General features: G+C 69.3%; 40 protein-coding genes, 10 pseudogenes and 2 riboswitches (1 of these 52 only partly in view). Of the genes and pseudogenes, 13 read left to right on the forward strand and 37 right to left on the reverse strand.

Annotation, left to right across the window (positions count from 1 at the left end):
* Positions 1-212 precede the first annotated feature (212 nt).
* From OJJOAM_RS07790 to OJJOAM_RS07810, 5 genes and pseudogenes are all read right to left on the reverse strand, one after another.
* A pseudogene (locus OJJOAM_RS07790) lies at positions 213-1,212 on the reverse strand (Bug family tripartite tricarboxylate transporter substrate binding protein).
* 116 nt (positions 1,213-1,328) lie between these two features.
* Positions 1,329-2,395, reverse strand: a pseudogene (locus tag OJJOAM_RS07795) (Ldh family oxidoreductase).
* Between the two features lie 168 nt (positions 2,396-2,563).
* Positions 2,564-3,487 (reverse strand): annotated as a pseudogene (locus OJJOAM_RS07800) (hydroxyacid dehydrogenase); the annotation flags it as partial.
* On the reverse strand, positions 3,487-4,662 hold the full coding sequence (locus OJJOAM_RS07805) for a UxaA family hydrolase (protein ID WP_422649418.1): 1,176 nt from the start codon (positions 4,660-4,662) through the stop codon (positions 3,487-3,489). The gene OJJOAM_RS07805 and the pseudogene OJJOAM_RS07800, both read right to left, overlap by 1 nt.
* A gap of 124 nt (positions 4,663-4,786) precedes the next feature.
* Positions 4,787-5,068 (reverse strand): UxaA family hydrolase, encoded by a 282-nt coding sequence (locus tag OJJOAM_RS07810; protein WP_006575911.1) that lies wholly within the window; start codon positions 5,066-5,068, stop codon positions 4,787-4,789.
* A 284-nt stretch (positions 5,069-5,352) separates the two neighbouring features.
* On the opposite strand from OJJOAM_RS07810, the gene OJJOAM_RS07815 reads away from it, so the two are divergent.
* The 3 genes from OJJOAM_RS07815 (at position 5,353) to OJJOAM_RS07825 (ending at position 8,358) form a co-directional block, all read left to right on the forward strand.
* Entirely contained in the window at positions 5,353-6,090 is a 738-nt protein-coding gene (locus OJJOAM_RS07815; protein WP_422649419.1) for a GDSL-type esterase/lipase family protein, read from the forward strand.
* 103 nt (positions 6,091-6,193) lie between these two features.
* Complete coding sequence (locus OJJOAM_RS07820; protein WP_422649530.1) at positions 6,194-7,273, forward strand: helix-turn-helix domain-containing protein; 1,080 nt, start codon at positions 6,194-6,196, stop codon at positions 7,271-7,273.
* A gap of 344 nt (positions 7,274-7,617) precedes the next feature.
* Positions 7,618-8,358, forward strand: coding sequence for a dienelactone hydrolase family protein (locus tag OJJOAM_RS07825; protein WP_422649420.1), 741 nt, complete (start codon positions 7,618-7,620; stop codon positions 8,356-8,358).
* Positions 8,359-8,592: 234 nt separating this feature from the next.
* Here OJJOAM_RS07825 and OJJOAM_RS07830 read toward each other — a convergent pair whose 3' ends face one another.
* From OJJOAM_RS07830 to OJJOAM_RS07840, 3 genes are all read right to left on the reverse strand, one after another.
* Entirely contained in the window at positions 8,593-8,724 is a 132-nt protein-coding gene (locus OJJOAM_RS07830; protein WP_255650794.1) for a hypothetical protein, read from the reverse strand.
* Between the two features lie 259 nt (positions 8,725-8,983).
* A complete protein-coding gene (locus OJJOAM_RS07835) occupies positions 8,984-9,904 on the reverse strand; it encodes a copper resistance protein B (protein ID WP_422649421.1) in 921 nt (306 codons plus the stop codon).
* A gap of 47 nt (positions 9,905-9,951) precedes the next feature.
* On the reverse strand, positions 9,952-11,880 hold the full coding sequence (locus tag OJJOAM_RS07840) for a copper resistance system multicopper oxidase (protein ID WP_422649422.1): 1,929 nt from the start codon (positions 11,878-11,880) through the stop codon (positions 9,952-9,954).
* A 512-nt stretch (positions 11,881-12,392) separates the two neighbouring features.
* On the opposite strand from OJJOAM_RS07840, the gene OJJOAM_RS07845 reads away from it, so the two are divergent.
* The gene (locus OJJOAM_RS07845) at positions 12,393-13,079 is read left to right on the forward strand and encodes a heavy metal response regulator transcription factor (RefSeq protein ID WP_422649423.1); all 687 of its coding nucleotides are present in this window, start codon (positions 12,393-12,395) and stop codon (positions 13,077-13,079) included.
* A pseudogene (locus OJJOAM_RS07850) lies at positions 13,079-14,528 on the forward strand (heavy metal sensor histidine kinase). Before OJJOAM_RS07845 ends, OJJOAM_RS07850 begins: the two are co-directional and overlap by 1 nt.
* Positions 14,529-14,689: 161 nt before the next feature.
* On the opposite strand, the gene glmS reads toward OJJOAM_RS07850, so the two are convergent.
* Together glmS and glmU are read right to left on the reverse strand one after the other, a co-directional pair.
* Positions 14,690-16,528, reverse strand: coding sequence for a glutamine--fructose-6-phosphate transaminase (isomerizing) (gene glmS / locus OJJOAM_RS07855; RefSeq protein ID WP_422649424.1), 1,839 nt, complete (start codon positions 16,526-16,528; stop codon positions 14,690-14,692).
* 125 nt (positions 16,529-16,653) lie between these two features.
* On the reverse strand, positions 16,654-18,027 hold the full coding sequence (glmU, locus tag OJJOAM_RS07860; protein WP_422649425.1) for a bifunctional UDP-N-acetylglucosamine diphosphorylase/glucosamine-1-phosphate N-acetyltransferase GlmU: 1,374 nt from the start codon (positions 18,025-18,027) through the stop codon (positions 16,654-16,656).
* Positions 18,028-18,317: 290 nt separating this feature from the next.
* Here glmU and OJJOAM_RS07865 point away from each other — a divergent pair, with 290 nt between their 5' ends.
* Complete coding sequence (locus OJJOAM_RS07865) at positions 18,318-19,214, forward strand: DUF6279 family lipoprotein (RefSeq protein ID WP_422649426.1); 897 nt, start codon at positions 18,318-18,320, stop codon at positions 19,212-19,214.
* A gap of 147 nt (positions 19,215-19,361) precedes the next feature.
* On the opposite strand, the pseudogene ttcA reads toward OJJOAM_RS07865, so the two are convergent.
* The 3 genes and pseudogenes from ttcA to OJJOAM_RS07880 all read right to left on the reverse strand — a co-directional run bounded on the left by ttcA (position 19,362) and on the right by OJJOAM_RS07880 (position 21,816).
* Positions 19,362-20,340 (reverse strand): annotated as a pseudogene (ttcA, locus tag OJJOAM_RS07870) (tRNA 2-thiocytidine(32) synthetase TtcA).
* A gap of 130 nt (positions 20,341-20,470) precedes the next feature.
* Positions 20,471-20,863, reverse strand: a complete 393-nt coding sequence (locus tag OJJOAM_RS07875) for a dihydroneopterin aldolase (protein ID WP_006575896.1) — start codon at positions 20,861-20,863, stop codon at positions 20,471-20,473.
* A 95-nt stretch (positions 20,864-20,958) separates the two neighbouring features.
* Positions 20,959-21,816 carry an SDR family oxidoreductase gene (locus OJJOAM_RS07880; protein WP_422649427.1) on the reverse strand — a complete coding sequence of 286 codons (858 nt, stop codon included), beginning with the start codon at positions 21,814-21,816 and terminating at the stop codon, positions 20,959-20,961.
* Between the two features lie 76 nt (positions 21,817-21,892).
* On the opposite strand from OJJOAM_RS07880, the gene OJJOAM_RS07885 reads away from it, so the two are divergent.
* Positions 21,893-23,029, forward strand: a complete 1,137-nt coding sequence (locus OJJOAM_RS07885; RefSeq protein WP_422649428.1) for a class I SAM-dependent methyltransferase — start codon at positions 21,893-21,895, stop codon at positions 23,027-23,029.
* Between the two features lie 15 nt (positions 23,030-23,044).
* Positions 23,045-23,239, forward strand: a complete 195-nt coding sequence (locus OJJOAM_RS07890; RefSeq protein ID WP_053820940.1) for a DUF2905 domain-containing protein — start codon at positions 23,045-23,047, stop codon at positions 23,237-23,239.
* Here OJJOAM_RS07890 and OJJOAM_RS07895 read toward each other — a convergent pair.
* The 7 genes and pseudogenes from OJJOAM_RS07895 to OJJOAM_RS07925 form a co-directional block, all read right to left on the reverse strand.
* On the reverse strand, positions 23,234-24,805 hold the full coding sequence (locus OJJOAM_RS07895) for a hypothetical protein (RefSeq protein WP_422649429.1): 1,572 nt from the start codon (positions 24,803-24,805) through the stop codon (positions 23,234-23,236). The genes OJJOAM_RS07890 and OJJOAM_RS07895 overlap by 6 nt on opposite strands.
* A gap of 569 nt (positions 24,806-25,374) precedes the next feature.
* Positions 25,375-26,568: a hypothetical protein gene (locus OJJOAM_RS07900; RefSeq protein ID WP_422649430.1), complete on the reverse strand. Its 1,194-nt coding sequence runs from the start codon at positions 26,566-26,568 to the stop codon at positions 25,375-25,377.
* A gap of 371 nt (positions 26,569-26,939) precedes the next feature.
* Positions 26,940-27,671, reverse strand: coding sequence for a hypothetical protein (locus OJJOAM_RS07905; RefSeq protein ID WP_422649431.1), 732 nt, complete (start codon positions 27,669-27,671; stop codon positions 26,940-26,942).
* Between the two features lie 258 nt (positions 27,672-27,929).
* Positions 27,930-29,175, reverse strand: a pseudogene (locus tag OJJOAM_RS07910) (multifunctional CCA addition/repair protein).
* Between the two features lie 25 nt (positions 29,176-29,200).
* Positions 29,201-29,890, reverse strand: coding sequence for a glutathione S-transferase family protein (locus tag OJJOAM_RS07915; protein ID WP_422649432.1), 690 nt, complete (start codon positions 29,888-29,890; stop codon positions 29,201-29,203).
* A gap of 190 nt (positions 29,891-30,080) precedes the next feature.
* Positions 30,081-31,103 carry a complex I NDUFA9 subunit family protein gene (locus OJJOAM_RS07920; RefSeq protein ID WP_422649433.1) on the reverse strand — a complete coding sequence of 341 codons (1,023 nt, stop codon included), beginning with the start codon at positions 31,101-31,103 and terminating at the stop codon, positions 30,081-30,083.
* A gap of 214 nt (positions 31,104-31,317) precedes the next feature.
* Positions 31,318-33,288: a transglycosylase SLT domain-containing protein gene (locus OJJOAM_RS07925; RefSeq protein ID WP_422649434.1), complete on the reverse strand. Its 1,971-nt coding sequence runs from the start codon at positions 33,286-33,288 to the stop codon at positions 31,318-31,320.
* Between the two features lie 254 nt (positions 33,289-33,542).
* Between OJJOAM_RS07925 and OJJOAM_RS07930 the strand changes: the two genes are divergently transcribed.
* Positions 33,543-34,070: a 5-formyltetrahydrofolate cyclo-ligase gene (locus tag OJJOAM_RS07930; protein ID WP_422649531.1), complete on the forward strand. Its 528-nt coding sequence runs from the start codon at positions 33,543-33,545 to the stop codon at positions 34,068-34,070.
* 112 nt (positions 34,071-34,182) lie between these two features.
* On the opposite strand, the gene OJJOAM_RS07935 is transcribed toward OJJOAM_RS07930, so the two are convergent.
* The 4 genes from OJJOAM_RS07935 to ahcY form a co-directional block, all read right to left on the reverse strand.
* On the reverse strand, positions 34,183-34,953 hold the full coding sequence (locus OJJOAM_RS07935; protein WP_422649435.1) for a Mut7-C RNAse domain-containing protein: 771 nt from the start codon (positions 34,951-34,953) through the stop codon (positions 34,183-34,185).
* A gap of 88 nt (positions 34,954-35,041) precedes the next feature.
* Positions 35,042-35,872 (reverse strand): methylenetetrahydrofolate reductase [NAD(P)H], encoded by an 831-nt coding sequence (gene metF, locus OJJOAM_RS07940; RefSeq protein ID WP_149317227.1) that lies wholly within the window; start codon positions 35,870-35,872, stop codon positions 35,042-35,044.
* Positions 35,873-35,921: 49 nt separating this feature from the next.
* A complete protein-coding gene (locus OJJOAM_RS07945; RefSeq protein WP_150082763.1) occupies positions 35,922-36,275 on the reverse strand; it encodes a phage holin family protein in 354 nt (117 codons plus the stop codon).
* 116 nt (positions 36,276-36,391) lie between these two features.
* Positions 36,392-37,825, reverse strand: a complete 1,434-nt coding sequence (gene ahcY, locus OJJOAM_RS07950; RefSeq protein ID WP_422649436.1) for an adenosylhomocysteinase — start codon at positions 37,823-37,825, stop codon at positions 36,392-36,394.
* A 121-nt stretch (positions 37,826-37,946) separates the two neighbouring features.
* Positions 37,947-38,042, reverse strand: a riboswitch (S-adenosyl-L-homocysteine riboswitch).
* A 119-nt stretch (positions 38,043-38,161) separates the two neighbouring features.
* Between ahcY and thiD the strand changes: the two genes are divergently transcribed.
* The gene (thiD, locus tag OJJOAM_RS07955; RefSeq protein ID WP_422649437.1) at positions 38,162-39,001 is read left to right on the forward strand and encodes a bifunctional hydroxymethylpyrimidine kinase/phosphomethylpyrimidine kinase; all 840 of its coding nucleotides are present in this window, start codon (positions 38,162-38,164) and stop codon (positions 38,999-39,001) included.
* 109 nt (positions 39,002-39,110) lie between these two features.
* On the opposite strand, the gene OJJOAM_RS07960 is transcribed toward thiD, so the two are convergent.
* The 6 genes and pseudogenes from OJJOAM_RS07960 to OJJOAM_RS07985 form a co-directional block, all read right to left on the reverse strand.
* Positions 39,111-39,563: a PaaI family thioesterase gene (locus OJJOAM_RS07960; RefSeq protein ID WP_422649532.1), complete on the reverse strand. Its 453-nt coding sequence runs from the start codon at positions 39,561-39,563 to the stop codon at positions 39,111-39,113.
* Positions 39,564-39,591: 28 nt separating this feature from the next.
* Positions 39,592-39,804 carry an acetyl-CoA carboxylase biotin carboxyl carrier protein subunit gene (locus OJJOAM_RS07965; protein WP_422649438.1) on the reverse strand — a complete coding sequence of 71 codons (213 nt, stop codon included), beginning with the start codon at positions 39,802-39,804 and terminating at the stop codon, positions 39,592-39,594.
* Positions 39,805-39,819: 15 nt separating this feature from the next.
* Entirely contained in the window at positions 39,820-41,250 is a 1,431-nt protein-coding gene (locus OJJOAM_RS07970) for an acetyl-CoA carboxylase biotin carboxylase subunit (protein WP_422649439.1), read from the reverse strand.
* On the reverse strand, positions 41,247-43,493 hold the full coding sequence (locus tag OJJOAM_RS07975; RefSeq protein ID WP_422649440.1) for an acetate--CoA ligase family protein: 2,247 nt from the start codon (positions 43,491-43,493) through the stop codon (positions 41,247-41,249). Before OJJOAM_RS07975 ends, OJJOAM_RS07970 begins: the two co-directional genes overlap by 4 nt.
* 4 nt (positions 43,494-43,497) lie before the next feature.
* Positions 43,498-44,364, reverse strand: coding sequence for a tripartite tricarboxylate transporter substrate binding protein (locus OJJOAM_RS07980; protein WP_422649441.1), 867 nt, complete (start codon positions 44,362-44,364; stop codon positions 43,498-43,500).
* A 273-nt stretch (positions 44,365-44,637) separates the two neighbouring features.
* Positions 44,638-46,186 (reverse strand): annotated as a pseudogene (locus OJJOAM_RS07985) (acyl-CoA carboxylase subunit beta).
* Between the two features lie 1,007 nt (positions 46,187-47,193).
* On the opposite strand from OJJOAM_RS07985, the pseudogene OJJOAM_RS07990 reads away from it, so the two are divergent.
* Both OJJOAM_RS07990 and OJJOAM_RS07995 read left to right on the forward strand, forming a co-directional pair.
* Positions 47,194-47,649 (forward strand): annotated as a pseudogene (locus OJJOAM_RS07990) (sigma 54-interacting transcriptional regulator); the annotation flags it as partial.
* A gap of 340 nt (positions 47,650-47,989) precedes the next feature.
* Entirely contained in the window at positions 47,990-48,379 is a 390-nt protein-coding gene (locus tag OJJOAM_RS07995) for a helix-turn-helix domain-containing protein (RefSeq protein ID WP_422649533.1), read from the forward strand.
* Here OJJOAM_RS07995 and OJJOAM_RS08000 read toward each other — a convergent pair.
* The 7 genes and pseudogenes from OJJOAM_RS08000 to thiC all read right to left on the reverse strand — a co-directional run.
* Positions 48,277-49,184, reverse strand: a pseudogene (locus OJJOAM_RS08000) (nucleotidyl transferase AbiEii/AbiGii toxin family protein); the annotation flags it as partial. The gene OJJOAM_RS07995 and the pseudogene OJJOAM_RS08000 sit on opposite strands and share 103 nt — an antisense overlap.
* Positions 49,177-49,935 (reverse strand): type IV toxin-antitoxin system AbiEi family antitoxin domain-containing protein, encoded by a 759-nt coding sequence (locus tag OJJOAM_RS08005; protein ID WP_422649442.1) that lies wholly within the window; start codon positions 49,933-49,935, stop codon positions 49,177-49,179. The pseudogene OJJOAM_RS08000 and the gene OJJOAM_RS08005, both read right to left, overlap by 8 nt.
* 167 nt (positions 49,936-50,102) lie before the next feature.
* Entirely contained in the window at positions 50,103-51,272 is a 1,170-nt protein-coding gene (locus OJJOAM_RS08010; RefSeq protein WP_422649443.1) for a thiamine phosphate synthase, read from the reverse strand.
* Positions 51,269-52,096 carry a thiazole synthase gene (locus OJJOAM_RS08015; RefSeq protein WP_422649444.1) on the reverse strand — a complete coding sequence of 276 codons (828 nt, stop codon included), beginning with the start codon at positions 52,094-52,096 and terminating at the stop codon, positions 51,269-51,271. The genes OJJOAM_RS08010 and OJJOAM_RS08015 overlap by 4 nt, the downstream gene beginning before the upstream one ends.
* A gap of 4 nt (positions 52,097-52,100) precedes the next feature.
* Positions 52,101-52,298, reverse strand: coding sequence for a sulfur carrier protein ThiS (gene thiS, locus OJJOAM_RS08020; RefSeq protein ID WP_006579970.1), 198 nt, complete (start codon positions 52,296-52,298; stop codon positions 52,101-52,103).
* A gap of 178 nt (positions 52,299-52,476) precedes the next feature.
* Positions 52,477-53,676, reverse strand: a complete 1,200-nt coding sequence (locus OJJOAM_RS08025) for an FAD-dependent oxidoreductase (RefSeq protein ID WP_422649445.1) — start codon at positions 53,674-53,676, stop codon at positions 52,477-52,479.
* Positions 53,677-53,834: 158 nt separating this feature from the next.
* A pseudogene (gene thiC, locus OJJOAM_RS08030) lies at positions 53,835-55,734 on the reverse strand (phosphomethylpyrimidine synthase ThiC).
* Between the two features lie 104 nt (positions 55,735-55,838).
* A riboswitch (TPP riboswitch) is annotated at positions 55,839-55,940 on the reverse strand.
* Between the two features lie 320 nt (positions 55,941-56,260).
* On the opposite strand from thiC, the gene OJJOAM_RS08035 reads away from it, so the two are divergent.
* Positions 56,261-57,671: the 5' portion of an acyl-CoA dehydrogenase family protein gene (locus tag OJJOAM_RS08035; RefSeq protein ID WP_422649446.1), read on the forward strand. It continues 257 nt past the right edge of the window; the window shows 1,411 of its 1,668 coding nt (coding positions 1-1,411); its start codon is at positions 56,261-56,263; its stop codon lies beyond the right edge, outside the window.

Genomic DNA, 57,671 nt, shown 5'->3' on the forward strand with positions numbered 1-57,671 from the left:
AACGGAACGTCTATATAACATGGATGACTGCCGTCACCCGCTCCCCGCCGTGTTGAAAATCGTTTCGAACGCCCGGGCCGGGCCCTTGGGTACGGTACCTCCGCTCGACGCTCGCGTGGGCCGCTGCGTTCGGCGCATGCGATCGAGGCCAGCGCTTGCCGCATGCCATCGACGCCCGAAGGCGACGCTTGTACTCGACCCCTCAAGTCAACCTACTCGGCCCGAATGCCCTTCTGGTCGATCAGCCTGGCCCAGCGCGCGACCTCGCCCTGGAAGTAGTCGGTAAAGGGCGCGCTCGCCTGCGGCGCCGGCGAGAAACCGGCGGCCACGATACGGTCGCGCACCGACTTGACCTCGACCATCTTGGCCACCGCCGTGCCGACCTTGTCGATCACCGGCTTGGGCGTGCCGGCCGGCATCATCAGGCCGGTCCAGTTCTCGACCAGCAGGTCGGGGGAAGCCGACCTCGCCGACCGTGGGCACATCCGGCAGCAGCGGATGGCGCTCGCGCGTGGTCACCGCCAGCGCGCGCAGCTTGCCGCCCTTGACGTAGGCCAGCGACTCGGGGAAGTTGGAGAACACCACGTCGATCTGCCCGCCGATCAGGTCGGTCATCGACGGTGCACCACCTTTGTACGGCACGTGCGTCAATTTGGTGCCGGTCAGGCTCTCGAACAGTGCAAGCGTCAGGTGCGGCGGCGTGCCGTTGCCGCTCGAGCCCGCATTGAGCTTGCCCTTGCGTGCGGCCTCGACCAGGTCCTTCATCGACTGGATCGGCGAATTGGCCGGCACCACCACGGTCATCGGCGACGAAGCGATGCGCGCCACCGGCACCAGGTCCTTCTGCATGTTGAACGGCAGCTTGGGAAACAGCGTGACGTTGGACGCGTGCGTCAGCGTGACGGCCAGCCAGGTGTAGCCGTCCGCCGGGGCCTTGGCCACCTGGTCGGCGCCGATATTGGCATTGCCGCCCGGCTTGTTGTCGATGACGATCGGCTTGCCCCACTCCTCCGACAGCTGATGGCCGACCATGCGCGCCATGATGTCGGTCAGGCCGCCGGGCGCGAACGGCACCACATAGCGGATCGGCTTGCTCGGATAGTCGGCGGGACCCTGGGCCGCCGCGGGCGCGGTGACAGCAACGACGGCGGACAATGCAACGGACAACGCGGCCACATGCCGCAGCATGGAGCGAATCAACAGGCGATGCATGGTTTGTCTCCTTTGTTTGCCGCCATCCGTGCTTTGCGGACCTCGGCTTGTGGGGCGTCCCCTGGGCGCATCGTCTGGACGACGCTGCCCCCGGGGCCGGCATGAACTGACGTTTGCTAGGCCGGACTACCCTCCCCGGCCAGCGCCTCCAGTTCGTCCAGCAGCGCGGCGGGCACGGCGATGCCCTCGCGGCTGGCGCGTCGTTGCGATGCCTCGCGGCGCGCGCCCGGCAGGCGCGTGCCCGGGTCGGCCAACATCGCCGCCAGCAGCGCCTCGACGCGATCGTGATAGACCTGCTCGCCGCTGAACGCGGCGGGGGTCCAGCACCAGGAAGACCTGGCCGATGCGCGGCCGGCCGCCGGCATCCTCGAAGAAGGAATCGGCCTCGGCGCCGAACTGCGCCCCCGGCCAGCGACACCACCAGCAGCTCGACCAGCAGCGCCAGCATCGCGCCCTTGACGCCGCCCGCAGGCAGCATCGAGCCGCGCAGCGCGGCCTTCGCGTCGGTGGTCGGCTCCCCGGCTTCGTCGAGCGCCCAGCCCAGCGGAATCGGCTGGCCGGCCTTGGCGGCGACCATGATCTTGCCGCGCGCGACCTCGGACAGCGACAGGTCGATCACCACCGGCGCGGCGCCGCGTCGCGGAAACACCGCGGCGATCGGATTGGTGCCGAACAGCGGCTTGCGCCCGCCCCACGCCGGCATCGCGGCCGGCGAATTGCCCAGCGCGATGCCGATCATGCCGGCGGCGGCGACGGGTTCCAGATGCGAGGCGGCGGCGCCGAAGTGATGGCTGTTGGTCACCGCGGCCACGCAGACGCCGAGCTCGCGCGCGCGGGTGATGGCGTGCTCGATCGCCATCGCGCAGGCCGGGAAGGCGAAGCCGCATTGGGCATCGACCAGCAGCGCGGCACGCTGTTGTCGGCCCTGCCGGTCCTGTCCGCCCTGTCCGCCCTGTCCGCTCTGACTGCTCTGACCGCTCTGTCTCTCCGGCTCGCCGGGCGTGCGCAGTACGGGCACCGCCGCACCATCGACGCGATCGCGCCGCAGGTGCGCGACATACATCGGCACCCGCGACACGCCGTGCGAGGCGAGGCCGACGGCATCGGCGCGCACCAGCGCCGCGGCGGTGGCTTCGGCCTGCAGCGGGCTCGCGCCGGCGCGACGCAGCGCGGCTTCGGCCAAACGCGTCGGGCGTGCGGCATCGACCGTGCTGGCGTTGGCGCTTGCGTTGGCGTTTGCGGTGGCGTTTGCGGTGGCGCCGGAATTGGCGCCGGCATCGGCGCCCGGGTTGACGCGTGCGATGCCGCTTGCGTTGGCGCTCGTATTGGCAGCGCTCATGCAGTCCCCCTCCTCCAACGCCTGCCGCACCTGCTGCGCGATCAGCATCGACACGCGCGCATTGGCCTCGCGCGTGACCCCGCCGATATGCGGCGTCAGCACCAGGTTGGGCACGCCCTCCAGCGGCGAGCCGGCCGGCAGCGGCTCGCGCTCGAACACGTCGAGCGCGGCGCCGGCCAGATGGCCTTCGCGCAGCGCCGCAGCCAACGCGCCCTCGTCGACCACGCCGCCGCGCGCGGTGTTGACCAGCACCGCGCCCGGCCGCATCGCAGCGAGCCGCCGCGCGTCGAGCAGATGCCGGGTCGCCGGCACCAGCGGCACGTGCAGGCTGACCGCATCGGCTTCCGCGAGCAGCGCATCGAGGCCGCGCGGCGCGACGCCGCTGCGTTGCCAGACCGGATCGTCATCGCGCAGCATCGGATCGTGCGCAACCACGCGCATGCCGAAGGCCTGGGCGAGCGCCGCGGTCTGCCGGCCGATATCGCCGAAGCCGATCAGGCCCAGCGTCTTGCCCAGCGCCTCGCGTCCCTCCGAAAGACGCGCGCGCGGCCATTTGCCCTGCATCACCTCGCCGCTGCCCTGATAGGCGCCGCGCAGCAGCATCGCCACCGTGGTGACGACGTACTCGGCGACCGAACGCGCATTGGCGCCGGTGGCCGGGATCACGCGGATGCCGCGCGCCTTGCACGATTCGACATCGATGTTGTCGAGGCCGACGCCGAGCCGCCCCACTACCCGCAGGCGCGGCGCGCTGTCGAGCAGCGCGGCATCGACCTGCGTGCGGTTGCGCACGATCAGCGCGTCCGCCGAAGGCAGCGCGGCCAGCAGCTCGGCGCGCCGATCGACCCACTCGGGCTCGTAGCGCAGTTCGAACCCGGGCGTCAGCGCGGCCACCGCGTCCGGGTCCATGAACTCGCTGATGCAGATCCGCTTCATCAGGCCGACTCGTGGATGCGGGTCAGCACGAACTCGCGGTGGCCCAGCGCCTCGGCCGCGGTCCAGCGGCCGTTGGCGGTCGCCAGCATGCACTCGAGCAGCTTGTCGCCGGTCTGGTCCAGGTTCAGCTCGCGCTGCAGCAGGCCGGAGCAATCGACGTCCATGTGCTCGCTCATCAGGCGGACCGTACGCGGGTTCGCGCACAACTTGATCACCGGCACGATCGGGTTGCCGATCACGTTGCCCTGGCCGGTCGGGAAGAAATGCACGACGAAGCCGGATGCCGCGCACAGCGTCACCATCTCGGCCGCGGCCGACGACGAGTCCATGAACCACAGGCCGGGATGGGTCGGCTCCTCGGCCTTGTCGAGCACGCCGTCGACCGTGCATTTCTTGCCGATCTTCTGGATGTTGCCGAGCGCCTTCTCCTCGATGGTGGTCAGGCCGCCCGCGATATTGCCCTTGGTCGGCTGCGACTCCGACAGGTCGGTGGTCTTCCAGCGGTCGATCATGGCCTGATAGCGCTCGAACATCGCCATGAACTGGTGGCGCACCTCGTCGTTGGCGCAGCGTGCGGCGACGATATGCTCGCCGCCGGTCAGCTCGGAGGTTTCGCCAAACACCAGCGTGGTGCCGAGTGGATGCAGCTTGTCGAAGGCGTTGCCGACGGTCGGATTGGCGCCGCAGCCGGAGGTGGTATCCGACTCGCCGCACTTGGTCGATACCCACAGGTCGGCGATCGGGCATTCGACGCGATGCAGCGCGGTGGCGTACTGCACGAACTCCTTGGCGGCCTTGGACGCGCGCTTGATGGTCTCGTGGTCGCCGTGGCCCTCGATGCCGAAGCCGACCACCGGCTTGCCGGTCTTCGCGATGCCGTCGACCACGCGCTTGGTCCAGCCGTCCTCGATGCCGATCACCACCACGGCGGCGACGTTCGGATTGCTGCCGGCGCCGATCAGCGTGCGGAAATGCAGCTCCAGGTCCGGGCCGAACTGCAGGCGGCCATAGGGATGGGGAATCGCCATCGTGCCCTTGATCGCATGCGAGACCGCCTCGGCGGCGGCGTTGGACAGGTCGTCCAGCGGCAGGATGATGACGTGGTTGCGGACGCCGACGCGGCCGTTGTCGCGGCGGTAGCCCCAGAAGGTGGTGTTTTGATCGATGATGGACATGACGTGGTATTCGGTTCTCGAATGACTGGAATCGCCTCGATGGGCTGCGATGGCTGCAAGAGCGGCGATGGCCGGGATGGCTGGACCGAAAGGCTTTTCCTCACGGACTGCCGGGCGGCGCCGCTTACCAGCGCTTGGTCTTGATGTTGTGCACGTGGGCGTGCTCGCCGGCCTTGATCGGGGCGACCACCTTGCCGATGTCGACGCCGTACTTGTAGACCGTGTCGTTCGGCGCCATGTCGCGCAGCGCCACCTTGTGGCCGATCGGAATCGGCTGGCGCGCGGTCACCGTGATGGTGCGGTCCTCGTCCATGATCCAGGCGTTCAGCTCGGTGCCCGCCTCGATCCCTTCCACCACGGCCACGGCCACCGTGTCCTTGGCGTCGTGCAATACGACGTGAATCATCGTTGTGTCTCCTCTGTGGGTTGGTGCGTGCATCGGATCATAGGTGGTCACATCATAAAGGTCAACCAACTCATCTATATGAATTAGATGTATATCGATCTGCACTCGAGGCGCCGTGGCGTGCCAACGTAACCCGCCTTTGAAATGAGAAGCGTTTGCTGTCGCACGGACAAAGGCCCACGGGCCGCCGATCATCGGCTTTCGCGGAGCTTTCCATGGCCGCGGCCGCCCGGTGCCGAAGGGAGATCGGCCGCCCCAACCTCCGCTCATCGGGAGAGTCGGCCATGCGTCCGATCAGACTGTTATTGGTGGCGTCGCTGCTGCTGAACCTGGCGTTCGTGAGCGCCACCGCGATGGCGATCCACCGCCTCGGCGGCATCGGCTATCTCGCCTTCAAGCTCAAGCACCGCGACGACGGCTCGGGCTACAGCGCCGGACGGCTGCAGCATCTGCGCTCGCTCGATGCCGCGCTGCCCGCCGGCAAGATCGTCTTCGTCGGCGACTCGATCACCGAAGCCGGGGAGTGGGGCGAGTTTCTCGGCCACCACGATGTCGTCAATCGCGGCATCGGCGGCGATTCGACGGCACGCATCCTCGACCGCATCGAGTCGGTGGCGAAGACGCGGCCGTCCAAGCTGTTCCTGATGGCGGGCATCAACGACCTGGGCGCGTTCGACGAACGCGATGTGTTCGACCGCTATCGGCAGATCGTCGACACGGTCAAGCGCGTGTCGCCCGGCACGCGGATCTATCTGCAGAGCACGCTGCCGGTCAATCGCGAAGTCCGCGACACCGGCCGCGACAACGGCCGCGTCGCCCAATTCAATGCGCTGCTGGCCGAGCTGGCGGCCAGCGACGATCGGGTCGAATGGATCGATGTCGGCCGCGCGCTGGCGGACCGGGACGGCAACCTGGATCGCGCCTATACCTATGACGGCGTGCATCTGAACGGCGAGGGATATGCGCGCTGGAAGGCCGTGATCCTGCCGTATCTGCACGGCACCAGCGTCGCGACGCGGTAGGGGCGTGATCACGCGATAGAGGCGGGACGACGCAGTCGGTGCGTCGAGACGCGATAGGAGCGTGGCGCGCGATTGGTGCGTAACGACGCAATGGCGTGTGACGATGCGATTGGGCGCGACGACGCGGTTGAGCGTGACGACGCGGTTGAGCGTGACGACGCGGTTGAGCGTGACGACGCGGTTGAGCGTGACGACGCAATTGGGCGTGACGACGCGAATGGGTCGTGCGGCGGCCGGAGGCGATCCGCAGCCCCTGACGTGGGCAACGCCCCGGAGCCCGGCTTCTGGTATGTTCGGCGTCATCGCTTTCGCGAGTCATCGCTCGTCGCCTGCGCCCCGCGCGCGCACTACCTTTCCCGACCACGCCGACATGTTCCAGGTGATCGCCCCTTGCCCCGCGTTGGCGCCCTACGTCAACGGCTACTGGTTTGTCCAGGACCTGGAGGGCGTGTACGAAGGGCAGGCGATCGAGACCTGCCCTTACCCGGGCGCGGTGCTATCGGTCAACTTCGGCCGTCCCAATGCGATGGAGGGCGGCCCTACCGTCCCGAGGGTCTCGCTGCTGGGCTTCCAGTCGAGCAGCCGCCGCTGGCGCTCGTGGTCGGACACATATTTCGTCATGGCGATGCTCAGCGGCATCGGGCTGGCGCGGCTGTTCCCCGGCATTGGCGCGGACTGCAAGGATCGCCTGATGGACCTTGCCGCCTATCTGGGCGATGGAACGGCCTGCTCGCTTGCGGCCGACCTCAGCGCCGCCTGGGCGCCGCGCCGGATCGCCAGCCAACTGGACGCCTGGCTGCTGCGGCGCCTCGACGCCACCCGCGCGCCGATCGAGCTGCCGACGCTCGCCGCGGCCCACGCGCTGTTGCGCCAGGGCCAGCAGGTGCAGGACATCGCCCGGCTGACCGCCGTCAATCGGCGCCAACTGCATCGATGGTTCGAGCGGCATCTCGGCGTCGGCCCCAAGCAGCTGATGGACCTGGAACGGCTGCAGTCGAGCATCCAGGCCGTGCAACGCGGCGATGGGGACGCGCTGTCCGGCTACAGCGACCAGGCGCACCAGATCCGCAACTGGCGGCGGCGTCTGGCCCAGACGCCGAGCGGCTACGCCCGCGGCGGGCCTTCGCCACTGGCCGAATACTTCGGCCGGCAACCGGGAGAGGGCCCGGCCTTCTATCTCTGACGGGGCGGGGTCGAAGCGTCGCGAACGGCCCCAAGCCGTCCCAGGCCGCCCCAAGCCGTCCAAGCCGCCCCAAGCCGTCCCAAGCCGTCCCAAGCCGTCCCAAGCCGTCCCAAGCCGTCCCAAGCCGTCCCAAGCCGTCTCCGGCCGTCCCAGGCCGTCTCCGGCCGTCGCAACTCCCAAGTCCCGAGTCCCGAGTCCCGAGTCCCGAGTCCCGAGTCCCAGGCGGTCGAGGCGGTCGAGGCGGTAGAGGCGGTAGAGGCGGTCCAGCGGTTCAAAACGGTCCCAAACGTTCAATACGGCGTGTCCGCGCCGCGGCATCCTGCGGCACTCGACAGGAGGGACGTATGGACGTTGAAGACATTGCGCTGGAACGAACGCTCGTCGACTACACCGACGGCGCGACAACCTTCGAGGGTTACGTGGCCCGGCCCGCCGGCCTGGGGCCAGCCGCGCCCTGCGTTCTGTTGGCCCACGAGTGGAGCGGCCTGAGCGAGCCCATCAAGCGCAGCGCCGACCGGCTCGCCGCATTGGGCTACGTCTGCTTCGCCGCCGACGTCTATGGCAAGGGTGTGCGCGGCGACCCGATGGGCGACAACTCGCATCTGATGAATCCGATGCTGGCCGACCGTGCCCTGTTGCAGCGGCGGCTGCTGGCGGGACTCGATGCCGCCACGTCGCTTTCCGGCGTCGACCCGCGCCGCATCGCCGCGGTCGGCTACTGCTTCGGCGGCCTGTGCGCACTGGACCTGGCACGCGCGGCGCCGCCGAACCTGGTCGCCGCCATCAGCATCCACGGCGTGCTGCAGCCGCCACGGATCGGCGCGCAGCGGCCAATCTCCGCGAGCGTCCTGCTGCTGCACGGCTGGGAAGACCCGGTCGCGCCGCCGGCCGATGTGCTCGCCATTGCCAGCGAGCTGACCGCGGCGGGAGCGGACTGGCAGTTGCACGCCTACGGCCACGCCCGCCACGCCTTCACCTTCGCCGGCGCGAATTTCCCCGAGCGCGGCATCGTCTATGACCCGCGGGCCGACAGGCGCTCTTGGGCCGCGATGAAGGCGTTCCTGGCGGAGCAGCTCGGGGCGTAGGATCGTCCCTTACTCGGTCAGTGAAAACGGCCGGCAGACCCGGGAAAGGTATGGATCGCGGAAGTCACCGACGGCCAGGAGCTGGAAGTCAAAGCCGACAGGATGCCCGCCTGGTTCAAGTCGGCCCTTTGGGACAAGTTCGACGAGCAGCCGTCTTAAGCCGGGTTTTCGTAACGCAAAAAGGCAGGCGGCGAAGCCCTCCGGGCATTCGCCGCCGCATCCTCCGGCACTGCCTTACTTCTGTTGCTGCTGCTTGCGCTCGCGCTGTTGGCCGCCTTGCTGCTGCTGGCCGCCCTTGCTTTGTTGCTGTTGCTGTTGCTGCTTGCTGCCGCTCTTTTGGCCTTGGCCTTGCTGTTGCTGAGTCATGATGGTCTCCGGATGTGCGGACAAGACGTCCGGACTCGAACCGATGCATCGAGCGTGCCAGCGCGCAGATCGGGGGTGATACCGGCGTGGGGGAGACCTATCGTGCGCAGCGTAGGCGTCATCCGCCTCGGTAAGGCAGTCGATGTCGCAGAATCTGCACGAGGTATTGTCAATGCTGCAAACGGAACCTCTAGCCGGACCTGTTCGGCCGACGCGCTTGCACCGCAGAGCAGGCCGCGGACCGTCGTAGGCGGACGGCTCAGAACCAGACGCGCACGCCGGCGACAAAGCGCGTTTCGCCGCTGCGGCCGCCGGAGGCGCGCACCATGTCCGCGGTATTGCCGAACGTCTGGTAGCGCTCCACGCCGATGTACGGCGCGAACTGGCGGCTGAACTCGTAGCGTAGGCGCACGCCGACCGCGCCGTTGGACAGGCCGCTGCCGACGCCGACCTCGCGGTCGTTCTTGCCGTAGAAATTCGCCTCGATGCGCGGCTGCAGGATCAGGCGCTGCGTGATCAGCAGCTCGTATTCGGCCGACAGCCGCAGCGCCGTCCGCCCTTCGGTGCCGAGGTAGCCGGTGGCGTCGAGTTCGAACCAGTAGGGCGCCAGCCCCTGCACGCCGAATGCGAGCCAGTTGCGCGCGGGGCGGCCGTGGCCGGCGTCGTTGCGGATGCCGAGCTGGGTGTCCCAATAGCTGGCGATCGCGTGGCCCCACAGCAGTTCGGTGCGGGCCTCGTGGACCTTGCCGCGTTCGACCTCGCCCTCGGCCTTGATGACCAGCCGGTCGTAGGTGCCGCCGAACCACGCCTGCGCCTCGTAGGCGGCGGCGTTGGTGTCGCTGCCGCGCGCCCATTCGAGGCGGTCCACCAGCACCGAGCCGAACAGGTGCTCGTCGGCCATATGCAGTTGCCGATGCGGACCGAGCGCGTACTGCCCGACGCCGAGGCGATGGCCGCCGGAATAGGCGTGCGGATCGCGGGCGTCGGGCGGCGCGCTGCCGCCCTGCATCTTCATGTCGCCGTGGTCCATTGCCGGCTGCGGGGCGCTGCCGTGCTGATGCTGCTGATGCTGCTGGTGCTGCTGGTGGTCACCGTGATCGTGCTGGTGCGGCTGCTGTCCCCACGCAGCGCCGATGCCGGCGGCCGCCAGCAGGAAGGCAAGAAGTGTTTTCGATGGCATGGCTCGGGCCCCGTGCGTCTTGGAATTCGGATGGAACATCGGGTCGGTCAGGCCACCAGCACTTCGCGGAACATGCCTGCGTCCATATGCATCATCAGATGGCAATGCCAGGCCCAGCGGCCCAGCGCATCGGCCGTGACGAGGAAGCTGATGCGCTGGGCAGGCTGCACCGGAATCGTGTGCCGGCGCGCCTGGAAGGTGCCGTCCGGCGCCTCCAGCTCGCTCCACATGCCGTGCAGATGCATCGGGTGCGTCATCATCGTGTCGTTATGCAGGATCACGCGCAGCCGCTCGCCGTGGCGGAAATGGACCGGCGTGGACTTGCCGAACTCCAGGCCGTCGAAGGACCAGGTGTAGCGCTCCATATTGCCGGTCAGGTGCAGTTCCACCTCGCGGCCCGGTCCGCGCGGGTCCATCGGGCCGCCGACAGTACGCATGTCGGCCAGCGTCAGCACGCGGCGCCCGTTGTTGCGCAGGCCGATGCCGGGATCGTCCAGGTTGGTCCGCGCCATATCGACCCGCATGTCGGTGCTGGGGCCGTATTCGGTGCGTGCGTGGCGGGCGGTCTTGCTGGGGACATTCAGCGAGCCGTTTGCCGGCGCCGTCGGCATGGCGTGCTGGCTGTGGTCCATTGCCATGCCGCCGTGGTGGATGCCATGCGCGCCGTGCGTTCCGTGCGTTCCGTGCATTCCGTGCATTCCGTGCATGCCGTGCGTGCCGTGCGCACCGTGCATGCCCTGCATGGCGCCGTGATCGTGCCCGCCGCCATGGCTCATGCCGGCCATCGCGCCCATTGACCCCATCTCCCCCATGTCGCCCATCATGTCCGTCATGGTCAGCCATTCGGCCTTGTCGAGCGCGGGCACGGTGGCCTGCAGCCCCTCGCGCGTCGCCAGCGTGCCGCGCGCGTAGCCCGTGCGGTCCATCGCCTGCGAGAAGATCGTGTAGGCCTCGTCGCGCGGCTCGACCAGGACATCGCAGGTCTCGCCGGGGCCGAAGCGGAATTCGTCGACCGTCACCGGCTCGATGTTCTGGCCGTCGACCTGCACGACGCGGAGCTTCAGCCCCGGAATGCGCACGTCATAGAAGGTATTGCCGCTGCCATTGATGAAGCGCAGCCGCACTGTCTCGCCCGGCTTGAACAGGCCGGTCCAGTTGCCGGCCGGCGTCACGCCGTTGGTCAGGTAGGTCAGCGTATGCGCGGACAGGTCGGCCAGATCGGTTGGGCTCATCCGCATCTGGTTCCACATGCGGCGCTTGTCGACAGCGGCCTTGATGCCGTCGTTGGCGACATCGCGGAAGAAGTCGACGACGGTGGGCTGGTTGTAGTTGTAGTAGTCGCTCTGGGTCTTGAGCTTGGACAGCACGCGCATGCCGTCCTCGTCGGTCCAGTCGGACAGCAGCACGGTGTGGTCGCGGTCCGCGCGGATCGGATCGTCGTCGCCGTCGATGATCAGGCCGCCGTAGACGCCGGTCATCTCCTGAAAGCCGGAGTGCGAGTGGTACCAGTAGCTGCCGCTCTGCACGACCTTGAAGCGGTAGGTGAAGGTCTCGCCCGGTGCGATGCCGGGGAAGCTGATGCCGGGCACGCCGTCCATCTCGAACGGCAGGATGATGCCGTGCCAGTGGATAGAGGTCGGCTCGCGCAGGCGGTTGGTCACGCGGATGGTCACCGTATCGCCCTTGCGCCAGCGCAGCGTCGGGCCCGGCAGCATGCCGTTGATGGTGTGGGCGATGGCGGGCTTGCCGGTGAAGTTGACGACCGCCTCTTCGATGAACAGGTCGAATTCGGTGCCGGTCAGCACCGGCGCGCTGCCGCTGCCCGCCCGCCGCGGACGGTCCGCGTGCTGCGCCCATGCCGCGCCGGGCACGCCGGACAGTGCACCGAGCACGCCGCCCGCGACCAGCCCTTGCACGAAGCGCCGGCGGGACAGATGAGGCGGCAGGGCCAGGGTGGTTGGGGCGATGCGGGGCATGGAGGCGGTCCTTGTGGTCTATCAGCGATCGGCGTCTGTGATCGGCGTCTGTGATCGGTGTCGGTGATCGGCGTCGACGATCGGCGTCGGAGACGCTTCAATCGGTGATCGTCAATCGCAAATGGCCTCGGCAGGATAAGGACCGGGCAGTAACCAACCAATTACCCCGACATTACATTCCGGTAAGGTTGGCGTCATGTTGGGCTGCCTCGCCCTACACTATCGCGACGGTTGCGCGGGGCGGCGATGGCCGGCGGCGCGCGAAGGGCACAGCCCACAGCGGGACGCGGAAAACAGGAAGCCGCCCGACGCGGGGCACAGGAAGCGGGAAGCGGGAAACAGGAAGCAGGAAGCGGGAAGCAGGAAGCAGGAAGCAGGAAGCAGGAAGCAGGAAGCAGGAAGCAGGAAGCAGGAAGCAGGAAGCAGGAAGCAGGAAGCAGGAAGCAGGAAGCAGGAAGCAGGAAGCAGGAAGCAGGAAGCAGGAAGCAGACAGTAGCAAGCAGGAAGCGCCGATGAAATTGCTGGTAGTCGAAGACGAGGCCAAGACCGGGGAATACCTGCGGCAGGGCCTGACCGAAGCGGGGTTCGTGGTGGACCTGGCCGCCAACGGCCTGGACGGCCAGCATCTGGCCATGACCGAGCCGTACGACCTGATCGTGCTCGACGTGATGCTGCCCGACGTGGACGGCTGGCGCATCGTGCAGACGCTGCGCGCCGCCGACAACCGGGTCCCCGTGCTGTTCCTGACGGCGCGCGACAGCGTGGCCGATCGCGTCAAGGGCCTGGAGCTCGGCGCCGACGACTATCTGGTCAAACCCTTCGCCTTTGCCGAGCTGCTGGCCCGCGTGCGCACGCTGCTGCGCCGCGGCGCCACGCAGGTGGCGCTGGACCGCATCCAGATCGCCGATCTGGTGCTCGACCTGGCGCGTCGCCGAGCCACCCGCGCCGGCCGCCGCATCGTGCTGACCAACAAGGAGTTCTCGCTGCTCGAACTGCTGGCGCGCCGGCGGGGCGAGGTGCTGCCGCGCTCGCTGATCGCCTCGCAGGTGTGGGACATGAACTTCGACAGCGACAGCAATGTGATCGACGTCGCCATCCGCCGCCTGCGCGCCAAGATCGACGACGACTTCGACCTCAAGCTGATCCAGACGGTGCGCGGCATGGGCTACGTGCTCGAGACCCCGGAGGACGGCGACTGATGCCGCGCCTCTCGCTGACGGCCCGGCTGACCGCGCTGTTCTCGCTGACCTCCGCCTGCGTGCTGCTGGGCCTGGGGTGGCTGATCTTCTCGGCGATGGACCGCCACTTCGCCGACCAGGACTACGCGCTGCTCGGGGACAATCTGCGGATGGTCGAACGGATCGTGGCGACGGGCCCGCCCGACGGCATCGCGGCGCGGCTGGCCGACGCGCAGAAGCACCACGGCGGCCTGCTGATCCATGTGCAAGGCAAGCGCGGCGAGCCGCTGTTTGCGAGCCCCGGCCTCGATTTCGGCGCGGCGCTCGAGGCGGCGGCGCGGATGGATGCGGCGGGGCGCCTCGATGCGGACGGCGCGGCCGGTGGGAACGCTGCGAACGGTGCCGATGGCGCGGACGGCTCGCAGGGCAATGGGCTCGAATGGCGGCAGAACGGCCAGCTGTATCGCGGCATGGTCCGCACCGTGCGCGATCCGGGCGCGGGCGAGCCGCTGCGCATGCTGGTCGGCATGGACACCGAGATCCACGACCACTTCATCCACGCGTTCCGCCAGTCGCTGGTGTTCTATATCGCGCTCGCCGCGCTGGCCAGCGGCGTGCTCGGCTGGTGGGCGGCGCGCCGCGGATTGTCGCCGTTGCGCACGATGGCGTCGCGCGCGCAGACCGTGACGGGCAGCAAGCTGTACGAGCGGATGCCGGTCGAGGCGGTGCCGGTCGAGATGGCCGATCTGGCGGCGAACCTCAACGCGATGCTGGCGCGGCTGCAGGACGATTTCCGGCGGCTGTCCGAGTTCTCGTCCGACCTGGCGCACGAGCTGCGCACGCCGATCACCAACCTGATGACGCAGACCCAGGTCGCCCTGTCGCAGCCGCGCGATGCCGGCAATTACCGCGACATCCTGGCCTCGAACGCCGAGGAGCTGCAGCGGCTCGCCCGCATGGTGTCCGACATGCTGTACCTGGCCAAGATGGAACACGGGCTCGATCTGCCCAACACCGAGGCGATCCGCATCGCCGACGAGGTGCGCGCGCTGTTTGACTTCTACGAGGCGCTGGCCGAGGACAAGGCAGTGCGCCTGGATCTACGGGGCGACGGCCGTATCCAGGGCGACCGGCTGATGCTGCGGCGGGCGCTGAGCAATCTGATTTCGAACGCGCTGCGCTATACGCCGCCGGGCGGCACGATCGTCGTCGAGGTGGCGGACGCCGGAGAACACGTCGAGGTCGCCGTGGAGAACGACGGCGCCGAGATCGACCCGGGCCTGCTGCCGTCGATCTTCGATCGCTTCTCGCGGGGGGATAAGTCGCGCACGAGGCCGGAGTCGGACAGCGTTGGGCTGGGGCTGTCGATCACCCGGGCCATCATGCTGGCGCATGGCGGCGATATCGCGGTGCGGTCCGAGCGGGGGGAAGACGCGGTTTGCGTTGCGGTTTCCGAAGCGGATGGAGTGATGGGCCGAGGACTGACCGAGGACTGACCGAGGGCTGACCGAGGGCTGACCGAGGGCTGACCGAGGGCTGACCGCCGCGGACCAGCTGACGGGGCAAAGAAAAGGGCGCTGCGGCCGGTGCCGCAGCGCCCTTTTGCTGAGCGCAACGCCTTGCCGATTCCCTTATTCCACCGTCACCGACTTCGCCAGGTTGCGCGGCTTGTCGACGTCGGTCCCGCGCGCGCACGCGGTGTGATACGCCAGCAATTGCAGCGGCACCACATGCAGGATCGGCGACAGGTCGCCGTAGTGCTCGGGCAGCCGGATCACCTGGATGCCGTCGGTCGAGGTGATGTGCGTGTCAGCGTCGGCGAACACATAGAGCCGGCCGCCGCGGGCGCGCACTTCCTGGATGTTCGACTTCAGCTTCTCCAGCAGCGCGTCGTTCGGCGCCACCGTGACCACCGGCATCGCCTCGGTCACCAGCGCCAGCGGGCCGTGCTTGAGCTCGCCGGCCGGATAGGCCTCGGCGTGGATGTACGAGATTTCCTTCAGCTTCAGCGCGCCTTCCAGCGCGATCGGATAGTGCAGGCCGCGTCCGAGGAACAGCGCGTTCTCGCGGCGGGCGAAGTCTTCCGACCAGGCGATGATCTGCGGCTCCAGCGCCAGCACGCCGTGCAGCGCGGCCGGCAGGTGGCGCAGGTTCGTCAGCGCCTTGGCCTGGCTTTCCTCCGACAGCGTGCCGCGCAGCTTGGCCAGCGCCAGCGTCAGCATGTACAGCGCGGCCAGCTGCGTGGTGAAGGCCTTGGTCGAGGCGACGCCGATCTCGGTGCCGGCGCGGGTGATGAAGCGCAGCTCGGTTTCGCGGACCATCGCGCTGCTGGCGACGTTGCAGATGCACAGCGTGTGCTCGTGGCCCAGGCCCTTGGCATGGCGCAGCGCGGCCAGCGTGTCGGCGGTCTCGCCCGATTGCGAGATCACGACCACCAGTTGGCGCGGATTGGGCACGGTTTCGCGATAGCGGTATTCGCTGGCGACCTCGACCTGCGTCGGGATGCGGGCGATCGCTTCGAGCCAGTACTTGGCGGTGCAGCCAGAGTAGTAGCTGGTGCCGCAGGCAAGGATCAGCACGCTGTCGATATTGGCGAACACCTGCGCGGCGCGTTCGCCGAACTGGCTCGGCTCGATGCTTTCGATGCCCTCGAGCGTGTCGGCCAGCGCGCGCGGCTGCTCGAAGATTTCCTTCTGCATGAAATGCCGGTACGGGCCCAGATCGACGGCCGCCGCGTGGGCTTCGACCACGCGCACTTCGCGCTCGACCGGCTCGTCGTTGAGGTCGTGGATCGTGATCGCGTCGCGCCGCACCTCGACCACGTCGCCCTCTTCCAGATAGATCACGCGGTTGGCGGTGCCGGCGACGGCCAGCGCGTCGGAGGCGAGGAAGGCCTCGCCTTCGCCGAGCGCCGCGACCAGCGGCGAGCCGGCGCGCGCGCCGACCACGCAGTCGGGCTGGTCCTTGGCGACCACGGCGATCGCATAGGCGCCGTGCAGGCGCTTGGTGATCGCCCGCACCGAGGCGAACAGGTCGCCGCGCGTGGCGCTGCTCGGATAGGTGTAGGCCTGGTGCACCAGATGGGCGACCACTTCGGTATCGGTCTGCGAATCGAAGCCGTAGCCGGCGGCGCGCAGTTCGTCGCGCAGCGGCTCGTAGTTCTCGATGATGCCGTTGTGCACCAGCGCGATGGTCTCGCCGGAGAAGTGCGGGTGGGCGTTGATGGTGTCGGGCTTGCCGTGCGTGGCCCAGCGCGTGTGGGCGACGCCGATCGTGCCGGACAGGCCGGAGCCGCGCGTCTGCTCGTCCAGGTCCGCCACCCGCGACACGGTGCGGGCGCGCTCGAGCGTGTCCTCGCGGACCACCGCCACGCCGCACGAGTCATAGCCGCGGTATTCCAGGCGGCGCAGGCCTTCGATCAGAACCGGAACGATATTGCGCGTCGAAACCGCGCCGACGATGCCACACATGTTGCTCTCCCTGGGTGCCGCGGCTCGTGACCGCCTGCGTTGATGCTTTGTTCGATGTCCTGGTTGGCGGGCGCTTATGCCGCCCGCCCCGGGCCTTGCGCGCCGGCCAGCGCGGTGCGCCTATCTTACTTCGTGCCCTGCTTGGGCTGCTTGACCGGCCGCTGCCAGCTGGGGATGGTCATCTGCTTGGCGCGCGACAGCGTCAGCTGGTCGGCCGGCGCTTCCTTGGTCAGCGTGGTGCCGGCGCCCAGCGTGGCGCCGCGGCGCACCGTGACCGGCGCGACGAGTTGCGAGTCCGAGCCGATGAAGACGTCGTCCTCGATCACCGTGCGATGCTTGTTGACGCCGTCGTAGTTGCAGGTGATGGTGCCGGCGCCGATGTTGACGCGCGAGCCCACCGTGGCATCACCGACGTAGGCCAGATGGTTGGCCTTGCTGTGCGCGGCGATCTGGCTGTTCTTGACCTCGACGAAGTTGCCGATATGGACGTCCTCGCCCAGTTCGGTGCCGGGACGCAGGCGGGCATAGGGCCCGATCCGGCCGTCCGCGCCGACCTGCGCCTGCTCCAGATGGCAGAAGGCCAGCACGCGTGCCCCGGAACCGATGCGGCTATCCCGAATCACACAGTGAGGACCGATCTGCACGCCGTCTTCCAGGTGAACCCGTCCTTCGAACACGCACCCCACGTCGATCGTGACGTCTCGGCCACATGTCAGTTCGCCCCGGATATCGATCCGGGCCGGGTCGAGCACGGTCACGCCGGCTTCCAGCAGGCGCATCGCCTGGTTGCGCTGGTGCAGGCGCTCGAGTTCGGCCAGTTGCACCTTGCTGTTGACGCCCAGCGTCTCCCACAGCGCGCCCGGCTGGGCGGACACGACCTCGACGCCATCGGCGACGGCGCGCTCGACGGTATCTGTAAGGTAGTACTCACCTTGCGCGTTATCGTTGCGCAGCGTGGACAGCCACTCGGTCAGCTTCGCGGTCGGGCACACCACGATGCCGGTATTGATCTCGCGGATCGCGCGCTCGGCTTCGCTGGCATCCTTCTGCTCGACGATGCGGGCGATGCTGCCGGCGGCGTCGCGCACGATGCGGCCGTAGCCGGTCGGATCGGCCATCTCGACGGTCAGGATGCCGAAGCGGTCCTGCCCGGCGGCTTCCACCAGGCGGGCCAGCGTGTCGGCCCGGGTCAGCGGTACGTCGCCGTACAGCACCAGCGTCGGCTGGGCCGGATCGAGCAGCGGCAGCGCCTGCATCACCGCGTGACCGGTGCCCAGTTGCTGCGCCTGCAACGCGAAGGCGACATCGGGCGCGGCGACCGCGGCCTGTACCCGCTCGGCGCCATGGCCCACGACCACCACCAGCCGCGTCGGCGACAGCGTACGCGCGGTATCGATCACATGAGCAAGCAGCGGCCGGCCGGCCAGCGGATGCAGCACCTTCGGCAAATCGGAATGCATCCGTTTGCCCATGCCGGCGGCGAGAATGACGATGTTCACGAGGAGGTTCCTAAGTGAGTGCGCCCGAATTGACATCCGGATCGGAAAGACGCGCGCCCAGCCCCGACGTGACAGCCGGGCGTTGGCGCAACTGGCGGACGGTGGGCCGTTCATCGGCCTCATCCCGCCCTGGACAGACCCATGCGGAAGCCGTAGCCGGCACCCCGCCATCGCCCGCAAACCGTTGCCAGTCCTTGCCTGGCGGGCGGCGGACAGTTGCCGTCGGCGCGTCCGGCGATTCTAGCATGGGGGGTATCCGCCGCTTGACGGCTGTTGCGCAAATTCACAATGTGCGGTGGCGCGAACTGATCGCGGCGGGGATGCTGGTGTTGCTGACCGCCTGCAATGCAATGAAGCTCGGCTACCAGCAGGGCGACCACCTGGCCTACTGGTGGATCGACAACTATGTCGACGTCTCCGACGACCAGGAGCCCCAGACCCGGGACGCGATCGCGCGCTTCTTCGCCTGGCACCGGCGCGAGCAGCTGCCCGAGATCGCGGCCTTGCTGCAACGCGCCAAGAGCGAGGTGCAAGGGCCGGTCACCGAGGCGCAGCTCGAACGCGTGCGCGACGACACGCAGCGGATGGCCCGCGTCGCCTTCGACCATGCGATTCCGGATGTCGCCGATCTGCTGTTGACACTGACGCCGGACCAGATCAAGCGGATGGAGCGCAAGTTCGCCGACGGCAACGAGAAGTACCGCAAGAAATTCCTGCGCGGCAGCGCCGAGGACCGCCTCGACGCCCGTTACGACAAGGTGATGGAGTGGGCCACGCTGATCTACGGACGCTTCTCGCGCGAGCAGCAGGACGCGATCCGCGCGGCGCTGCGCCCGGTGGTCGACAACGCCGAGTCGCGCTTCGGCGAACGGGTGAAGCGCCAGCAGGCCTGGCTGGCGCTGGTCCGGCAGGTCCAGGCGGAACACCCGCCCAAGGCCCGCGTGATCGCGCTGCTGCAGCGCTTCGGCGATCAGTGGCAGGCGCCGCCGACGCGCGAGCGCCGCGTCAGCTACGAGGCCAATACCGAGGCCGGACTGACGGTGGCGGCGCAGATCGCCAACATGACCACGCCGGAGCAGAAGCGCCACGCGGTCGAGCGCTTCCAGAAGTGGATCGAGGATACGCAGTCGCTGATGCGTGAGGCGCCGCGGCAGCCGGCCACGGTGCCGTCGCGCGCGGCGAACTGAGGCGGCGAGGAAGGAAAGCCGAAGGAGCGCGGGAGGCGGGCGGAAGGCGGGCTGAAAGGGAGCCCGCAGGAGCGCCGAAGGCGGAGCTGAACGAACCGGGGCCGAAGCGCCGAAGCCTGAACGACCCGGCGCCGGGGCGCCGAAGCCTTATTCCCCCGCCGACGCGGCCGCCGCCGTGGCCTTGGCCGCCACGCCCTCGGGCTGCGCGTTCCGCCCCGCCGGCTTCTCGAAGCGGACGAATTCCATCCGGTTCTCGGCGCTGCCGCCGGCGAACACCAGCGGCTGCTGCGAGAAGGTCGAGTCGCCGAACAGCGAGGCCTCGTCGACCTTGGCCAGCCCGGTCGCCAGGCCGTTGAAGTCGAACAGCTCGGTATCGGCCAGGTGCGACGGCACCACGTTCTTCAGCGCCGAGAAGATGTTGTCGATGCGGCCCGGATTCTGCCGCTCCCACTCCAGCAGCATCTCCTTGACCTTCTTGCGCTGCAGGTTCTCCTGCGAACCGCACAGGTTGCAGGGGGATGATCGGGAATTCCATCGCGCGCGCATAGGCGGCGATGTCCTTCTCCGAGCAATAGGCCAGCGGGCGGATCACGATGTGCTGGCCGTCGTCGGTGGCCAGCTTCGGCGGCATCGCCTTCATCTTGCCGCCGAAGAACATGTTCAGGAAGAAGGTCTGGACGATGTCGTCGCGATGGTGGCCCAGCGCGATCTTGTTGGCGCCGAGTTCCTTCGCGGTCCGGTAGATCACGCCCCGGCGCAGCCGCGAACACAGCGAGCAGGTGGTCTTGCCCTCCGGCACCTTCTCCTTGACGATCGAATAGGTGTCGGCCTCGACGATCACGTACTGCACGCCGATGTTGTCGAGGTAGCGCGGCAGCACGTCCTCGGGGAAGCCCGGCTGCTTCTGATCGAGATTCATCGCGATCAGCTTGAAGTCGATCGGCGCCCGCTTCTGCAGCGCCATCAGCACCGACAGCATCGTGTACGAGTCCTTGCCGCCCGACAGGCAGACCAGCACCGTGTCGCCGTCCTCGATCATCTTGAAGTCGCCGATCGCGCGTCCCGTCTGCGATTGCAGATAGGTCTCGAGGCGGTAGAAGTTCTTGGAGTGGGTGGTTTCGGTCATGGCGGGAGGGGAAGGCAACGGGCGGGGCGCCGTTCTGGCGCAGTCGAACCGGGTATTTTAGCGGAGCGCCCCAGCGGCTGCATCAAGTGCCGGCCGCGTCACGAAGGCGCGCGGCGCGGCCGTGGCTGGCCTAGCTCTTGATATGGAACACCTCGACGCCGACCGAATCGCAATCCGGATACACGTCCGGCTTCTCGGTCGACACCCGCACCGCGCGCACCTTGGGGTGGCGCAGCATCGCGCGGGCGACGTCGTCGCACAGCGTTTCCTGCAGATGGACGTGGCCCAGCGCCATGCGTTCGGCGACCGTATTGCGCATGAAGTCGTAGTCGACGACCTCGTGCAGCTTGTCGTCGTGCGGCGTGCTTTCCGCCAGCGGCACGTACAGGTCGATATTGATCAGCACGCGCTGTTCGCCCTTCTTCTCGAACTCGTGCACGCCGATGTTGATCTGCACTTCGTAGTTGCGCAGGAACATGCGGCGGCAGTCTTGCAGGCTGGGATGGGAAAGAGCGGCGGACATGGCGGCGTGGGGGGAGAAAGGGAGAGAGGCGGAGAGAAGGGAGCCGGAACCGGCAAAGGCCGCCGATGGTACAGGCGGCGCCGGCTCCAGGGAAGTCATTCGGTCAGGAACATCACGTCGCGCGCCAGCGGCATCAGGTGCTGGCCGCCGTCCACATACAGCGTGGTGCCGGTGACCGCGCGCGCCTCGGCGAGATAGGCCACGGCCTGCGCGATATCGTCGGGCGTCGACGACTGGCCCAGCGGCGTCATCCGGTGCGCGCGCTTGAAGCCGCCGCCGGACTGGTCGCCCGACACCAGCGTGATACCCGGCGCCACGCCGACCACGCGCAGGCGCGGCGCCAGCGCCTGGGCCAGCTGCATCGTCGCCGTCTGCAGCGCGGCCTTGGACAGCGTGTACGAGAGGAAGTCCGGGTTCAGGTTGTCGAGCTTCTGGTCCAGCAGGTTGATCACCACGCCTCGCGCGTCGTCCGGTAGCGCCCGGTGCAATTCGCGCGACAGCAGCAGCGGCGCGGCGACATTGGTGCGCATGTGCGTGTCGAGCGAGCCGTAGGAGAAGCTGGTGGCGACGTCGTACTGGAACAGCGAGGCGTTGTTGACCAGGCAGGTCGGCGTGCCGATGGCAGCGGTGCAGGCCGCGATCAGCCCGCCGGTCGCGGCCTCGTCGGCCAGGTCCGCCTGCAGCACCGCGGCGCGGCGGCCGAGCGCGCGGATCTGGCCGGCGACTTCCTCGGCCTCGTCGCGCGAGCGATGGCAGTGCACCGCGATATCCCAGCCGCGCGCCGCCAGTTCCAGCGCGATGGCGCGGCCGATGCGGCGGGCGCCGCCCGTCACCAGCGCAATGCCGCGGCCGTGGCCGGGCGCTGCCGCCTGCGTCGACGAAGCCGTGGACGCGGCTGTCGACGCAGCCGTCGACGAAGCGGGCGCGGCGTCGGAAGAAGTGAAATCTGGCATTGCTACAATCGCGGGATGCAGAAAACCGGTAGTTTTACCCCTTCCCTCCGCGGACGCGCTCGATGCCTCCACGGCATTGGCCGCGCGCATCGGCGAGGCCATCGACGCCGCGCAAGGCTGGCTCGGCTTCGACCGCTACATGGCGATGGCGCTCTACACGCCCGGGCTCGGGTACTACAGCGGCGGCGCGGCCAAGTTCGGCCGCGATGTGCGCGACGGCAGCGACTTCATCACCGCCCCCGAACTAACGCCGTTCTTCGCCCGCACGCTGGCCCGCCAGCTGGCGCAATGGCTCGAGCTGGGCCTGGACGAGGTGATGGAATTCGGCGCCGGCACGGGCCGGCTGGCGGCGGACCTGCTGCTGGCACTCGAAAACGAGGGCCGGCTGCCCTCGCGCTACTGGATCGTCGAACTGTCCGGCGAGCTGCGCGCCCGCCAGCAGGCCACGCTGGCCGCGCGCGCCCCGCATCTGGCCGCCCGGGTGCAGTGGCTCGACGCCCTGCCCGCGCGCTTCGAGGGCGTGGCGATCGGCAACGAGGTACTCGACGCGATGCCGGTGCGGCTCTACGCGCGCCTTGGCGGCGTCTGGCATGAGCGCGGGGTCGCGCGCGCCGATGACGGCGAGCATGCCAACGATGCGCGCTTCCGCTTCGCCGACCGGCCGCTGGACGCGGCCGACGTGCCCGCCGCCGTCGCGGCGATTCCCGGCGACCACGACATCGTCACCGAGACCCATGCCGAGGCCGAGGGCTTCGTCCGCTCGCTCGGCGCGATGCTGTCGCGCGGCGCGGCGCTGCTGATCGACTACGGCTTCCCGGCCAGCGAGTACTACCATCCGCAGCGCACCGGCGGCACGCTGATGTGCCATTACCGCCATCACGCCCACCCCGATCCGTTCCTCTATCCGGGGCTGCAGGACATCACCGCCCACGTCAATTTCAGCAGCGTCGCGCAGGCGGCGGTGGACGCCGGGCTGGAGGTCGCGGGCTTTGCTTCGCAGGCGCGCCTGCTGATGAATGCCGGCATCACCGAGCTGCTGATGACGCTGGACCCGAACGATGCGCGCAGCTTCCTGCCGGCCGCCAACGCGGTGCAGAAGCTGCTGTCCGAAGCCGAAATGGGCGAGCTGTTCAAGGCCATCGCGTTGACGCGCGGCCTGGCCGACAGCGTGCCGATCGGCTTTGCCGCGGGCGACCGCAGCCACACCCTGTAGCCACGGAACGCCCTCATGCTGCGCTGGACACTGACCATCTTCCTTTCCGTGATCATCCTGTCGTCCGCGCTGCCGTGGCTGCAAAAGATCGGACTGGGCCGCCTGCCGGGCGACGTGCGTTTCCGCCTGTTCGGCCGCGAGTGGGTGCTGCCGTTCGCATCGACCGTGCTGCTGTCGCTGATCGCGCTGCTGGTCGGCCGGCTGCTATGACGGTGCGCCGGGTACCGGCGGCAGGTCCATCGGCGGCACCCCCTGATACAGCGCAGCCAACACCGGTGCCTCGCGCCACGGTCCGTCATCCGCTTCCGACAACGCGATCTGCAACTCCCTGAGCGCATGCAGCGGCGATCCGCGGTACGCCGGCGGCAAGCTCCGCACCGCCTCCACCAGCGCCTGCCATGTTGGCACCCATGTCTCTCGCGGACGCCCCGCCACGGAGCCACGCGCCAGTTCCGACAGCACGCTGGCGCGCCGGGCCGCCGGCAGGCTGGCGGCGCGCTCGAGCAACAGCAAGCAGGCATCCGCGTGGTCGATCGCCGCGGCCGCCACCAGCCACCGCTGCTCGAGCGCCGGCGGCTGCGGGGCCATTGCGCGCAGCAAGGCCTCCCATGCCGCTGTCCGGTCGGCCGGGCCGAGGATCACCCCGGCGAGCCGCCAAAGCGCCAGCCAGGGTTGCTCGCGGTGGTCGGCGGGAAGGCGTTGCAGCAATGCGGCGAGACGCGGCACCGCGCGCGCCGCCATCGCCGGCGTGAGCCGACGCAGCTGATCGCAGGCCCGTTGCAGCTCGCCGTTCAGCGCATCGGGCGGCAGCTGCGCCAACAGGTCCAGATAGTCATCCCAGTGGCGCTCGCCCTGGTGCGGAAAGGCGGCGCAGAACTCGTACAGGACCGGTGCCCGCCCTGCCGGCGGCAAATCCGCGGCGGCGTCGATCATCGCGTCCCAGCGCGAATCGGGAAAGGGTCCGCTCAATTCCGCCAGCGCGGCGGCAAGCGCCTGCAGCGGCCCCGCGCGATGGCCGACCGGCAGCACGTCGACGGCATGCCGAAACAGCGCGGACCAGGCCTCGCGCCTGGCCTCATGGGGCAGCAGGCCGAGCGAGGAAGCCTGCGACGCGATCAGGACCGCGCAGCCTGGCGGTGCCAGCCTGCCCGCCTCTGCCCATAGGTCGCCCCACAGACGCGGCGCCACACAGACGCCGGGCGCCGCCTTGCAGACGATCGCGAGCCAATGGGCGCGCGTCGCCGCGTCGGTACATGCCTTCTGCCCTTCGGTCCACAGGCGGTTGCTGACTTCCAGCACTTGCTCGCGCGACGCGCCGGCATGGCTCCACGCGGCGACCCGGCTCAGCACCCGAAGCCGGCTCTCGCCGGGCAGATCCCGCAGCGCCTCCCATACCCACTGCCGCAGCTGGTCCGACAAGTCGATGTCGCCGGCATGCAGCCACGCCGGGCCCGCCGCGTCCGCCAGCGCGCACAGCACGGCAGTGCGCTGTGCCATGGCGGCCGCGCCTTCCTGCTGCGCCAGTGCCGGGTAGGCCGATTGCACGGTCGCAAGCAGCTCGACCGGGGCCCTGCCGAGCGAACGTACCGCCCAACACATCGCCGTCATCAGCGGCGCCATCAACGACGCATGCTGCAGGCCCGGCACCGTCATGGCGTGCAGCAGGCATGCCGGCAACGCGGCGGCCGCCTCCTGCGTCAAGCGGGGAAACTCGGTGCAAAGGGCCAGCAGCGCCGCAGGCTGCTGCGGCGGCGGGAGTCCGAGCGCCAGCCGCAACAGCGATCCTTGCAGCGAGCGCAGGTGCCGCGTCATCTCCACGTGGTCGACGATGCGTTGGCGCGTGGCCAGGTGCGCCAGCCTGCCGCAGCACGACAGCAACGCGCACAGCGGCCGCTGGCGCAGGCCCGCCGGCAGCGTCGCGACCGCCTCGATCATCGGACCGCACGCCCTGGCCCCCCACGAACGGATGCATCGACGCCAGGCGTTCGGCCAGTGCGGCCATATGGCCGGCGCGGACGTTCGGCGCAATGGCGCCGTCATCGATCTCCCGCAGCGCGGCCTGCAAGGTCGACAGATTGGACACGCGGCCGATGCACCAGTCGATCCTTGCCGACTGGATCATGGAAGCGAGTGCCGCACGCGTGCGCCGGTCGGCCTGTGCCATGCCGCCAAGGCGGCGATGGTCCAGATAGCCGGCGACGTGCCGCAACAGATCGGTCGTCAGTTCGTGCCAGGTGGCGCGCGTCGGCCCGGCCTGCCCGGGAGGAGGCGCGGTCGGCGCGAACGCCTGGTGCGTCATGAAGCCAGCATCGATTTGCCGCGGCATGGTGCCTCCGTGAAATGGCTCAGGGCCAGGTCTCGTCGATCCGCTCGCGCTTCGGCGCGATGGCTCGCATCGCCACCGGGTACCGCCACCGCTTCAATACACGGCGTACCATCGCGGATTCCGCAAAGGGATCGATCGGCTGGAATCCGGCCGGTATGTCGTCGGGCGCCACGCCGCGCAGCAGCGCGACGAAGTGCGAGCGGGCGGCCATACGGAGGCCGTGGGGCAGTTCGCCAAGCAAGCGCGCCAGCGATGGCAGCGGCGCGCCGCGATAGTGCGTCGGCAATTCCCGTACCGCGCGCACCAGTTCCACCCATGCCGTCACGCGTTCGCCGTCATGCCATGCCATGGCGCCGCGCGCGGCGGCGCAACGCGCCAGCCGGGCCAGCACCTCGGCCTGCAGCGCGGCGGGCAGCTCGCGTGCCTGCATCAGGACCCATTCGCATCGTCCGGCGTCGGCATTCCAGGTCGCACCGAGCAGGCATTGCTGCCGGGCAACGGGTGGCTGTCCGGCCAGCAATTCGGCGAGCATGTCCCACGCGCGCCGGTGCTCTTCCCGGTCGAACTCGAACACGCGGTTGACTCGCCGCAACAGCATCTGCCACGGCGCGTGCCGCTGCGCCGGCGGCAAGGCCGGCAGCGATTGGGCGATGTCCCACCACGCCTGCACGCGCTGCGCATGCGGTGCGAGTTGGACAATCCAGTCGGCGAGTTGGGTCAGCGCCCCGGCCCGCTCTCCGATCGGCAAGCGCGTCATGACGATTCGGTGGCATGGCACCCAGAACCGTTCCACGTTGCCGATTTCGATGCAGGCGAGCAGTACCTTGACCTGCGATGCCGCCGGCAGCGGACGCAGCGCCTCGAACAGGCGCTGCCAGCGAGGGTCCCTTCTGTCGGCCTCGTCGGTCAGCAAGGCATCGGCCAGCTCCGCCAGCGGCTCGGTCCGCGACCCCGCCGGCAGCGCGACGATTCCCTCGTAAAGGGCATGCCAGCGAGCCTCGCGTTCGGCCGCATCGGCCGGCACCGCGACGCCGCGCGCCAGCATGGCGAGCACGGGACCCTGTGCGCCGGCCGGCAGCGTCCGTGCCGCGTCGAACAGGCGGTCCCACGCATCCTGCGGCTCCATCCATTCGTGATGGGCGGCCAGTGCGGCGAGCCAACGCGCCCACTGCGCAGGATCGGCGGCGAAACGCTGGCCCGCGCCCCACAGCATGGGCCAGCGCTGCGCGGCGCTGTCGCTGTGCCGCTGCGCCCCCCGGTCCGGCAAGGGCGACCATCACGTCGAGCGCGGGACCGGAGGGCAATGACCGGGCGGCGTCCAGCAGATCGCGCCACAGGCCATGCGCCGCCGGCTCGTCCCGGACATAACCGGCTTCCCACTGAACGTCCAGCGTATCCGCGAGTCCCGCCAGCAGGGCAGCCTGCTCGCGCCATGAGGGCTCGCCGTCGGGCGTCAGCAGTCGCGCACCGGCCTGCAAGAACTGCTGCACGCGCTCGTCGCTGCGCGTTGCGCGGATGAACGGAAAACGCCGCAGGATCTGCGCCAGCACGGCGCCGCGATCGGGCATCGGCAGCTGCAGCGCCTCATCGATCCACTCGTCGACATCCGGCATCGCGTGCTGCGTCAGCGAGGCGATGCGCAGGCACGCGATCAGCGGCTCGGCGCGCTGCGCGGGCGGCAGCTGCTCCACCGCCAGCAACAGCGGCAGGGCGCCGCGTGGATGGCAAACCGCTTCCTGGCAGCGAGCCAGGCCCTGCATGACAGCGATCAGGGGGCTGCGCCCGCAGCGGGGCAGGCAGCCGTGCGATCCGTTCGAGCAGCACATCGCGCGCCGCCGCGACCACGTCGCCATCCAGCCTCGGCAGGCGTTCCGCCAGCGCGCACAGCGCGTTCGCCCGGTTGGCATCCGACAGCAGCGGGTCGCGCAGCGCTCGCACGGTGTACCTGAGCATCGACAGGCTCGACACGCAGGCGATGCGCCAGCCGATGCGGGCCGTGACGGTGGACGATGCCAGCGCCTGGTGCGTCCGCTTGTGGGTCAGGCGCAGGGCATCGAGCGCCTGCCATGGCAGGAAGCTGCCGACATGGGCGACCAGTTCCGCGGGGAGGCGATGCCAGCCGGTGTTGGCCTGCGCATCGGGAGGGGCATCGGCGCCGGCATCGACACCGGCATTGGCATCGGCGCCGGCATGGGCGCTGGCATCGGCAGCGGCATCGGCATCCGGCTCGGCATCGGCGGTTGCCCGGGCGCGGGCTTCATTCGATGCCGCCGGCATCGGAGAGGTGGGGAAATACGGAGCGATGGGATCTGGCATGGCGTATGACCTTGGAGAGGACAACGCCGGCGCGTGGCTGCCGTGCTCGATGGGCATCCACCGTGACGATGGGACGATGCGTTCGGGGGGCAGGCGTCGGCGGCGATCGGCTCGAATGCCAGACGGCGGGCCAAGGGACCCCGCATTCGAGCGAGGCGCCATTGTGTTGGCCTCGCCGGACCGTCTCTTTCGATTTGCGGCGGTGGCTTGCTGCCACGGCCCCGCTTGCAGGGCTGCTCTGGCTTTCGGTGGGTCGCGCTAGGCGCCGGCCTGTCCCAGCACGGCGGCCACCGCGGCAACGCGTGCCTGGTGCACGCGCTCGCGGATCAGCTCGACCTGCCCCGCGCATTCGCGCGCGATGGCGCCGGCATCGACGCCGGCGGCGGCCTCGCGGGCGGCCAGCAGGCGCGCCGGCTGCGGATAGTCGCGCCCCCTCGAAGCCGAGCCGGCCGCGCGCATCGGCCTCGCAGGCCTGCAGGGCCTCGGCGAAGCGCTCGGGCTTGCGCAGCGCGTCGCAGCGCTCGAGCAGCCGCGTCACCGCCGCGGCGCCGAATTCACTGGAACGATGGATATTGCCGTGCTCGCGCGCGACCAGCACGGCGAGGTCGCGGCAATCGGTCGGCACGCGCAGCCGCTTGCAGACCGCTTCGAGCAGCGCCACGCTGCGCTGCTCGTGGCCGATATGGCGCGGCAGCACGTCGGCGGGCGTGGTGCCCTTGCCCAGGTCATGGACCAGCGCGGCGAAGCGCACCGTCAGCGGGGCCTGCATCGCGGCGGCGGTATCGACGACCATCATCACGTGGACGCCGGTATCGACCTCGGGGTGATACTCGGCGCGCTGCGGCACGCCCCACAGCCGATCCAGCTCGGGCATCAGCCGCGCCAGCGCGCCGCACTCGCGCAGCACCTCGAACATCCGCGACGGACGCGCCTCCATCAGCCCGCGGGCCAGCTCCTGCCAGACCCGCTCGGCGACCAGCGCGTCGACCTCACCGCTGTCCACCATCGACCGCATCAGCGCCAGTGTCTCGGGCGCGACGGTGAACTCGGGCAGGCGCGCCGCGAAGCGCGCCAGCCGCAGGATGCGCACCGGGTCCTCGGCGAAGGCCGGCGACACGTGGCGGAACACCCGGGCGGCGAGGTCGCGCTGGCCGCCATGCGGATCGATCACCGGCCCGACCAGTTCACCGTGCTCGTCGACCGCCTGCGCCATCGCGTTGATGGTCAGGTCGCGCCGGATCAGGTCGTCCTCCAGCGTGACGTCGGGCGAGCAATAGAAGGCGAAGCCCTTGTAGCCGGCCGCGGTCTTGCGTTCGGTGCGCGCCAGCGCGTACTCCTCGCGCGTGCGCGGATGCAGGAAGACCGGGAAGTCCTTGCCGACCGGCTTGAAGCCGGCCGCCTCCATCTGCGCCGGGGTCGCGCCGACGACCACGTAGTCGCGGTCCTGGCTGGGCGTGCCCAGCAACTGGTCGCGGATGGCGCCGCCGACGGCGTAGATCTGCATGAAGCGCCTTCCTCGGTCCGGTCCTTCAGTGATGGACCACGACGGCATCGTCGCGATCCGGCGCGGCGCGATACGGCTCGTCCGGCGCGAGGAAATCCCGCTCTTCACGCGCGGCGGCGATCCAGCGCTGCAGCGCCGGCAGTTCCAGCACCAGGTCCGCGTAGGCCTTGGCCGGTTCCGGCAGATGGACGCCGTAGGTCGCGAAGCGGCACACCACCGGCGCATAGTAGGCATCGGCGATCGAGAACGCGCCGAACAGGTAGGGGCCGCCCTTGCCGAAGCGGTCGCGCGCCTGCTGCCACAGCTGCACGATGCGGTCGATATCGCGCTGCACCGCGACGTTCCAGCCCATGCCGGGCAGCATCGCGCTCAGGTTCATCGGCATCTGGCTGCGCAGGTTGCCGAAGCCGGCATGCATCTCGGCGCAGATCGAACGCGCGAACGCGCGCGCGGCCGCGTCCTGCGGCCACAGCTGCTTGTCGGGGAAGCGCTCGGCCAGGTATTCGACCACCGCCAGCGAGTCCCAGACCACGATATCGCCGTCGATCAGCGCGGGCACCTTGTTGGCCGGCGCATAGCGTCCGATCTCCTCGGCGAAGCTCGGCGTGAACAGGCGCACCGGCACTTCCTCGAACGGAATGCCGGCATGCGACATCAGCAGCCAGGGACGCAACGACCAGGAGGAATAGTTCTTGTTGCCGATGACGAGCTTCATTTGCGAGTCCTTCGAGAGGGAGAGAGCGAGGCGCGCACGGTGGATGGCATGCCGGGATGACGGCACGGCGCGCCACTCTGCGCTTCAGGCCGAACATTGTAGCCAGCGGCTCCGGACCGGGCCAAACGAATTGGGCTCGCAAGCGGTGTCAATCTGGGTCACATAGGCAGCGCATCGGCTGCCTCCTTCCTCACCGCCGATGCACGCTCGAGCGCAGCGCCTCCAGCCGGGTCTCCCTGCCGCCCGACAGCGCCTCGGTCATCACCGCCTCCAGGCTGGTCGGCTGCACGCCCAGTTCCGGCGCCATGGGGCCGGTCAGCACATTGTCCAGCCGCATCGAATCGAGGTTGTCGCGCGACATCACCGGGCCGCCCGGCATATGTTCGAGCACGGCCGCCTGCAGCCGCGCCAGCGCGTCGGGCAGCGCCAGCACCGGCCGCGGATGGCCGGACGCCTCGCCGGCGAAGCGCACCAGTTCCTCCAGCGTGTACACCTGCGGCCCGCCGAGTTCGTAGCAGCGGCCGATGGTGGCCGGGGTCGCCATCGCATTGACCATCGCCTGCGCGACGTCCTGCACGTAGACCGGCTGGAAGCGCGCCTGCGCGCAGGCCAGCGGCACCACGGGCGCGAGCCGCTGCATGCTGGCGAACAGGTTGAGGAAATGGTCGTCGGGGCCGAACACCACCGAGGGGCGGAAGACCGTCCAGTCGAGCCCGCTCTCGCGCACCGCGCGCTCGCCGTCGCCCTTGCTGCGCAGGTACATCGACGGGCCGGCGCTGTCGGCGCCGAGCGCGCTCATATGCAGCAGCCGGCGAACGCCGGTGCGCCGCATCGAGTCGATCAGCCGGCGGGGCAACTCGACATGGGCCGCGGCAAACCCGGGCCCATAAGGGTCGCCGCGGCCGCCGTGCAGCACGCCGACCAGATTGACGACGATGCCCTCGATGCCCAGCGAACCGATCGCGCTGTCGAGCGCCGCCTCGTCGGTGACATCGAGCACCACGATCTCGACCCGCGGCAGGGCCAGCAGATCGCGCGCATTGTCCTCGTTGCGGGTCGCCACCACGATGCGCTCGGGGTCCATCGGCGGGATCACCACCGTCGCGTGTTCGAGCGGCGCGTTGCTGTGGTTGGCCACGCCCGACAGGCGCGCGACCAGATGACTGCCGATAAAGCCGGAACCGCCGATCACCAGTACATTGCTCGTCAGCATGATGTCCTCCGTGGCACGGTGGCCGCGGCACGGCTGCCGCGGCGGGTTTCGACCCAGCGTTCGACCTGCTTTCGACCTGCGTTCGACCGCGGTCGAGCTGCGTTCGGCCTGCTTTAGACCTGCATTCGACCCGGCCCGAACGCGGCGGCGGACATCGCGCGAGCGCGCCTTCAGGGCACCGTCAAGGCACCGTCAAGGCACCATCAGCGCGCCATCAGGGCAGGCTGGTGGTCGTCACCTGCGACGGCACCACGGTGCCCAGCCGGGCCTTCAGCGACTGCGGATGTCCGTGCATCAATGCAGCATAGTACGTGGCGTTGGAGAGCACATTCTTGACGTAGGTTCGCGTCTCCGTGAACGGAATGGTCTCGGCGAAGATCGCGCCCTCCACCGGCCGCGACAGGCTGGTGCGCCAGCTCTTGGGACGGCCCGGGCCAGCGTTGTAGGCCGCCGAGGCCAGCGTCTGCGAGCTGTCCAGGTCGGTCAGCACCATGCTCATGTAGCTGGTGCCAAGCAGGATGTTGACGTTCGGATCGCTCATCATCGACGGCGTGAATTCCGTCATGCCGATCTTGCGGGCCACGTATTTCGCAGTGGCCGGCATCACCTGCATCAGGCCGTGCGCACCGGCCGACGAGCGCGCATTCATGATGAAGCGCGACTCCTGCCGGATGATGCCGTAGGCCCAGGCCATGTCGAGGCCGGCCTGGTCGGTGGCGCGCTGCATGATGTCGCGGAACGGCATCAGGAAGCGCAGCGAGAAGTCGTGCTGCGCCTGCGTGCGGTCGGCGGTGTTGACGGTGCGGTCCAGCAGCGAGATGCGGCGCGCGTACTCGGCCGCGGCCAGCAGCTCGCGGTCGCTCATGCCGCGCAGCTCCCAGTTCCACTCGCGGTTGCCCTCGAAGCGCAGGTCCATGTCGTAGAACGCCTTGGCGCGCTGGAAGCCGGGGCGCGTGCGCATCGCCATGGCTTCGGCATCGCTGACCTGGGTACGCGCCGGCAGCGTGATGCGCTGGCCCAGTTCCTCGCTGGCCAGTTGGCCGTAGAAGTGGAAGCCGGTGGCGATGGCCTGGTACTGCTGGCGGGCCTCGTCGTTGCGGCCCGCTTCGGCCAGCGACCGGCCCAGCCAGTAGGTCCAGGCCGGATCCTTGGTGCGCAATTCAGGGCGCATCGATTCGATCGCCAGGCGCACCAGCTTCCAGTCGCCCTGGCGCAGCGCCGCGCGCACGCGCCATTCCTGCGTCTCGGTCGACAGCCACTGGTTGCCGCCGAGCTCGACCTGGCGGCGGAAGTAGCCGGCCGCGTCGGGCAGCAGCTTCTTGGCGGCGAACTGGCCGACCACGCCCCAGCCGGCGCCCTGCTCGTCGCGCGACAGGCTGCCGGAGCTGGCGGTCAGGTAGGCGGCGGCCTGCGCCGGATCGTTGCGCGCCATCTTGACCACCGTGGCCAGCGTGTCGCCATCGACGGCGCCGTCCGGCACGGTGGCGGCGATGCGCCCGGCCAGCGTGGTGTAGTTCTGCTCCAGCGCCGTGCGGGCCTGGAAGGCGACGTCCGAGCGGGTGATCTGGCGGCTCTGGTACAGATAGCCGATCAGGTCGACGCAGCCCTCGCCATAGTTCTTCGGCTCGGTCAGCAGCGCGCGCGCCTCGGCGGCGACGTTCTGCCCCTTGAGCGCGCGCGACAGCAGCGCATAGCACTCGACCTGGGTATCGTCCTTCAGCACGAACTGCGGATACTGCGCGTCGAAGTTGGCCCAGTCGCGCCGCTTGCCGAGCACCAGCAGCCAGTCGTTGCGCATGCGGTCGGCGATCGCCTCGCCCTGGTAGCGCTGCAGGAAGGCGCGCACCTCGTCGTCCGGCGCGTCGATGCGGGCCAGACCGCTGGCGTCGAACAGCTGCGGCTTGATGCGGAAGTATTCGACGTACGACGGCACCGGGTAGTCGACCAGCGTGGCCGAGATCGCATAGGCGCGCGCCACGTCGTTCTTGCGGGCGGCCTCGCGCAGCGCCCGGAAGGCGTCGTCCGGATTGCTCGGGATCATGGTCGACGCGGCGCCCTGCCCGTTCGACGATACCGTGCGCTTCTGCGCGGCGGCCGGCGTTGCCAGCAGCGTCCAGCTCAATGCGGTGGCGATCGCGGTCAATGCGAACTGTCCCGCACGCTGCCGATATACTCCCTTGCGCATCCTGTCTTTCCTTGTTGTGGCGGCCAGGCCGGCCCTCCATGTGGCTGCCGAACCGCTTTAAATCCAATAGTCCGCGGACATTATCACACGCACTTCTCACCGGCCGACGCTGGACTAACCCCCGCTTCGGCCCGTATTTCTCCCGCTCATGGCCAACGCACCGACCGGTCCGCTCGATCCCTCGACCACGCCCCCCGCCACCGTCGTCGCCGTCCGGCGATCCTGCGTCCGATCCCGCCGCCGAGCGCCGCACGCTGCGCGCCGCGCTGCTGCATCGTCGCGCCAGCCTGCCGCAGCGGCAGAAGCTGGACGCGCGCATCGAGGCCGAGCTGGCCGCGCTGCTCGACTGGCTGCCGGTGCGTTGCCTGGGGTTCTACTGGCCGATCCAGCAGGAATTCGACGCGCGCGCAATGGTGGCGCGCTGGCTGGCGGGTGCCCCGGGGCGCGACGCCGCGCTGCCGGCGGTCAGCCGCCCGGGCGTGCCGCTGGATTTCCATCGCTGGACGCCCGACACGCCGATGCGCGAAGGCCGCTACGGCATCCCGGTGCCCGACGGCACGCCGGCGGTGACGCCCGACGCGCTGCTGATTCCCTGTGTCGGTTTCAGCGCGGAGAAGTTCCGCCTGGGCTACGGCGGCGGCTTCTACGACCGCACGCTGGCCGCGCTGCCGGCCAGGCCGGTGGCGATCGGCATCGGCTACGAAGACTGCCGGATCGCGCTGGCGCCGGCCGCGCATGACATCCCGATGGACTGGATGGTGACGGAGGCCGGGCGCTTCTAGGGTCCCTGCCTGCCTACCTTCGCGTCGTCCCCGCGAATGCGGTGAGCCAGTGGCGTTTGAAGACGCTGGATGCCCGCTTTCGCGGCAACGACAGCATGGCCGTTCGGCCTCGTCAGCCATCCGCGGGCGCGGACGCCGTGCCCTCCGGCAGCATCAGCGAATCGACCAGCGCCCGCATCCGGCGCCAGTGCGAGCCTTCCCAGAACACCCGGCGGCAGGCCTCGCAGGTGGAAAAGCGCTCGTGCCGCTCCAGCACCGCGGGCGGCACGCGGCCGGCCACCTCTTCGCTCGACGCGGCGCGCAGCGGCACATTGCAGCTCAGGCACAGCGAGAACGGACGCGCCTGCCGGCGCAGGTCCAGCCTCGTGAAGATCTCGCGCAGCTGCGCCTGGGGCTTGAGCGCGCGCACATAGCAGCCATGCGTGATGCTGCCGCGCTTGAGCAGCTCGCGGTCGCGCGTCAGCACGATGCGGCCCTCGCGTGCGGCGATGGCCTCGATCTCGCGGTCGTCGAAGTGGTTGTCGTAGAGGGTGTCGTAGCCGGTCAGCCGCAGCAGCGCGGCCAGCCCGCCCAGATGGGCGTCGGCGACGAAGCGGGTGACCCGCAGCGGTGCGGGCCGTACCCGCAGCAGCGGCGTGACGTCGAGCGCCTCGAAGGTCGGGTAGACCGAGACCCGGTCGCCGTCGGCCAGCACGCGGTCGAAGCCGCACGACTCGCCATTGACCAGGATCAGCTCGACCTCAGTGTGCGGCACCCCGAGCGCCTCGATCATGTGCTTGACCGTGGCCGCGCGGGCGCAGGGACAGGACCAGTCCCGTCCACGCATCGCCGGGGGAAGGAAATCGTTCAGCTCCTCGTAGAAGCGGAACGTGGCGGTAACCATGCGGCACAGTATGCCATCGGCGCTTCGCCCCTCACACCTCGCACCTCACACCTTGCACACCGCATGACCGCCGTCGCGGCGCCGCGCCTTACAGCTTCAGCCGCTGCCAGATCGCCTTGGTCGCGCCCGCCGCGTTCAGCGTGTAGAAATGCAGCCCCGGTACGCCGCCGGCCAGCAGCCGCTCGCACAGCGCGGTGACCACGTCCAGTCCGAAGGCGCGGATCGCCTCGCGGTCGTCGCCGAAGCTCTCCAGCCGCTTGGCGACCCAGCGCGGCACCTCGGCGCCACACATCTCGGAGAAGCGCATCAGTTGCGAGTAGTTGGTGATCGGCATGATGCCGGGCACGATCGGCACGTCCACGCCCATCGCGCGCACGTCGTCGACGAAGCGGAAGTACGCGTCGGCGTTGAAGAAGTACTGCGTGATCGCCGAATCGGCGCCGGCCTTTACCTTGCGCACGAAGTTCTCGAGATCGTGCCGTGGCGAGCGCGCCTGCGGGTGGTACTCCGGATAGGCGGCCACCTCGATCTGGAACCAGTCGCCGGTCTCCGCGCGGATGAACTCGACCAGCTCGTTGGCGTAGCGGAATTCGCCGATCTCGCCCATGCCTGAGGGCATGTCGCCGCGCAGCGCGACGATATGGCGGATGCCGTTGTCGCGGTAGGTGCGCAGGATCTCGCGGATGCCCTCGCGCGTCGAGCCGACGCAGGACAGGTGCGGCGCGGCGTCGATGCCGTCGCGCTGGATCTCCAGCACGGCGTCGAGCGTGCCCTGCTGCGTGGTGCCGCCGGCGCCGAAGGTCACCGAGATGTATTTGGGCCCCAGCGGGGCCAGCTGCGCGCGGGTATTGCGCAGCTTTTCCCGGCCCTCGGGCGTCTTGGGCGGGAAAAACTCGAAGCTGTAGTAGCGGTCTTGCATGATGGTGGTGCCGCCGTCGAGGCGGCGCGGGGAAGGGGAGCGCCCGGCGTCAGGCCACTTCGCGGTCGCGCAGCAGCAGGCCGGCCAGCAGGGTCGAGATCACGCTGTACAGCAGCGAACCGAGCAGCGCGGTCCAGAAGCCCGACACGGTGAAGCCCGACAGCAGATTGCCGACGAACAGGAACAGCAGCGCGTTGATCACGAAGATGAACAGGCCCAGCGTCAGCAGCGTGACCGGCAGCGTCAACAGCACCAGGATCGGCCGGATCAGCGTATTGATGATGGCCAGCACCGCCGCCGCGATCATCGCCGAGCCGAAGCCCCGCACTTCGATGCCGTCGACCACCGCGCTGATCGCGAACAGCGTCAGGGCGTTGATGATCCATACCGCCAGCAATCTCATGGCAACTCCTTGTCGGTAAGAAGGGCAAAGCCAAACGCGCGCCGGGTGCCGCTGGCGTGCTCCCGCTCCCCCCAAGCGGGAGAGCGGAGCATCACCGCGGGCAATCCGGCCCGGAATCAATAACGGTAGTGATCCGCCTTGTACGGGCCTTCCTTCGGCACGCCGATATACGCGGCCTGCTGGTCGGTCAGCTCGGTCAGCTGCGCGTTCAGCTTCTTGAGCTGCAGGCGCGCGACCTTCTCGTCCAGGTGCTTGGGCAGCGTGTAGACGCCGACCGGGTACTTGCCGCTATCGCGCTCCTGCCACAGCTCGATCTGCGCCAGCGTCTGGTTGGCGAACGAGCTGCTCATCACGTACGACGGGTGGCCGGTCGCGCAACCCAGATTCACCAGACGGCCCTTGGCCAGGATGATCAGCTTCTTGCTGGGTTTGTCGCCAACTGCGGGGAAGATCACGTGGTCGACCTGCGGCTTGATCTCGTCCCACTGGTACTTCTCCAGCGAGGCGATGTCGATCTCGTTGTCGAAGTGGCCGATATTGCAGACGATCGCCTGGTCCTTCATCTTGACCATGTGGTCGTGGGTGATCACATGGTAGTTGCCGGTGCAGGTCACGAAGATGTCGGCCTTGTCGGCCGCGTATTCCATCGTCACCACGCGGTAGCCTTCCATCGCGGCCTGCAGCGCGCAGATCGGGTCGACCTCGGTGACCCACACCTGCGCCGACAGCGCGCGCAGCGCCTGGGCGCTGCCCTTGCCCACGTCGCCGTAGCCGCACACCACCGCGACCTTGCCCGCGATCATCACGTCGGTGGCGCGCTTGATGCCGTCCACCAGCGATTCGCGGCAGCCGTACAGGTTGTCGAACTTGCTCTTGGTGACCGAGTCGTTGACGTTGATCGCCGGGAAGCGCAGCTCGCCCTTCTGGGCCATCTGGTACAGGCGGTGCACGCCGGTGGTGGTTTCCTCGGTGACGCCGCGGATCGCTTCCAGGTTACGGCTGTACCAGCCCGGATCCTGCGCGAGCTTTTCCTTGATCGCGGCGAACAGGTAGGTCTCTTCCTCGCTGCCCGGCTTGGCGATCACCGACGGATCGCGCTCGGCGCGCGCGCCCAGGTGCAGCAACAGCGTGGCATCGCCCCCGTCGTCCAGGATCATGTTCGGCGTGCCGCCGTCGGCCCAGTCGAAGATGCGGTGGGTGAAGTCCCAGTATTCCTTCAGCGATTCGCCCTTGAAGGCGAACACCGGCGTGCCCGAGGCGGCGATCGCGGCGGCGGCGTGGTCCTGGGTCGAGTAGATGTTGCACGAGGCCCAGCGCACGTCGGCGCCGAGCGCCTTCAGCGTCTCGATCAGCACGGCGGTCTGGATCGTCATGTGCAGGGAGCCGGCGATGCGGGCGCCCTTGAGCGGCTGGCTGGCGGCGAATTCCTCGCGGATCGCCATCAGGCCGGGCATTTCGGTTTCGGCAATGGCAATTTCCTTGCGGCCCCAGCCGGCCAGGCCGATGTCGGCCACCAGGAAATCGTTCTTCAGATCGGTCACAGCGTTCATGTTTCACTCCGTCGAAGAGTGGGACGCCGGTGACGAAAGAGGGGACGGGTCCGGAACGGCTGCGGGCCCAGGGGCTGGGCGCAGCGTGCGGATAGGTCGACTCGCCACCGTGCGAACCACGGTTCAGCGAGCGCCGTTGAAGACATTCCGAGCCTGGCGGATGGCAGAATGCGGGGGTTGGGCCCGCGCGCCGTCCGTTGCAACGCTCCTCGGAGTGGCGGTATTGTACCTGCCCTGCGCGGCGACGGTGTGCCGCTCTCCGAATTCTTTTCGGCCGGTCCGGACCCGCTCGGCAACCCGCCGCCGGCCCTCCCGGACCTCGCCTTTCGACTCGCTATGACCGCCTTTCCCCCGCGTACCCTGACCATCGCCGGCTCCGACTCCGGCGGCGGCGCCGGCATCCAGGCCGACCTGAAGACCTTCGCCGCGCTCGGCTGCTACGGCATGAGCGCGATCACCGCGATCACGGCACAGAACACGCTCGGCGTGACCGGCGTGCACGCGATTCCGGCGGAGATGGTGGCGGCGCAGATCGACGCGGTGGCCACCGATATCGGCATCGACGCCGCCAAGACCGGCATGCTGGGCACGGCGGCGATCGTCGAGGCGGTGGCCGCCGCGGTCGATCGCCACGGCCTGCGCAAGCTGGTGGTCGATCCGGTGATGGTCGCCACCTCCGGCGCGACGCTGTCGGACGATGCCACCGCGCAGGCGATGGTGCGGCTGCTGTTCCCGCGCGCGCTGCTGGTCACGCCCAACCTGCCCGAGGCCTCCTACCTGCTGGGCCGGCCGGTCACGCGCCGCGCCGACATGGAGCGCGCCGCGCAGGAATTGATCGAACTGGGCTGCCAGGCGGTGCTGCTCAAGGGCGGGCACCTGGCGGAAACCGGCGAGCAAGGGGGCGAGCAGGGCAGCCTGGACGACCTGCTGATGGGCGCCGACGGCAGCGTGCGGGTATTCAGCCATCCGCGCATCGATACCCGCAATCTGCACGGCACCGGCTGCACGCTGGCCGCCGCGATCGCCTCGCAACTGGCGCGCGGCGATGCGCTGGAGCAGGCGGTGGGCACCGCGCTGGATTTCGTCGCCCAGGCCATCGCGGCCGGCGCGGACCTGCGGCTCGGCGCCGGCAACGGCCCGCTGAACCACGGCTTCGCGCCGCGGGTATTGGGGTGATGAGAGTGTTGCCGGGCGCTGGATTGCACTCTCCCCTGGCCCTTTCCCCTCCCCCGCTTGCGGAAGAGGGCAAGGGGCGCCCCGACAGCCGACGCGGCTGATCGCCCCGTCAGTTCCCCCCGGCCGCCAGCGGCACCAGCTTGAACGCCGCCCGCGCCACGCAGACCACGTTGCCGGCCGCGTCCTTGACCTCGCCGTCGCAGAACGCGATCCGCGCGCCGCGCCGCATGCAGCGCGCTTCGAAGGTCAGCTCGCCGCGCGCGGCGGCCAGGAAGTGGGTCGACATGTCGATCGTGATCACGCCGGTCTCCAGCGGCGCGTGCGAGCGCGCGGCGCCGCTGAGCGTGAAGTCCAGCACCGCCATCAGCGTGCCGCCATGCACGTCGCCACGGCTGTTGACCAGGGCCGGATGCGCCGGTAGCCGCGTCCGGCACAGCCCGTCCTCGATATGGACGGGCTGCAGGCCCAGATGCCGCATCAGCGGGACGTCGATGCCGAAGTAAGGCTTTTCGGCCGTGCCCGGCGCGACCGGAACGATTTGCGGGACGACCTGCGGGACGATTTGCGTGCTGCTTTCCAAAACCACTTCCTTACTCGAGTTCGATCACGACCTGGCCCTCGGCGACCGCATCGCCGGGTTGCACCAGGATGGCCTTGACGACGCCGGCCAGCTCGGACTCGAGCGGGATTTCCATCTTCATCGACTCGATGGTCATCACGGCATCGCCGGCCGCAATGGTAGCGCCAACTTGCACGTCGACGGCGCAGACATGGCCGGCGACGGCCGCTTCGATTTGCTTCATGGGGACTCCGGGGGATCAGGTTGTCAGGGTGGAGGCGGGCGCCGGCGCCGCGCCGGATGCCCTTGTTTCTGCGATTGTTTCGCCGGCCAGCACGCGCTGCGCGAGGCCGGTATCGATGCGCCCGGCGATGAAATCGTCGTCGGCGAGCACCCGCTGGATAAAGGGAATATTGGTCTTGACGCCCTCGATGGCGAAGGCGTCCAGCGCCGCGCGCAAGCGCGAAATGGCTTGCGCGCGATCGGCGCCGGTGGCGATCACCTTGGCCAGCATCGGGTCGTAGTACGAGGTGACACGGCCGCCCTGGGCATAGCCGGTCTCGACCCGCACGCCCTCGCCCATCGGCGGCCGATACACCGTCAGCGTCCCGGGCGACGGCAGGAAGCGCACCGGGTCCTCGGCATAGACCCGCGCCTCGATCGCATGGCCGCGCAGCCGCACCGGCGCCGGCAACACCGCCTCGATCGGCTCGCCGCGTGCCAGCCGCAACTGCGCGGCGACGATGTCGATGCCGGTGACCTGCTCGGTGACCGCATGCTCGACCTGCAGGCGCGTATTGAGCTCGAGAAAGACGAAGCCGGTCGCCGGCGTGTACAGCATCTCGACGGTGCCGATCACGTCGTAGCCGAGTGCCGCCAGCAGCGTGGCCAGGCGCCTTGCCATCGCGTCGATCTCGTCGGCCGGCACGTTGGGCGCGCGCGCCTCCTCGATGACCTTCTGATGGCGCCGCTGCACCGAGCAGTCGCGCTCGCCCAGCACGCGCACGCCGCCGTAGCGGTCGGCCAGCACCTGGAACTCGATATGGCGCGGCCGCTCGATCAGCTTCTCCAGATACAGCTCGGCCTGGCCGAAGCTGCGCTGCGCCACCGAGCGCGCACGCTGCCATGCCGCGGCCAGCTCGCTCTCGTCGCGCGCGGGCAGCATGCCGATGCCACCGCCGCCACCGGCCGGCTTGATCAGCACCGGATAGCCGATGCGCGCGGCGGCCCTGGCGACGACGGCGGGATCGTCGGGCAGCACGGCGCTGCTCGGCGTCATCGGCATGCCATGGGTCGCCATCAGCGCGCGCGCCTCGGTCTTGTGGCCGAGCCGGCGGATCCAGCGCGACGACGGACCGATGAAACACAGCCCCGCCGCCTCGACGCGCTCGGCAAAGCCCGCGTTCTCCGACAGGAAGCCGTAGCCCGGATGCACGCCGTCGGCCCCATGCTCGCGGGCGATCCGCAGCAGCGCGTCCTGGTTCAGATAGCTCTGCAGCGGCGGTGCCTCGCCCAGCCGCGCGCGCACCGTGGCCTGCTGCAGGTAGGGCGCTTCGGCATCGGCGTCGGAATAGACCGCGATCGACTCGATGCCCTGCGCGTTCAGCGCGCGCAGGATGCGCGCGGCCACCGCGCCGCGGTTGGCGACCAGCACGCGGCGCAGCGGACGGATCTGCAATTTGGGCGTCATCGCGGCACCTCGCCATCGGCGACGCGCCGCACCACCACGGCATCGACGATCACCGGGGCGGCGTCGCCACGCGGCACGATCACCGGATTGGCATCGACCGACTCGGCTTCATGTCCGGCTTCAAGTCCGGCCTCACGTCCCGCCCCGCTGCCGGCGAACCAGTCGCCCAGCGTCACCAGCATCGCCGCGAGCCGCTCGACATCGACGGCCGGCATGCCGCGCACCGCGCCGAACGCGCGGGCGATATGCAGCCGGGCGATGGCCTCGCGCGCCTGCGCGGCGGAGAACGGCGCGGGCAGGAACTGCACGTCGTCCAGCGCCTCGACCAGCACGCCGCCCTGACTGATCATCACGACCGGCCCGTAGACCGGATCGCGATGCGCGCCGACCGCGAGTTCGAACGCCCCCTTGTGCTGACGCGCGATCAGCACGCCGCCATGCTCGACGCCCCGCTCGGCGGCCAGCGTCGCCAGCCGGGCATCGAGCTCGTCGAAGGCGGCCAGCGCGCGCTCCTCGCTGTCGAGGCCCAGGCGCACCAGCCCGTACTCGGACTTGTGCGTGATCGACGCCGACACGCCCTTGGCGACCACCGGCAAACCCAGCTCCGCAACCGCGCGCCGCACCTGCTCGCGGTCGCGGCACAGGCGATGGGCGACCGCCGGCAACCCGGCCGCGGCCAGTTGCGAAAGGCTTTGTACTTCGTCGAGCGTGGTGGTGGCGAACGTAGCGGCACCGCTCGACGAAGCCGGCAGCGCCGGTGTTGCTGCCGACATCGCTGGCGCCGCTGATGCCGCTGATGCCGGCACCGCCGACGGCGCCGCCAGCACCGTGGCACGCGCCTGCACATAGCGGGACAGCAGCCCCAGCGCGCGCATGGCCGCGCGCTCGCTGTCGAACACCGGCACGCCATGCCGGCGGAAGGCCTGCGCGACCCACTCCTGATTGGCGCTGACCACGACCGGCACGCCGCTGGCCGAGGCAAAGCGCCCGGTCTGCGCGGAGAAGTCGTCGAAGTCGTAGCCCTCGCCCCTGATCGGAAAGCCGACATGGATCATGTCGGCGGCCCCACGCTCGGCCACCGCGTCGAGCGTGCGGCCGAAGATCTGCGGCTGGCCCAGCAGCGCGGTGGTCATGTCGATCGGATTGCGCGCGCTGACGTAGCTCGGCAGCACGGCGCGCAGCGCCTCGGTGCCGGCCGCGTCGAACTCGACCAGGCGCAGCCCTTCGTCCTCCGCGGCATCGGCCGCCAGCACGCAGGTTGCGCCCGAATTGCTGATCGCCACCACGCCATCGCCGCGCGGCCGCTGGCCGCCGACGAAGACCTGGCAGTACTCGGCCAGCTCGCGGAAGTCGGCCACGCGGACGATGCCATGCCGGCGCAGGAAGGCATCGGCGAGCGCGTCCTCGCCGGCCAGCGCGCCGGTGTGCGAGCTTGCGGTCAGCTGGCCGGCGCGCGTGCGGCCCGCCTTGACGGCGAGGATCGGCACGTCGCGCTTGTGCGCCAGCCGCGCGGCCTGCGCCAGCACCCGCGGATCGCGCAGCGACTCGATATAGAGCAGCACCACGCGCACCTGCTCGTCGTGCAGCACCGCGCGCACGACCTCGGCGGCGCTGACGTCGGCCTCGTTGCCGGTGGCGACCATATAGCGCACGCCGATGCCCCTGCGGCGCAGCCCGCCATAGACGATGGCCGAGCCCGCGCCGCTCTGGCTGACGATGGCGACCGGACCGTCCTGGCCCGCCTCCTCGTTGATCATCGTCGAGAAATGCGCGATCGCGCCGCTGGCGAAGTTGGCCAGGCCCTGCGTGTTCGGACCGAACAGCCGCAGGCCGCCGGCACGCGCGCGCTCGACCAGCCGCCGCTGTTGCGCCGCGCCCGCCTCGCCCAGTTCGGCAAAGCCCGAGGAATAGATCACCGCGCCGCGCGCGCCGATCGCGAGGCATCGCTCGATCGCCTGCTCGACCTCGGCGCCCGGCACGCTGATCACGACCAGATCGGGCGCGGCCGGCAAGGCGTCGAGCGACGGATAGGCTGGCAGGCCCTGGATCGTCGCGCGATTCGGATTGACCGGATAGATCGCGCCGGCAAAGCCATGCCGGCGCATATAGTCGATCGGCCGGCCGCCGGCCTTGACCGTGTTGTCGGAGGCGCCGAGCACGGCGACCGAGCGCGGCGACAGCAGCGACAGCAGGGCGCTGCCGTCGTCGGCCGGCGCCGCGGGATTGGCATGAAGATCGGTCATCGCGTCATTCCACCTTGACCTTCGCTTCGCTGGCCACGCGCTTCCACTTGGCCAGCTCGGCCTGCACGAAGCCGCCGAACTGCTCGGCCGACATCGTGCCCGGCGTGGTGGCCGACTGCGCGAGGCTCGCCTTCGAGTCCGGCGCGTTCATGCTCTTGACCGCCTCGCGGTTGAGCCGGTCGACGATCGGCTTGGGCAGGTTGGCGGGGCCATAGAAGCCGATCCAGGTGGTGGCCTCGTAGCCGGCCACGCCCTGCTCGGCGATGGTCGGCACATTCGGCAGCGCATCGCTGCGCTTGGCGGAGGTCATGCCGATCGCCTTGACCTTGCCGTCCTTGACGTACGGCGCCATCGTCATCGCATCGTGGAACAGCGCCGGGATCTGGCCGCCCAGCAGGTCCGCCATCGCGGGCGTGGCGCCCTTGTAGGGGATATGGACCATCGGCGCCTTGGTCATCAGCTTCAGCAGTTCGCCCGACATGTGCGTCGCGCCGCCGATGCTCGACGAGCCGAACGACAGCCCCTCCTTCTGCTTCTTCGCATAGGCGAGGAATTCGGGCAGCGTCGCGGCCGGGATGTTGTTGTTGACGACCAGCACGTTGGGCGTGGTCGCCAGCAGCGCGATCGGCGTGAAGTCCTTCGCCGCGTCGTACGGCAGCGAGCCGCGCACCGCGGGGTTGATCACATGGTGCGTCGCGGAGACCAGCAGCGTGTAGCCGTCGGGCTTGGCGCGCGCGACCATCTCGGTGCCGATCTGCCCGCTGGCGCCGGCGCGGTTCTCGACCACGACGGGCTGCTTCAGGTCGACGGCCATGTCCTTGGCGATGCGGCGCGCCAGCAGGTCGGTCATGCCGCCGGCCGGGAACGGCACGATGATGGTGACGGGCTTGCTCGGCCAGCTTTCCTGCGCGGCGGCGGTGCCGGGCGCGACGGCCGCCGCGGCGGCGATGGCGCCGAGGGGCGGCCAGCGCCAGCGTGGCGCGGCGCATCGGTCGGTGGGGTCGGTTCATGGTGGTCTCCTTGATGTTGGCTGTCGTTGTTGTCGTTGTGGTTGTCGTCGGCTTTGTCGGCGGCGCTGTCGTCGTCGCTGTCGTCGGCGTTGCGGTTGCCGCCGTCCTTGCCGCTGTCGCGCGGCAGCCCTGCCTCATGGCCGGATGCCGAACTTGCGCACGCCCGGCTCGCGCAGCGGCGCCGCCAGGTTGGCGAACTCGCACAGCAGCGCGCGCGTATCGCGCGGATCGATGATGTCCTCGATGACGAAGGCCTCGGCGCTGCGGAACGGCGAGGTCAGGCTGCGCACGCGCTGCTCGATTTCTGCGCACTTCTGCACCGGATCGTCGGCGCCCTCGATCTCGGCCTTGTAGGCGACCTCGAGCCCGCCCTCGATCGGCAGCGAGCCCCAGTTGCCCGACGGCCAGGCATAGCGGAAGTTGAAGCGGCCCATATGCTGGTGCGCCGCGGCCGCGACGCCGTAGGCACGCCGCAGGATCACCGAGCACCACGGCACCGTGGCCTGGTAGACGGCCGACAGCGCGCGTACGCCGTAACGCATGGTTCCCGCCTTCTCGGCCTCCAATCCGATCTGGAAGCCCGCGATGTCGACCAGGTTGATCACCGGCAGATGGAAAGCCTCGGCCATGTCGACGAAGCGCGTGAATTTCTCCGCGGTCGCGCTGTCCCAGCCGCCGCCGTAGTAGTACGGGTCGCTGGCCACCACCGCGACCGGCCAGCCGTCGACGCGCGCCAGGCCCGTGACGATGGCCCGGCCCCAATGCCGGCCGATCTCGAAGAAGGAGCCGGAGTCGACCAGCGTCTGCACGATCGGGCGGATCTTGTAGACCGCGCGGCCGTCGCGCGGGATCGCCGACAGCAGCCAGTCGTCGCGGCGCGCCGGATCGTCGGTCGGCTCCGCGCGCGGCGGCAGCTCGAACACCGAGGTCGGCAGATACGACAGGAACTGGCGGGCGCGCGCGAAGGCCTCCTCCTCGCTGGCGACCTCGTCGTCGACCACGCCGTTGCGCGTATGGATATGGCTGCCGCCGAGCTCGTTCTTGGTCAGATGCTGGCCGATGCGCGCGACCACCGGCGGGCCCGCGTTGAACAGCTGCGAGGTCTCCTTGACCATCAGCGAGTAGTGGCTGGCCGCGACCCGCGCGGCCCCCCATGCCGGCCACCGAGCCCAGCGCCAGCGACACCACCGGCACCAGCGACATGTTCTCGACCACGTGCTGCCACACCTTCATCGTTGGGATCAGCGTATGGCCCTTGGTTTCGATATTGCGCACCGAGCCGCCACCGCCGGTGCCGTCGACCAGCCGCACCATCGGCAGCCGCAGGTCGCGCGCCATCTTCTCGGCGTGAACGAGCTTGTCGCCGACCGCGCCGTCGTTGGCGCCGCCGCGCACGGTGAAGTCGTCGCCGACCAGCACCACCGGGCGGCCGTCGACGCGGGCCCGCCCCATCACCAGATTGGCCGGCGTGAAGCCGACCAGCCGGCCATTGCCGTCGTACTGGCCGCTGCCGGTCAGGCTGCCGACCTCATGGAAGGAGCCCGGGTCGGCCAGCGCATCGATGCGCTCGCGCACCGTCAGCTTGCCGGCGTCCTTGTGCCGCTGGACCTTGTCCGGCCCGCCCAGTTGGGCCGCCAATTGGCGGCGGTAGGCCAGTTCATCGATTTCGGGTTGCCACGACACGCGTTGTCTCCTGTTGCTCGTTTGCTGTTGGGACATCCAGCGCAGCAACCGTGCCAGCTGGCGTGCCAGCCGCAACCCGTTGATTTACTTGGGGAAAGCCTTGCGCGTGAAATCCGCGGCTGTTAGGGTGTCCGCTATAACGACATATCAGGACACGCCAGTGTCCGCATCGGAGACAAGCTTTGTCGTCATTGAAGACACATGCGGAGACATCGGCCACCGCTCCAAACGCCGCGAACGCCCCGGACGCCCTCGGCGCGCTGGTCATCGACCGCGACGGGCAGGTGCTGGCGGCAACCGGGATCGCCCGCGACGACGCGCTGGCCCGCGCCACGGCAGCCGCGTTGGCCGAGCTGGCCGCCGCCCGGATCACGGCAGTCGATATCCCGGCCCCCGGCGCACGCGCCGGCGAGGACGGCGGCATTCGCCCCCACCTGTTCGAGGTGACGGCGCCCGGCGCCGAAGCCATGCGTCATATCGCACTGGCGCTGGACGACGGCACCACGACGCTGGTGCTGCTGCACCGGCCTGGCGCCGCCACCGCGCTGTTCGATTTCCTCGGCGCCGTGCCGTTTGCCGGCGCCATCCTCGAACACTTCATCACCAACCCGTACCAGGCGATCACCGTGGCGGACCGCGACGGCCGCATGCGCTATATCAGTCCGGTGCACGAGCGCTTCCTCGGGCTGCGCACCGGCGAGGGCATCGGCCAGCCCGCCGAGCGCGTGATTCCGAACTCGCGGCTGCCGCAGGTCGCGGCCAGCGGCAAGGCCGAGATTGGCCAGCTGCAACGGATGAACGGCGTCACGCGCGTGGTCAACCGCATTCCGATCGTGCAGCACGGCGAAGTGGTCGGCGCGATCGGCCAGGTCCTGTTCAAGGAGCCCGAGGCGATCGCGCGGATGCACAAGGAGGTCAGCGAGTTGCGCTCGCAGGTCGCGCACTATCGGCGTGCGCTGGACGACCTGCGCGGCGGCCCCGGCCGGCTGATCGGCGACAGCGCGCCGATGCAGCGGTTGCGGCGCGAGATCGAGACGGTCGCGCGGCTCGACGTGCCGGTGCTGATCCTCGGCGAGAGCGGCACCGGCAAGGAGCTCGTCGCACGCGCGATCCACGAGGCGAGCCAGCGGGACGGCGGCGACACGCGGGACGGCAAGCCGCTGGTCAGCCTGAACCTGGCCGCGCTGCCGGCGACGCTGATCGAATCCGAACTGTTCGGCCACGCCCCCGGCGCCTTTACCGGCAGCCGCCGCCAGGGCCAGGCCGGCAAGCTCGAGCAGGCGGCCGGCGGCACGCTGTTTCTCGACGAGGTCGCCGATATCCCGATGGAGATGCAGGTCAAGCTGCTGCGCGTGCTGGAGGACCACCTGGTCGAGCGCATCGGCAGCCGCCAGGCGCGCCGCATCGACTTCCGGCTGGTGGCGGCGACCAACCGCGACATCCAGGCGCTGATCGACGCCGGGCGATTTCGCCTGGACCTGTACTACCGCCTCAGCGGCGTGGTGCTGCGCATCCCCGCGCTGCGCCAGCGCCGCGAGGACATCCCCGCACTGCTGCAGCACTTCGTGCAAGCGTTCTGCGCGCGCAACAACGTGCCGGTGCCCACCATCGACAGCGCGGTGCCCCGCCACTTGGCCGAACGGCCGTGGCCGGGCAATATCCGGCAGCTACGGCAGAAGATCGAGGAAGCGTTGGTGTTCTGCGACGGCGGCCGCCTGCGCGTGGCGGACTTCGCCCGCGGCGACGAGAGCGCGGCAGCCGCCCTGGCGACAGACGCGGCGCCGCACCCGCTGGCGCGAAGCTATGCCGAACACGAGGGGGGAAGACGAGCTGCGCAGCGAGGCACCGGCGCCCGTTGCGACCACGCCGCCCTCCCGCCCTGCCGCGCTGCGGGAACTGGCCTACGAAGCGGCGCTGAAGGCCGTCGCCGAACATGGCGGCAACAAGAAACGCGCCGCGCAGGCGCTGGGGATTTCGCGCTCGCATTTGTACACGTTGCTGGCGCGGGGGGGCGGCAAGCGGAGGAGATCGTTAGCGCGCCGGGCCCGGGTCATCAGCGCCCCTGCGCCGATTCACTGTCCGTGTGCTGCGAGTCCCTCGTCTAGCAATTCCGCCTGCTTTGCAAACTCCGCGGGGCGCCGCTGGCGGAAGGTTTCCAGATTGCCGAGTTTCCACCGCACTGCCGGCAACTGACAGACATGCGCGCATTGGAGCAGCGACCAGTCAGGGGTGGCGCGGGACAGCCCTGCCAGAAATTGCCTGTGCCGCCCGCTGAGCCGCCTTGGCAGTTCTTCCTTCAGCCGCCCGCGCGCATCGAGCAGTGTTTTCAATGAACACTCGACCTCCGTCATGCCGACAAAGGCGCGGTCATACTCGGCAGCGATGTCCTTGTCGTTGCCGAACAGCACCTCGTGGACCGGGCGATTGTGGCCGGCGAGATAGATGACGAAGCATTCCACCATGCCGTCCGAGATCCCACCCGATTCGTACAGTTGCCATACGTCGAACAGGTCGCGGGGATGCTGCCGGTCCAGTGCAGCCACCAGCTTGCCGGCGTACAACTCGTCGGGAGCGAGAATCGGCACGTCGAATTCGACGCCGAACAGATCGGCGGTCCTCGTGCTCAACACGCGCCGCTCGACCGGCAGCACGGTGCCACGAAATACCAGATTGACCTCGACCTTCACCTGACCCACGTCGTTGCCGACGATCAACTTGGTCTCGCGCTGATCGCGTGCGCCAATCAGCCTTGTGCGCAGGCCGAGCGCCGCGGCGCGTTGCGCGATGGCGGTGAGCTCGGACTGGATGGCACATATCGCGTCCTCTCTCGGCACGTCGCGCGGAAGGTAGACCACGTCGATGTCCACGGAGAGGCGAGGCATATCGCGAACGAACAGGTTGATGGCGGTGCCACCCTTCATGGCGAACAGATCGCCGGAAAAACGATGGGCGCAACGGCAAGCAGGAGGCGGACGGTATCGGCGTAGGCGTTATCCATGGGGCTTCAGGCTGAGCAACGTGCCGTCGTCGAGACGGCCGATCCATCGCTTGTTGCTGCCTGAGCGCACCGGGTACTGTGCCAGCAGGGCATCGACATCGACCAGTTCGGTCTCTCGAGCCCACGTCAGAAAGAGCCGAACGGCCTTGACGCTGGTACAGCACGATAGCAATTGTCCGAGCAGGTCCTTGCGAGGGGAACGTAAAACGTCGAAGACGTTACGCGCCTCCTCCGGACTTTGCTTAACACCGGCTTCGTAAAGCATCTCAAGTGCCGCACGCTCCGGCGCAGCGACGCGCACGCCCTCCGACATGCCGGGCGGTGTTACCAATGTTCGCTCCGCCAGCCCCGTATCTGGCCAGTCGAACAAACGGGCATGCACATAGCGCGCCGGATGCCGTTCCGTGAACCAGCCCGGAAGCGCAAAACGAGCGTCGCCCCAAAGCACCAGGGTCTCGCGGCTGCCGAGGTTGTGTCGCATCCCCTGCCAGGCGAGCGCCGTCTTGCCGCCGACGTGAAAACCGGGCACCTGCGCCTGCAGGAAGCGAAGGGCGCCCTCGACGCCGAAATCGTCGTTGGGAAAGGCGTAGACGCCTTGGGCAAGACGAACCAGCCAGCCACCGTCGGCATATCGCGCGGCAAGCTGGGGGGAAACGCCGAATTGGCGCAGCGTCGGGAGATCGAATGGCGCCCCGCGCGGCATGCCGGTCTGCAGGCGCTTGATTATCTGGTAGCGGGGAACTTCAACCATGGTTGAAGAATAGCACCAGATCTAATCAAGGTGACGCAAGAGGATTTGATTCTGCTCCGTCCGTTGTCTCTTGGTTTATTTTTACTGCAGGATCTAATCAACCGGCGTGCGCGACAGCGCTTTCCCCGGCGATGCAATCGCCGGGGGATACAACGCCGGTCCTGCCCTCAGTCCGCCTGCCCGAACGCCGCCATCAGCCGCGCCACCGCCGCCGGCACGTCGGCCGCTTCGGTGATCGCGCGCACCACGGCCGCGCTGCCGACGCCGGCTTCCAGTACTTGCGGCAAATTGCTCGCGTCGACGCCGCCGATGCCGACCAGCGCCGGCACCTGCTCACGCATCAGGCGGGCATAGGCGTAGAAGCGTCCCAGCCCTTGCGGCTGGGTCGGCATCACCTTGGTGGTGGTCGGAAAGATGGCGCCGAGCGCCAGATAGCTGGGACGCAGCGGCGCGACGCGCAGCATCTCGGCGTAGCCGTGCGTGGAAACGCCGAGCCGCAGGCCGGAGGCGCGCAGCACGTCCAGGTCGGCTTCGTCCAGGTCTTCCTGGCCGAGGTGGATGCCGTAGATGCCGCTGCCGGCGCTGTCGTTGCCGTGCGCGGCGTGGTAGTCCAGCGCGGCGCGCCAATGGTCGTTGATGAAGAGCCGGCTGCGGCTGCCGCGCGCTGCCACCGCCGAGCGGGCGATCTGCTCGCGCACCGCGGCCGCGTCGCCGGACTTGAAGCGCAGCTGCACCGTGGGGACGCCGAGCGGCACCAGCCGTTCGATCCAGTCGGCGTTCGGCACCACGGCGTAGAGGCCCAGGCGCGCCGGACATGGCAGGAACGGTTCGGCCGACTGCTCCGGCGCGACCAGCGCGGCGTGCCGCACGCGCGGGAAGCGGGAAAACTCGGCGGGCCAGTCGAGCGTGCCGGGTTGCCAGGCGCGCGCCAAGCACAGCGCATCGTGCGCGGGGAAATGCAGCGCCAGCGTGGCCAGCAGCGTCGCGACGAAAGCGGGCGATGGCGCGGCATCGTCGTTGGCATCGGCCTGCGTGGCGAACACCCAGGTCCCCATCGGCGAGCGTACCGTGTCGATCCACTGGCCACCCTCGCGCTCGGTCTGGATCAGCATCGCGCCGCGCGCGGCGACACGGTCGATCGTCGCGGGATCGACCTCGCCGTCGGCCAGCAGCAGGTCGGCCTGGCCCAACGATTCGGCGGCATCGGCGGTCAGCGCGTCCTGCAGCCGCCAGGCGCGCCAGCCGCGGTCGGCGACGCCGAAGGTTTCGCCATGGCGCGCCACCAGCGCGGATTGCAGCGCCGTATCGACCGGCATCGGCGTCGGTTGGCGCGTCATGCGTGCTCCTGTGCGTGCCAGAACGGCATGCCGACCACCGGCGTGCTGGCCTGCGCGATCTCGCGCTCGGGCATCGGTCCGGCCAGATAGGCCAGGCGCCCCGCCTCGACCGCACGCGCGAAGGCGCGCGCCATCTCGATCGGATAGGCGGCCTGCGCCACCGCGGTGTTCAGAAGCACGCCGTCGTAGCCCCATTCGAGCACCTGCGCCGCATGCGAGGGCAGGCCCAGGCCCGCGTCGACGATCAGCGGCGTGTCGGGCAGGCGATCGCGCAGCACCCGCATCGCGTGCGGATTGACCGCGCCCTTGCCGGTGCCGATCGGCGCGGCCCAGGGCATCAGCGCCTGGCAGCCCGCGTCGAGCAGGCGGCGGCACAGCACCAGATCCTCGGTGCAATACGGCAGCACCTTGAAGCCTTCCTTGATCAGTGTCTCGGCGACTGCCGGCAGGTTCAGCGTGTCGGGCTGCAGCGTGTAGTCGTCGCCGACCAGCTCGAGCTTGATCCAGTCGGTCTCGAACACCTCGCGCGCCATCATCGCGGTGGTGATCGCCTCCTGCGCCGCCATGCAGCCGGCGGTATTGGGCAGCACCGGCACCTGCATCGACTTGAGCATCTGCCAGAAGGCCTGGCCACCCTCGCCGTCGCCGACCGCGCCCTGGCGGCGCAGCGCGACCGTCAGCATGGCGGGCCGTGCGGCATCGACCGCCGATTGCAGCGTCGCCGGGGACGGATAGCGCGCCGTGCCGAGCAGCAGGCGCGAGGAAAACGATTCGCCGTAGAGCACGAAGGGATCGCGCACGGCATCCTGGGTCGGGAAGGTCATGGGATCAGCCTCCGGTAACGGGTTGCACGAGATCGATGCGGTCGCCGGCGGACAGCGGCGTATCCGCATGGGCGGCGCGCGGCACGAAGCGGCCGTTGAGCGCGGCGGCGAACGGTGGCGGGATCTGCGCCGCGGCCACCGCGTCGGCCAGCGTGGCGGGCGCATTCAGCGCCAGCGGCTTGCCATTGAGCAGGATTTCCATGGTGTTCAGCGCGTGTGTCATCGGTTGGGACGAGCCGGGCAAGGCGACGCTCGAAGGGCGAGAGCCTTGGAGGTCGCGTCGGATTCAGCGGCGCGGGATGGCGTCGCGCAGCAGGGCGTCAACGCTGGCATCGATGCGGCCATCAACGCGGGCCTCGGTGTGGGCATCGATGCGGGCTTCAATGCAGCACCGCATTGCCATGCACGGGCGCGATCATGCCGGGCCAGCGCGCCGAGGCCGGCACCGCATGCGCGGCGGGATCGCCGTCGGCCAGCGCGCGCACGACTTCGCAGGCGGCCTCGACCACCGCCGGCGCGATCAGGAAGCCGTGCCGGTACAGGCCATTGAGGCGCACCACGCGCGCCTGCTCGTCGACCCGCACCGCGGGCAGATGATCGGGACGCGTGGGCCGGCGCTGCACGTTCAGTTCCAGCACGCGCGCCTCGCCGAAGGCCGGATGCAGCGAATACGCGGCCGACAGCAGCTCCAGCGCGGAGCGCACGCTCATCGGCGAGTCGTCCTCGCTTTCCAGCTCGGTGGCGCCGATCACGTACAGATGGTTGGGCTTGGGCGCGATATAGATCGGATAGCGTGGATGCAGCAGCCGCACCGGCCGGTGCAGCGAGACCTCGGGCGCGAACACCCGCACCACCTCGCCGCGCAGGCCGCGCAGGCCCGGCATGCCGGCCCCGCCTCCCATAGCGCCCTCGGCGGGCCAGGCGGCACGCGCGCCCAGGCCGCGGCAATCGAGCACAACACGCGCGTCGATGCCAAGCCGCGGCAGGTCGCGCTCATCGATCTCGCCCGCTTCCCAGACGCAATGCACACCGGAGGAAACCGCGCAGGCCAGCAGCGCGCGCAAGGTACCGCGGTTGTCCAGCTGGCCCTCGCCCTCGAGCAGCAGCCCTTGCTGGAAGCGCCCGGCCAGCGCGGGTTCGAGCGATGCGATGCCGGCCGCGTCGAGCCGGCGCAGCCGTTCGGCCACCAGTTCGGGCGGCGACACGGCGCGAATCCGGCTGGTAAACAAGGGCATCTCGCCGCGGTCGCGGGCGTGCCAGACCACCAGCGTGCCATCCTGCTGGAAGAAGACCGGGTCGACGGCGGTGGGCTCTTCCGCCTGTTCGGCGTTCAATTCGGCCACCCATGCGCGCCACAGGTCCACGCTCGCAATGCCCAGCTCGACGATGCGGCGCTCGCTGATGGCCGATTCGGCCAGCGGCGCCAGCATCGCGGCGGCGACATGGGCGGCCGCGCCCGCGCCGTCGGGACCGGCGCGTTCGACCAGGGCCACGCGCAGGCCACCGCGGACCAGGCGCCAGGCGGCCAGGCGGCCGGCCAGGCCGGCGCCGAGAATGGCGACGTCAAACTGCTGTTTCATGGGTGTGTATTGTGCCAGCCCGGCCGTCGGGAGGCCGGGAACGTCAGTGCGGAGCCGGAAACAGCCGTCGCCCCGCGTGCGCGGAGCCCAGCGTCCCGGCCTCTCGTGGAGAGCCAGGTCGCTGGTTCCCGCCTTCGCGGGAACGACGGCCCCGTCCCTTACGAGTAGATCTTGCCGCCCTGCCGGACGAACTCGATCGACTTCTCCTGCATGCCGCGCTCGGCCTCGTCGGCACCCGCCTCCTTCAGCGACGCGGCGTAGTCGCGCACGTCCTGCGTGATCTTCATCGAGCAGAACTTCGGACCGCACATCGAGCAGAAGTGCGCGATCTTGGCGCCCTCGGCCGGCAGCGTCGCATCGTGGAACGAGCGCGCGCGTTCCGGATCGAGGCCCAGGTTGAACTGGTCCTCCCAGCGGAACTCGAAGCGCGCCTTCGACAACGCGTTGTCGCGCAACTGCGCGCCCGGCCAGCCCTTGGCCAGATCGGCGGCATGCGCGGCGATCTTGTAGGTGATGATGCCCTCGCGCACGTCTTCCTTGTCCGGCAGGCCCAAATGCTCCTTCGGCGTGACGTAGCACAGCATCGCCGTGCCCATCCAGCCGATATTGGCCGCGCCGATGCCGCTGGTGATGTGGTCGTAGCCGGGGGCGATATCGGTGACCAGCGGTCCGAGCGTGTAGAACGGGGCCTCGTAGCAGTGCTTGAGCTCCTCGTCCATGTTGGCCTGGATGCGCTGCAGCGGCACGTGGCCCGGGCCTTCGATCATCACCTGCACGTCGTGCTTCCACGCCTTGGCGGTCAGCTCGCCCAGCGTGCGCAGCTCGCCGAACTGCGCCTCGTCGTTCGAGTCGGCGATGCAGCCCGGACGCAGGCCGTCGCCGAGGCTGAACGACACGTCATAGGCCTTCATGATTTCGCAGATCTCGTCGAAGTGCGTGTACAGGAAGTTTTCCTTGTGGTGGGCCAGGCACCATTTCGCCATGATCGAGCCGCCGCGCGAGACGATGCCCGTCACGCGGTCGGCGGTCAGCGGCACATAGCGCAGCAGCACGCCGGCGTGGATCGTGAAGTAGTCCACGCCCTGCTCGGCCTGCTCGATCAGCGTGTCGCGGAACATCTCCCAAGTCAGGTCCTCGGCGATGCCGCCGGTCTTGTCCAGCGCCTGGTAGATCGGCACCGTGCCGATCGGCACCGGCGAATTGCGCAGGATCCATTCGCGCGTCTCATGGATATGCTTGCCGGTGGACAGGTCCATGATGGTGTCGGCGCCCCAGCGGATCGACCAGACCATCTTCTCGACTTCCTCGGCCAGCGACGAGGTGACCGCCGAATTGCCCAGGTTGCCGTTGATCTTCACGCGGAAATTGCGGCCGATGATCATCGGCTCGAGTTCCGTGTGGTTGATGTTGGCGGGGGATGATCGCGCGGCCGGCGGCCACTTCCTGGCGCACGAATTCCGGCGTGATGTCCTCCGGCCGCAGCGGCAGGCCGGCGCCCAGCGCATTGCCCGGATGCTGGCGCAGCAGCGCCTTGTACTCGGGCTTGTCGTACAGCGCCTGCAGGTTCAGCGATTCGCGCAGCGCGATGTACTCCATCTCGGGCGTGACGATGCCGCGGCGGGCGTAGTGCATCTGCGTGACATTGGCGCCGGCCTTGGCGCGGCGCGGATTGGTCAGCTGCGCGAAACGCAGGTGCGCGGTAGCCGGATCGTTGGCCCGCGCGCGGCCGTACTCGGACGACAGGCCCGGCAGCACCTCGGTATCGCCCCGTTCCTCGATCCATTTGGCCCGCACCGGCGGCAGGCCGGCCTTCAGGTCGATGCGCACGTCCGGGTCGCTGTACGGGCCCGAGGTGTCGTAGACCGGGATCGGCGGGTTCGGCATCTCGCCATGCTCGGTGCGCGTGGCGGTCTGCAGGATGGTGCGCATCGGCACGCGGATGTCCGGACGGCTGCCGGTCAGATAGGTCTTGGTTGAAGCGGGGTAGGCGAACTTCTGGTCGAGATCGCTGGCGAGCGATTCGAAGGATGCGGCGGGGGCGGCGTGATTGCGGGCCATGGATATCGTCCTCTCTCTTTGGGGGATGGACGAAACCAGGAGTCCTGTGAGCATGTCCCTCGGGGACCATGCTGGCGCGGCTGGAATGCGCGCCGGCGGGAACTGCGGTCTTCAGTGAAACTTCCCACGCCGGTACTAACCGGATCGGGTTCGAAGGGACTCTCTCAGCCGCGCGGCCAATCCGCACGGCACCCCTGTTTCATCCAACGGGGCCAATTTAAGCACAAGGGAACTGGCTGCGCCAGCCTTGTTTCATTCGGACTGTGGTGCGCCGCGGTATCGGATCGGCCCGTTGGCGTGACGCCCAGGCCGCCTGCGTCGGCCTCAGCCCGGGGCTCGCGCGTTGCTCTACCATGCAGACAGCGTGCTTGCGCACGCGCGCCGGGCCGGCGACGATTGGTCGCCGACGATTGGCCGCCGACGGCTCCGGCGCCAACGATCGCAGGCCGCCAACGATCGCAGGCCGCCAACGATTGCAACGGCAACGGCATGGGCAGAGACACGACCGTCCGCCACAGGAGACACCATGAGCACCAGCGACGCCGCCACCCACCGCGTCTTCAACCAGGTCCCCGACCTGGCGCACCACAATCCGTTCGCCATCGACACCGTGCTCGGCGCCGCGCTCGAACGCCTCGGCGGCGGCTGGCATGCCGGCGAACTGCGCGAGTTCGGCGCGACGCTGGGCCAGCCCGAGGTCCAGGCCTGGGCCGACCAGGCCAATCGCCATCCGCCCGAACTGCATACCCACAGCCGCACCGGCGAACGGATCGACCAGGTCCGCTTCGACCCGAGCTGGCATGCGCTGCTGTCGCTGCTGCGCAGCCGCCAGCTGCACGCGTTGCCGTTCGCGCAGCCGCGTCCCGGCGCCTGGGCCGCGCGCACCGCCGGCTATTTCCTGCAGGCGCAGCTCGAATCGGGCTCGCTGTGCCCGGCGACGATGACGTTCGCCAGCATCCCGGTGCTGCAGAAGGAGGCCGCGCTGTTCAGCGAACTCGCGCCACGGCTCTATGCGACCGCGCACGATCCCGAGGACCTGCCCTGGCGCGACAAGCGCGCGGTGATGATCGGCATGGGCATGACCGAGAAACAGGGCGGCTCGGACGTGCGCGCCAACACCACGGTGGCGCGGCCGCTGCGCGGCGAGGGCCGCGGCGCCGAGTACGCGCTGACCGGCCACAAGTGGTTCTTCTCCGCGCCGATGTGCGACGCGCATCTGGTGGTGGCCCGCATGGGCGCCGAGGACGGGCCGCTGTCGTGCTTCTTCGTGCCGCGCTTTCGCGACGACGGCAGCCGCAACGCGATCCAGATCCAGCGGCTCAAGGACAAGCTCGGCAACCGTTCCAACGCCAGCAGCGAGGTCGAATTCCGCGGCGCCAGCGGCATCCTGATCGGCGAGGAGGGACGCGGCATTCCGACCATCATCGAGATGGCCACCAATACCCGGCTCGATTGCGTGATCGGCAGCGCCGCGCTGCTGCGAACCGCGCTGGTGCAGTCGATCCACCATGCGCGCCATCGCAGCGCCTTCGGCAAGCGGCTTGCCGATCAGCCGTTGATGCGCAATGTGCTGGCCGATCTCGCGCTCGAGAGCGAGGCCGCGACGCTGCTGATGATGGAGCTCGCGCATGCGTTCGAACATGCCGCCACCGACCCGCTGGCCGGGGCGTGGAAGCGCATCGTGACGCCCGCCGCCAAGTTCTGGATCTGCAAGCGCGCGATCGAGGCCACCGGCGAGGCAATGGAGGTCTGGGGCGGCAACGGCTACGTCGAGGAGGGGCCGATGGCACGGCTCTACCGCGAGGCGCCGGTCAATTCGATCTGGGAAGGGTCGGGCAACATCATGTGCCTGGACGTGCTGCGCGCGATCCAGCGCAGTCCCGACGATGCGCTGCGGCTGCTGCAGGATCTCGGCCAGCGCGCCGGCGGGCATGCCG

Origin of the sequence: Cupriavidus sp. H18C1 (genome assembly GCF_049311595.1) — a bacterium.
In the GTDB taxonomy this organism is placed as follows: domain Bacteria; phylum Pseudomonadota; class Gammaproteobacteria; order Burkholderiales; family Burkholderiaceae; genus Cupriavidus; species Cupriavidus cauae.

Coding starts and splice junctions, on each gene's coding strand:
- OJJOAM_RS07805 (WP_422649418.1), bottom strand. CDS start 4,662: ATGTCCATCATCGATCAAAACACCACCTTCTGGGGCTACCGCCGCGAC.
- OJJOAM_RS07965 (WP_422649438.1), bottom strand. CDS start 39,804: ATGAAGCAAATCGAAGCGGCCGTCGCCGGCCATGTCTGCGCCGTCGAC.
- OJJOAM_RS08015 (WP_422649444.1), bottom strand. CDS start 52,096: ATGACCTTCCCGACCCAGGATGCCGTGCGCGATCCCTTCGTGCTCTAC.
- OJJOAM_RS07935 (WP_422649435.1), bottom strand. CDS start 34,953: ATGGTTACCGCCACGTTCCGCTTCTACGAGGAGCTGAACGATTTCCTT.
- thiS (WP_006579970.1), bottom strand. CDS start 52,298: ATGGAAATCCTGCTCAATGGCAAGCCGCTGGCGCTGAATGCGCCCGCC.
- OJJOAM_RS07845 (WP_422649423.1), top strand. CDS start 12,393: ATGAAATTGCTGGTAGTCGAAGACGAGGCCAAGACCGGGGAATACCTG.
- thiD (WP_422649437.1), top strand. CDS start 38,162: ATGACCGCCTTTCCCCCGCGTACCCTGACCATCGCCGGCTCCGACTCC.
- OJJOAM_RS07905 (WP_422649431.1), bottom strand. CDS start 27,671: ATGCCAGATCCCATCGCTCCGTATTTCCCCACCTCTCCGATGCCGGCG.
- OJJOAM_RS07970 (WP_422649439.1), bottom strand. CDS start 41,250: ATGACGCCCAAATTGCAGATCCGTCCGCTGCGCCGCGTGCTGGTCGCC.
- OJJOAM_RS07890 (WP_053820940.1), top strand. CDS start 23,045: ATGCTGCGCTGGACACTGACCATCTTCCTTTCCGTGATCATCCTGTCG.
- OJJOAM_RS07835 (WP_422649421.1), bottom strand. CDS start 9,904: ATGCCATCGAAAACACTTCTTGCCTTCCTGCTGGCGGCCGCCGGCATC.
- OJJOAM_RS07925 (WP_422649434.1), bottom strand. CDS start 33,288: ATGCGCAAGGGAGTATATCGGCAGCGTGCGGGACAGTTCGCATTGACC.
- OJJOAM_RS08025 (WP_422649445.1), bottom strand. CDS start 53,676: ATGAAACAGCAGTTTGACGTCGCCATTCTCGGCGCCGGCCTGGCCGGC.
- OJJOAM_RS07810 (WP_006575911.1), bottom strand. CDS start 5,068: ATGATTCACGTCGTATTGCACGACGCCAAGGACACGGTGGCCGTGGCC.
- OJJOAM_RS07840 (WP_422649422.1), bottom strand. CDS start 11,880: ATGCCCCGCATCGCCCCAACCACCCTGGCCCTGCCGCCTCATCTGTCC.
- OJJOAM_RS07880 (WP_422649427.1), bottom strand. CDS start 21,816: ATGCCAGATTTCACTTCTTCCGACGCCGCGCCCGCTTCGTCGACGGCT.
- OJJOAM_RS07825 (WP_422649420.1), top strand. CDS start 7,618: ATGGACGTTGAAGACATTGCGCTGGAACGAACGCTCGTCGACTACACC.
- OJJOAM_RS07815 (WP_422649419.1), top strand. CDS start 5,353: ATGCGTCCGATCAGACTGTTATTGGTGGCGTCGCTGCTGCTGAACCTG.
- metF (WP_149317227.1), bottom strand. CDS start 35,872: ATGCAAGACCGCTACTACAGCTTCGAGTTTTTCCCGCCCAAGACGCCC.
- OJJOAM_RS07900 (WP_422649430.1), bottom strand. CDS start 26,568: ATGCTGTGGGGCGCGGGCCAGCGTTTCGCCGCCGATCCTGCGCAGTGG.
- OJJOAM_RS07875 (WP_006575896.1), bottom strand. CDS start 20,863: ATGTCCGCCGCTCTTTCCCATCCCAGCCTGCAAGACTGCCGCCGCATG.
- ahcY (WP_422649436.1), bottom strand. CDS start 37,825: ATGAACGCTGTGACCGATCTGAAGAACGATTTCCTGGTGGCCGACATC.
- OJJOAM_RS08005 (WP_422649442.1), bottom strand. CDS start 49,935: ATGGTTGAAGTTCCCCGCTACCAGATAATCAAGCGCCTGCAGACCGGC.
- OJJOAM_RS08010 (WP_422649443.1), bottom strand. CDS start 51,272: ATGACGCGCCAACCGACGCCGATGCCGGTCGATACGGCGCTGCAATCC.
- OJJOAM_RS07975 (WP_422649440.1), bottom strand. CDS start 43,493: ATGACCGATCTTCATGCCAATCCCGCGGCGCCGGCCGACGACGGCAGC.
- OJJOAM_RS07945 (WP_150082763.1), bottom strand. CDS start 36,275: ATGAGATTGCTGGCGGTATGGATCATCAACGCCCTGACGCTGTTCGCG.
- OJJOAM_RS07995 (WP_422649533.1), top strand. CDS start 47,990: ATGCCGAACACGAGGGGGGAAGACGAGCTGCGCAGCGAGGCACCGGCG.
- OJJOAM_RS07915 (WP_422649432.1), bottom strand. CDS start 29,890: ATGAAGCTCGTCATCGGCAACAAGAACTATTCCTCCTGGTCGTTGCGT.
- OJJOAM_RS07820 (WP_422649530.1), top strand. CDS start 6,194: ATGCGATTGGGCGCGACGACGCGGTTGAGCGTGACGACGCGGTTGAGC.
- OJJOAM_RS07830 (WP_255650794.1), bottom strand. CDS start 8,724: ATGACTCAGCAACAGCAAGGCCAAGGCCAAAAGAGCGGCAGCAAGCAG.
- OJJOAM_RS07920 (WP_422649433.1), bottom strand. CDS start 31,103: ATGCTGACGAGCAATGTACTGGTGATCGGCGGTTCCGGCTTTATCGGC.
- glmS (WP_422649424.1), bottom strand. CDS start 16,528: ATGTGTGGCATCGTCGGCGCGGTTTCGACGCGCAATATCGTTCCGGTT.